52 protein-coding genes (1 of these 52 running past the window's edge) are annotated in these 56,152 nt (G+C 68.9%); 36 read left to right on the forward strand and 16 right to left on the reverse strand.

All coding sequences use genetic code 11. The annotated features are described in order from the left end of the window. Positions 1-30: 30 nt before the first annotated feature. The 4 genes from ACZZZN_RS17735 to ACZZZN_RS17750 form a co-directional block, all read right to left on the reverse strand. A complete protein-coding gene (locus tag ACZZZN_RS17735) occupies positions 31-942 on the reverse strand; it encodes a carbohydrate ABC transporter permease (RefSeq protein ID WP_463506451.1) in 912 nt (303 codons plus the stop codon). After that, on the reverse strand, positions 942-1,895 hold the full coding sequence (locus tag ACZZZN_RS17740; RefSeq protein WP_463506452.1) for a carbohydrate ABC transporter permease: 954 nt from the start codon (positions 1,893-1,895) through the stop codon (positions 942-944). Before ACZZZN_RS17740 ends, ACZZZN_RS17735 begins: the two co-directional genes overlap by 1 nt. Then, a complete protein-coding gene (locus tag ACZZZN_RS17745; protein ID WP_463506453.1) occupies positions 1,892-3,238 on the reverse strand; it encodes an extracellular solute-binding protein in 1,347 nt (448 codons plus the stop codon). Before ACZZZN_RS17745 ends, ACZZZN_RS17740 begins: the two co-directional genes overlap by 4 nt. 152 nt (positions 3,239-3,390) lie before the next feature. After that, positions 3,391-4,437, reverse strand: a complete 1,047-nt coding sequence (locus ACZZZN_RS17750; RefSeq protein WP_463506454.1) for a LacI family DNA-binding transcriptional regulator — start codon at positions 4,435-4,437, stop codon at positions 3,391-3,393. A 76-nt stretch (positions 4,438-4,513) separates the two neighbouring features. Between ACZZZN_RS17750 and ACZZZN_RS17755 the strand changes: the two genes are divergently transcribed. The 11 genes from ACZZZN_RS17755 to ACZZZN_RS17805 all read left to right on the forward strand — a co-directional run bounded on the left by ACZZZN_RS17755 (position 4,514) and on the right by ACZZZN_RS17805 (position 15,910). Next, entirely contained in the window at positions 4,514-5,773 is a 1,260-nt protein-coding gene (locus ACZZZN_RS17755; RefSeq protein ID WP_463506455.1) for an FAD-binding protein, read from the forward strand. A gap of 68 nt (positions 5,774-5,841) precedes the next feature. Further along, on the forward strand, positions 5,842-6,861 hold the full coding sequence (locus ACZZZN_RS17760; RefSeq protein WP_463506456.1) for a LacI family DNA-binding transcriptional regulator: 1,020 nt from the start codon (positions 5,842-5,844) through the stop codon (positions 6,859-6,861). Continuing rightward, complete coding sequence (locus ACZZZN_RS17765; protein WP_463506457.1) at positions 6,858-8,405, forward strand: sugar ABC transporter ATP-binding protein; 1,548 nt, start codon at positions 6,858-6,860, stop codon at positions 8,403-8,405. The genes ACZZZN_RS17760 and ACZZZN_RS17765 overlap by 4 nt, the downstream gene beginning before the upstream one ends. A 180-nt stretch (positions 8,406-8,585) precedes the next feature. Then, positions 8,586-9,581 carry a substrate-binding domain-containing protein gene (locus ACZZZN_RS17770; RefSeq protein WP_463506458.1) on the forward strand — a complete coding sequence of 332 codons (996 nt, stop codon included), beginning with the start codon at positions 8,586-8,588 and terminating at the stop codon, positions 9,579-9,581. 95 nt (positions 9,582-9,676) lie between these two features. Further along, entirely contained in the window at positions 9,677-11,284 is a 1,608-nt protein-coding gene (locus ACZZZN_RS17775) for a sugar ABC transporter ATP-binding protein (RefSeq protein ID WP_463506459.1), read from the forward strand. Next, entirely contained in the window at positions 11,281-12,348 is a 1,068-nt protein-coding gene (locus tag ACZZZN_RS17780) for an ABC transporter permease (protein WP_463506460.1), read from the forward strand. The genes ACZZZN_RS17775 and ACZZZN_RS17780 overlap by 4 nt, the downstream gene beginning before the upstream one ends. Beyond that, positions 12,345-13,382 (forward strand): ABC transporter permease, encoded by a 1,038-nt coding sequence (locus ACZZZN_RS17785; protein ID WP_463506461.1) that lies wholly within the window; start codon positions 12,345-12,347, stop codon positions 13,380-13,382. Before ACZZZN_RS17780 ends, ACZZZN_RS17785 begins: the two co-directional genes overlap by 4 nt. A gap of 149 nt (positions 13,383-13,531) precedes the next feature. Next, entirely contained in the window at positions 13,532-13,822 is a 291-nt protein-coding gene (locus tag ACZZZN_RS17790) for a type VII secretion target (protein WP_463506462.1), read from the forward strand. Then, positions 13,822-15,132 (forward strand): putative T7SS-secreted protein, encoded by a 1,311-nt coding sequence (locus ACZZZN_RS17795; RefSeq protein WP_463506463.1) that lies wholly within the window; start codon positions 13,822-13,824, stop codon positions 15,130-15,132. Before ACZZZN_RS17790 ends, ACZZZN_RS17795 begins: the two co-directional genes overlap by 1 nt. Beyond that, positions 15,129-15,626, forward strand: coding sequence for a hypothetical protein (locus ACZZZN_RS17800; RefSeq protein WP_463506464.1), 498 nt, complete (start codon positions 15,129-15,131; stop codon positions 15,624-15,626). Before ACZZZN_RS17795 ends, ACZZZN_RS17800 begins: the two co-directional genes overlap by 4 nt. Next, a complete protein-coding gene (locus ACZZZN_RS17805) occupies positions 15,626-15,910 on the forward strand; it encodes a WXG100 family type VII secretion target (RefSeq protein WP_463506465.1) in 285 nt (94 codons plus the stop codon). The genes ACZZZN_RS17800 and ACZZZN_RS17805 overlap by 1 nt, the downstream gene beginning before the upstream one ends. A 58-nt stretch (positions 15,911-15,968) precedes the next feature. Here the strand turns inward: ACZZZN_RS17805 and ACZZZN_RS17810 are convergent, their stop codons facing one another. Continuing rightward, a complete protein-coding gene (locus tag ACZZZN_RS17810; protein ID WP_463506466.1) occupies positions 15,969-16,814 on the reverse strand; it encodes an NAD-dependent epimerase/dehydratase family protein in 846 nt (281 codons plus the stop codon). 57 nt (positions 16,815-16,871) lie between these two features. On the opposite strand from ACZZZN_RS17810, the gene ACZZZN_RS17815 reads away from it, so the two are divergent. The 5 genes from ACZZZN_RS17815 (at position 16,872) to ACZZZN_RS17835 (ending at position 23,217) form a co-directional block, all read left to right on the forward strand. After that, a complete protein-coding gene (locus tag ACZZZN_RS17815; protein ID WP_463506467.1) occupies positions 16,872-17,885 on the forward strand; it encodes a LacI family DNA-binding transcriptional regulator in 1,014 nt (337 codons plus the stop codon). 310 nt (positions 17,886-18,195) lie between these two features. Further along, positions 18,196-18,915, forward strand: coding sequence for an L-ribulose-5-phosphate 4-epimerase (locus ACZZZN_RS17820; protein ID WP_463506468.1), 720 nt, complete (start codon positions 18,196-18,198; stop codon positions 18,913-18,915). Next, a complete protein-coding gene (locus ACZZZN_RS17825; protein WP_463506469.1) occupies positions 18,912-20,675 on the forward strand; it encodes a xylulokinase in 1,764 nt (587 codons plus the stop codon). The genes ACZZZN_RS17820 and ACZZZN_RS17825 overlap by 4 nt, the downstream gene beginning before the upstream one ends. A gap of 89 nt (positions 20,676-20,764) precedes the next feature. Continuing rightward, a complete protein-coding gene (gene araA / locus ACZZZN_RS17830) occupies positions 20,765-22,288 on the forward strand; it encodes an L-arabinose isomerase (RefSeq protein ID WP_463506470.1) in 1,524 nt (507 codons plus the stop codon). Continuing rightward, positions 22,288-23,217: an aldose 1-epimerase family protein gene (locus tag ACZZZN_RS17835; RefSeq protein WP_463506471.1), complete on the forward strand. Its 930-nt coding sequence runs from the start codon at positions 22,288-22,290 to the stop codon at positions 23,215-23,217. Before araA ends, ACZZZN_RS17835 begins: the two co-directional genes overlap by 1 nt. 233 nt (positions 23,218-23,450) lie before the next feature. On the opposite strand, the gene ACZZZN_RS17840 is transcribed toward ACZZZN_RS17835, so the two are convergent. Continuing rightward, positions 23,451-24,038, reverse strand: coding sequence for an antibiotic biosynthesis monooxygenase (locus tag ACZZZN_RS17840; protein ID WP_056313942.1), 588 nt, complete (start codon positions 24,036-24,038; stop codon positions 23,451-23,453). Positions 24,039-24,194: 156 nt separating this feature from the next. On the opposite strand from ACZZZN_RS17840, the gene ACZZZN_RS17845 reads away from it, so the two are divergent. Next, entirely contained in the window at positions 24,195-25,379 is a 1,185-nt protein-coding gene (locus ACZZZN_RS17845) for a thiolase family protein (RefSeq protein ID WP_463506472.1), read from the forward strand. 81 nt (positions 25,380-25,460) lie between these two features. Here the strand turns inward: ACZZZN_RS17845 and ACZZZN_RS17850 are convergent, their stop codons facing one another. The 3 genes from ACZZZN_RS17850 to ACZZZN_RS17860 form a co-directional block, all read right to left on the reverse strand. Then, positions 25,461-26,450, reverse strand: coding sequence for an endonuclease domain-containing protein (locus tag ACZZZN_RS17850; protein WP_463506473.1), 990 nt, complete (start codon positions 26,448-26,450; stop codon positions 25,461-25,463). A 353-nt stretch (positions 26,451-26,803) separates the two neighbouring features. Continuing rightward, positions 26,804-27,769 carry an aldo/keto reductase gene (locus ACZZZN_RS17855; RefSeq protein ID WP_463506474.1) on the reverse strand — a complete coding sequence of 322 codons (966 nt, stop codon included), beginning with the start codon at positions 27,767-27,769 and terminating at the stop codon, positions 26,804-26,806. After that, a complete protein-coding gene (locus ACZZZN_RS17860; protein WP_463506475.1) occupies positions 27,769-29,874 on the reverse strand; it encodes a beta-galactosidase in 2,106 nt (701 codons plus the stop codon). Before ACZZZN_RS17860 ends, ACZZZN_RS17855 begins: the two co-directional genes overlap by 1 nt. A 216-nt stretch (positions 29,875-30,090) precedes the next feature. Between ACZZZN_RS17860 and ACZZZN_RS17865 the strand changes: the two genes are divergently transcribed. The 4 genes from ACZZZN_RS17865 (at position 30,091) to ACZZZN_RS17880 (ending at position 34,897) form a co-directional block, all read left to right on the forward strand. After that, positions 30,091-31,593 carry a CoA-acylating methylmalonate-semialdehyde dehydrogenase gene (locus tag ACZZZN_RS17865; RefSeq protein WP_463506476.1) on the forward strand — a complete coding sequence of 501 codons (1,503 nt, stop codon included), beginning with the start codon at positions 30,091-30,093 and terminating at the stop codon, positions 31,591-31,593. A 116-nt stretch (positions 31,594-31,709) separates the two neighbouring features. Next, a complete protein-coding gene (locus tag ACZZZN_RS17870) occupies positions 31,710-32,891 on the forward strand; it encodes an acyl-CoA dehydrogenase family protein (RefSeq protein WP_463506477.1) in 1,182 nt (393 codons plus the stop codon). Beyond that, positions 32,888-33,781: a 3-hydroxyisobutyrate dehydrogenase gene (gene mmsB, locus ACZZZN_RS17875; protein ID WP_463506478.1), complete on the forward strand. Its 894-nt coding sequence runs from the start codon at positions 32,888-32,890 to the stop codon at positions 33,779-33,781. Before ACZZZN_RS17870 ends, mmsB begins: the two co-directional genes overlap by 4 nt. Positions 33,782-34,120: 339 nt before the next feature. Further along, positions 34,121-34,897, forward strand: coding sequence for an enoyl-CoA hydratase-related protein (locus ACZZZN_RS17880; RefSeq protein ID WP_463506479.1), 777 nt, complete (start codon positions 34,121-34,123; stop codon positions 34,895-34,897). Between the two features lie 28 nt (positions 34,898-34,925). On the opposite strand, the gene ACZZZN_RS17885 is transcribed toward ACZZZN_RS17880, so the two are convergent. The 3 genes from ACZZZN_RS17885 to ACZZZN_RS17895 are packed head-to-tail and all read right to left on the reverse strand — an operon-like array spanning position 34,926 to position 36,374. Then, a complete protein-coding gene (locus ACZZZN_RS17885) occupies positions 34,926-35,369 on the reverse strand; it encodes a YdeI/OmpD-associated family protein (protein ID WP_463506480.1) in 444 nt (147 codons plus the stop codon). Beyond that, entirely contained in the window at positions 35,366-35,836 is a 471-nt protein-coding gene (locus ACZZZN_RS17890) for an SRPBCC family protein (RefSeq protein ID WP_463506481.1), read from the reverse strand. Before ACZZZN_RS17890 ends, ACZZZN_RS17885 begins: the two co-directional genes overlap by 4 nt. A 1-nt stretch (position 35,837) precedes the next feature. Then, positions 35,838-36,374 (reverse strand): MarR family winged helix-turn-helix transcriptional regulator, encoded by a 537-nt coding sequence (locus ACZZZN_RS17895; protein WP_463506482.1) that lies wholly within the window; start codon positions 36,372-36,374, stop codon positions 35,838-35,840. 110 nt (positions 36,375-36,484) lie between these two features. On the opposite strand from ACZZZN_RS17895, the gene ACZZZN_RS17900 reads away from it, so the two are divergent. From ACZZZN_RS17900 to ACZZZN_RS17910, 3 genes are read left to right on the forward strand one after another with little or no spacing between them, the layout of a single operon-like run. Then, on the forward strand, positions 36,485-37,261 hold the full coding sequence (locus tag ACZZZN_RS17900; protein WP_463506483.1) for an electron transfer flavoprotein subunit beta/FixA family protein: 777 nt from the start codon (positions 36,485-36,487) through the stop codon (positions 37,259-37,261). A gap of 1 nt (position 37,262) precedes the next feature. Next, a complete protein-coding gene (locus ACZZZN_RS17905; RefSeq protein ID WP_463506484.1) occupies positions 37,263-38,234 on the forward strand; it encodes an electron transfer flavoprotein subunit alpha/FixB family protein in 972 nt (323 codons plus the stop codon). 2 nt (positions 38,235-38,236) lie between these two features. Continuing rightward, positions 38,237-39,910 (forward strand): cytochrome b/b6 domain-containing protein, encoded by a 1,674-nt coding sequence (locus ACZZZN_RS17910; RefSeq protein ID WP_463506485.1) that lies wholly within the window; start codon positions 38,237-38,239, stop codon positions 39,908-39,910. A 111-nt stretch (positions 39,911-40,021) separates the two neighbouring features. Here ACZZZN_RS17910 and ACZZZN_RS17915 read toward each other — a convergent pair whose 3' ends face one another. After that, positions 40,022-40,528 carry an N-acetyltransferase family protein gene (locus ACZZZN_RS17915; RefSeq protein WP_463506486.1) on the reverse strand — a complete coding sequence of 169 codons (507 nt, stop codon included), beginning with the start codon at positions 40,526-40,528 and terminating at the stop codon, positions 40,022-40,024. Between the two features lie 130 nt (positions 40,529-40,658). On the opposite strand from ACZZZN_RS17915, the gene ACZZZN_RS17920 reads away from it, so the two are divergent. The 8 genes from ACZZZN_RS17920 to rocD all read left to right on the forward strand — a co-directional run bounded on the left by ACZZZN_RS17920 (position 40,659) and on the right by rocD (position 50,315). Further along, positions 40,659-41,219, forward strand: coding sequence for an acyl-CoA thioesterase (locus ACZZZN_RS17920; protein WP_463506487.1), 561 nt, complete (start codon positions 40,659-40,661; stop codon positions 41,217-41,219). A gap of 2 nt (positions 41,220-41,221) precedes the next feature. Further along, the gene (locus ACZZZN_RS17925) at positions 41,222-42,094 is read left to right on the forward strand and encodes a Rossmann-fold NAD(P)-binding domain-containing protein (RefSeq protein WP_463506488.1); all 873 of its coding nucleotides are present in this window, start codon (positions 41,222-41,224) and stop codon (positions 42,092-42,094) included. A 100-nt stretch (positions 42,095-42,194) separates the two neighbouring features. Further along, entirely contained in the window at positions 42,195-45,935 is a 3,741-nt protein-coding gene (locus ACZZZN_RS17930; RefSeq protein WP_463506489.1) for a proline dehydrogenase family protein, read from the forward strand. A 289-nt stretch (positions 45,936-46,224) separates the two neighbouring features. Next, a complete protein-coding gene (locus ACZZZN_RS17935; protein WP_463506490.1) occupies positions 46,225-46,671 on the forward strand; it encodes a hypothetical protein in 447 nt (148 codons plus the stop codon). After that, positions 46,671-46,901, forward strand: coding sequence for a helix-turn-helix transcriptional regulator (locus tag ACZZZN_RS17940; protein ID WP_463506491.1), 231 nt, complete (start codon positions 46,671-46,673; stop codon positions 46,899-46,901). Before ACZZZN_RS17935 ends, ACZZZN_RS17940 begins: the two co-directional genes overlap by 1 nt. 1 nt (position 46,902) lies before the next feature. After that, positions 46,903-47,958: an NAD(P)-dependent alcohol dehydrogenase gene (locus ACZZZN_RS17945; protein ID WP_463506492.1), complete on the forward strand. Its 1,056-nt coding sequence runs from the start codon at positions 46,903-46,905 to the stop codon at positions 47,956-47,958. Positions 47,959-48,165: 207 nt separating this feature from the next. Beyond that, positions 48,166-49,053: a dimethylargininase gene (ddaH, locus tag ACZZZN_RS17950; RefSeq protein WP_463506493.1), complete on the forward strand. Its 888-nt coding sequence runs from the start codon at positions 48,166-48,168 to the stop codon at positions 49,051-49,053. Continuing rightward, the gene (gene rocD / locus ACZZZN_RS17955) at positions 49,050-50,315 is read left to right on the forward strand and encodes an ornithine--oxo-acid transaminase (RefSeq protein WP_463506494.1); all 1,266 of its coding nucleotides are present in this window, start codon (positions 49,050-49,052) and stop codon (positions 50,313-50,315) included. Before ddaH ends, rocD begins: the two co-directional genes overlap by 4 nt. A gap of 173 nt (positions 50,316-50,488) precedes the next feature. Here rocD and ACZZZN_RS17960 read toward each other — a convergent pair whose 3' ends face one another. From ACZZZN_RS17960 to ACZZZN_RS17970, 3 genes are all read right to left on the reverse strand, one after another. Next, complete coding sequence (locus ACZZZN_RS17960; protein ID WP_463506495.1) at positions 50,489-50,923, reverse strand: hypothetical protein; 435 nt, start codon at positions 50,921-50,923, stop codon at positions 50,489-50,491. 79 nt (positions 50,924-51,002) lie between these two features. Continuing rightward, entirely contained in the window at positions 51,003-52,349 is a 1,347-nt protein-coding gene (locus ACZZZN_RS17965) for an MFS transporter (RefSeq protein ID WP_463506617.1), read from the reverse strand. Between the two features lie 5 nt (positions 52,350-52,354). Then, positions 52,355-52,795 carry a MarR family winged helix-turn-helix transcriptional regulator gene (locus ACZZZN_RS17970; protein ID WP_463506496.1) on the reverse strand — a complete coding sequence of 147 codons (441 nt, stop codon included), beginning with the start codon at positions 52,793-52,795 and terminating at the stop codon, positions 52,355-52,357. A gap of 81 nt (positions 52,796-52,876) precedes the next feature. Here ACZZZN_RS17970 and ACZZZN_RS17975 point away from each other — a divergent pair, with 81 nt between their 5' ends. The 4 genes from ACZZZN_RS17975 to ACZZZN_RS17990 all read left to right on the forward strand — a co-directional run. Then, complete coding sequence (locus tag ACZZZN_RS17975; protein WP_463506497.1) at positions 52,877-53,629, forward strand: copper homeostasis protein CutC; 753 nt, start codon at positions 52,877-52,879, stop codon at positions 53,627-53,629. Between the two features lie 32 nt (positions 53,630-53,661). After that, positions 53,662-54,516, forward strand: coding sequence for an alpha/beta fold hydrolase (locus tag ACZZZN_RS17980; protein WP_463506498.1), 855 nt, complete (start codon positions 53,662-53,664; stop codon positions 54,514-54,516). Positions 54,517-54,777: 261 nt separating this feature from the next. Further along, positions 54,778-55,515, forward strand: a complete 738-nt coding sequence (locus ACZZZN_RS17985; protein WP_463506499.1) for a DUF1684 domain-containing protein — start codon at positions 54,778-54,780, stop codon at positions 55,513-55,515. Positions 55,516-55,563: 48 nt separating this feature from the next. Beyond that, positions 55,564-56,152, forward strand: partial view of a lipoyl protein ligase domain-containing protein gene (locus tag ACZZZN_RS17990; RefSeq protein ID WP_463506500.1) — the 5' portion only. It continues 461 nt past the right edge of the window; only the first 589 of its 1,050 coding nucleotides appear in the window; the start codon lies at positions 55,564-55,566; its stop codon lies beyond the right edge, outside the window.

Here is a 56,152-nt window from a genome sequence, read left to right on the forward strand (position 1 = left end):
CCGGTTCTGGCTCTCGAGCCGGGTGGGGGACTACTGACCGCCGAAGCCGCTGGTCGCGACGCCCTTGACGATCTGCTTCTGGAAGATGATGAACACGATGATCAGCGGCAGCGCGGCGAGCACGGCCTGAGCCATGACCTGGGCGTACTGCACTCCGTAGGCGCTGATCACGGTCTGGAGTCCGACCGGCAGCGTCATCAGCGTGGTGTCGTTGATGACGAGGAACGGCCAGAGGAAGTTGTTCCAGGCGCCGATGAACACGAAGATCGCGACGGATGCCAGGATCGGCCGCGAGAGCGGCAGCACGATCGACCAGAAGATGCGCAGGCGGCTGGCGCCGTCGACGCGGGCGGCGTCTTCGAGCTCGATCGGGATCGCGTCGAAGAAGCGCTTCAGGATGAACACCATCGCGGGGGCCACGACCTGCGGCAGGATCAGACCCCAGTAGGTGTCGATCATGTTGAACGCGAGCATCTGGTAGAAGAGCGGGATGATCAGCACCTGAGGCGGCACGACGATCGAGGCGATGACCGCGACGAACAGCCACTTGCGTCCGGTGAAGTCGAGCCGTGAGAAGGCGTAGGCGGCCAGCGCCGAGATCGCCAGGGTGATCAGGGTCACCGCGATCGAGGTCCACAGGCTGTTGAACGCCCAGGTGTAGACGTTGCCCTGCGACAGGATCGCCGTGAACGCCTCGATCGTCGGGCCGGAGGCGCCGATCCACGAGGGGTCGCCGCTGGCGGCATCCGTCTCGGTCTTGAAGGCGGTCGCGACCGCCCAGAGGAACGGCAGCAGCCAACCGATCGCGAGGATGATCAGCACGACGAGCGCGCTGATGCGCAGCGCGCCGAACGGCTTCTGGCCCGGGAGGTGCGAGCGACGGGCGCGCCCGGGCTTGGAGGCGGAGGTGGTGATGGTCTCGGTGAGAGTGGCGGTGGACATCACAGCTGCGACTCCTTCCGGCGGCGCGAGATCAAGGCCTGCGCGACGCCGATGATGACGATGAGGGCGAAGAACACATAGGAGATCGCGGCCGAGTAGCCGAATCGGTAGCTGACGAAGCCTGCCTCGTAGATGTACTGGACGATCGAGCGGGTGGTGTCGCTCGCGACGCCGCCGAGCATCTGGTACGCCTGATCGAAGAGCTTCAGCGAGGCCAGGATCTGCAGGATCAGGATCAGCACGGTCGCCGGTCCCAGCTGCGGGAGCGTGATCGACCAGAACTGGCGCCACGGCCCTGCGCCGTCGAGGGATGCCGCTTCATACTGCTGCGGCGGGATGTTCTGCATCGCCGCGAGGTACAGCAGGAAGTTGAAGCCGACCGTCCACCAGACGGTGGCGATCACGATCGACAGCATGTTGGTGTCGGGGTTCTGCAGCCAGGCCAGAGGCTCGAGACCGAACGCCTCGAGGATGTTGTTCGCGGCGCCGATCTGCGGGTTGAAGATCCAGACCCAGATCTGCGAGATCACGGTCGAGGCCAGCAGGTACGGCATGAAGAACGACAGCCGCCACAGCCACTGGCCGGGGATGCCGCGGTCGACCAGCGCCGCCATGAGCAGCGCGACCACGACGAGCGGCACGGTCGACAGGAGCGTGAACCACACGGTGTTGCCCATCGACTGCCACATCTTGGGGTCGGTGAGCGCTTCGGCGTAGTTCGCGAAGCCGATGAACGACCCGCCGGCGCCGGTGAGCGACTGGTCGGTGAAGCTGAGGATGATGCCGTGCACGATCGGCCAGACGAGGAACAGCGCGAACGCGATCAGGAACGGCGCGAGGAACGCCCAGCTGATGAGCTGCTCGCGGTTGCGGGACGAACCGGGGCGCCGGGTGGGCGAGGCCGACTTCGAGCCGGTGACGATGGTGCGGGTGGAGTCCGTCGCGAGAGTCATGATGCGAACGTCCCCTCGGGGTCGGCCGGGTTCGGCTGTCGCAGCAGCGTGTTCACGCGCGCCTCGAAGCGGTCGATGGCGGCGGCGGGGTCGTCGCCCGAGAGCAGCACGCCCTGCACGGCGGCGCCGAACTCGCCCTGGAAGTTCGATCCCGATCCGGTGAACCACGCGGTGGGGTCGTACACGACGTGCTGCGCGGCCTCGGCGTAGTTGGCCTGCGGGATCAGATCGGCGTACTCGGGCGATTCGGTCACCGGGAGGAACGCGGGGATGTGCCCGGCCTCGGCCCAGCCGAACGAGCCCTTCAGCATGTCGGCGACGAACTGGTAGGTCAGCTCGCGCTTGCGCTCATCGGCGTTGGCCTGGTGCGGCAGCACGAACGAGTGCGAGTCGGCGTACACCGCCGGCGTGCCGTAGAGCGTGGGGATCATGGTCGCGTCGAAGGGGAGATCCGCGCTCTGCATGGTGCGCAGCTCCCAGACGCCGGTGAACAGCATCCCGCTCTTGCCGGTCGCGAACTCGGCGACAGCGCTGCCGTAGTCGGCCTGGGCGAGGGCGATCTCGCCGTCGAGCAGGGTGCGCATGAGCGAGAGGGACTCGACCGCGGCATCCTTGTCGATCACGGCCTTGCCGCCTGGCGGGAGCTCCATCGCGCCGCCGTGCTGCGAATAGAACGTGTAGAAGAGGCGCCACATCTGGGCGCCGTCGCCGAGGTACCCGTACGAGAGCGCGTGACCGTCGGCCTGGCCGCCGATCGTGCGCAGCTGGTCGACGAACTCGTCAGGAGACGATGTCTCCGCGAGGCGCCCATCGCTATCGAGCACGCCTGCGGCATCGCAGATGTCGGTGTTGAACATCGCCACGAACGGATGCGCGTCGAGAGCGACGCTGTACATGTTCTCGCCGACGAAGCCCTTCTCCCAGATCGGCTTCGGGAAGGTCGTGCTGTCGACGCCGAGCGAGGCGAGCCGGTCGAGATCCCAGGTGTCGAGCAGGCCGCCGGGGGCCCAGCCGACCGTGCGCGTCGCGTGCATGATCGCGACGTCGGGGGCGCGGCCGCCGGCGCCCGCCATCGCAAGCTTCGTGTAATAGGGAGTGCCCCAGGCGAGCACGGTGGGGCGGATGCTGTACGCGTTCTGCGCGCTGTTCGCGGTGTCGAGCAGCTGCGACATGGTGACGCCGTCGCCGCCGGACAGCAGATGCCAGAACTGCAGGGTCGTGGTGTTCGCACCGTTCGCGCCGGGAACGGTGCCCGGAGCGCAGCCTGCGAGCAGAGCCGCGGCGGCCGTGACGGAGGCGGCAGTGAGGAACTGCCGCCGAGACAGATCGAGCGGGGGTGTCATCGTCACTCCTTTGTGACTGCGGTCGTGGTGCGTTCATCATTACATCGATGTAATCTCGTCGGCAAGTGCTCCCCGGACTTTCGAATCGCTCACTGTGCAGGTTTCTGGGGCTCGAATCTGCCAAGTGAGCGATTCGAAAGGAGAGCGCGCCGCTACGGCCGGTAGCCGCGCGGAGCGGCATTCGTGCTGTCTCGTTCGAGCAGGTGATGAGAGAGGGTGAGGGCGCGCGGCGGGGCGGCGCGGTCATCCATCCGCGATTCGAGCAGGCCGAGTGCGGCGTCTGCGAACGCGCGGCGATCGAAGGCGACCGTCGTGAGGGACGGCGAGGTGTACCGCGAGAACTCGACGTCGTCGAAGCCGGTGACGATCACGTCGTCGGGCACGGTGACGCCGTGATCATGCAGGGCATGCAGGGCTCCGAGTGCGAGCGTGTCGGTGAAGGCGACGATCGCGTCGAAGGCGACCCCGCGGCGGAACAGGGTCTCGACCCCGGTGGCTCCGCCGGTCATCGACCACGGCATCGGATTGATCTCCAGCGCGGGGTCGGGGGCGATGCCCGCTTCGCGCAGTGCGTCGTGCACGCCGTCGAGGCGAAGCCTGCTCGTGGCCGTGGCGACAGTCGAATCGTAGTCCGCCCCGATCACGGCGACGCGCGTCGCGCCTCGCGACAGCACATGTCGGGTGGCGTCGGCCGCAGCGCGCCTGCTGTCGATGCGCACGTGGTCGGCCCGGTGCTGCTCGACCTCGCCGATCACCACCAGCGGCGGCAGGCGGTCGGCGAACTCGAGCACGCTGTCTTCGAGCCGGATGGGGTTGAGGATCAGACCGTCGACCAGATGCGCGCGAGCGCGGGAGACGAGTTCCCTCTCGCGCGCGGGATCTGTCGCCGTCTCTTCGATCTGCACCGCGAGGCCGCGCTCGTGTGCGGTCTCGACGATGCGGTGCAACAGCTCGGCCGAGAACGCGGTGGCGAGGTCGGGCAGGGCGACGGCGATGATGCCCGAGCGTCCCTTGCGGAGACCTCGGGCGTTGAGGTTGGGCACGAAGTCGAGCTGCGCCATCGCGGCCTCGACCTTGACGCGGGTCTCCTCGCGCACCGAGACGGTGCCGGTCACCACGTTCGAGACGGTCTTGATCGAGACTCCGGCCAGTGCCGCGACGTCCTTCATGGTCGCTCGAGGCGGCGGCGTCGCTGTCATGCGGTCAGCCTAGCCCGGCCCGTCGGGCACCCCGGTCCATCGTTGTAGGCCGCACGGGCGTGGCTATCATGGCGCCATGACGATCGAACGCAACTGGGCAGGAAACCTCACCTACCGAGCATCCGGAGTGGAGCACCCCGCGACGATCGATGAGCTTCAGGCGGTGTTCGCGCGCGGCGGGTGGGTGCGGATGCTCGGATCGCGGCACTGCTTCAACGACATCGCCGACACCGACGGCGTGCTGATCGCTCTCGACCGGATGCCGAGGGTGTTCGAGGTGAACGAGGCGCGCGACGCCGTGCGCGTCTCGGCCGGCCTGCGCTACGGCGACATCGCCCCCCTCCTCGACGCCGAGGGGCTGGCGCTCGCGAACCTCGCCTCGCTGCCGCACATCTCGATCGCCGGTGCCGTCGCGACCGGCACGCACGGCTCGGGCGACGCCATCGGCTCCCTCGCCAGCGCGGTGCGCGCGCTGACGATCGTCACGCCCTCGGGCGCGGTTCACGAGTTGCAGCGCGGTGACGACGACTTCGACGGTGCGGTCGTCAGTCTCGGCGCGCTCGGGGCGGTCGTCGACGTGACCCTCGACGTCGAACCGACGTATGAGGTCGCGCAGCATGTGTTCGAGCATCCGTCGTGGGATGCGATCCTCGCCGACTTCGACGAGGTGACGAGCATCGGCACCAGCGTCAGCATCTTCTCGCGGTGGGAGCACACCGACGTCGCCGATCAGATCTGGGTCAAGCAGCGTCAGCCCGAGGCGCGCGAGATCGCCCGAGCCGATCTCTTCTCACGCATCGACGGCGAGCCGGCGACGGCGAAGCGGCATCCGATCATCGGGGTCGATCCGGTCGCGTGCACCGAGCAGCTCGGGGTGCCCGGGCCGTGGTTCGAGCGTCTCTCGCACTTCAAGCTCGAGTTCACCCCGTCGGCCGGCGCCGAGATCCAGAGCGAATACCTCGTGCCTCGCGCCGATGCGGTCGCCGCGATCCAGGCGGTGCGCACGCTCGCCGGTCAGATCGCGCCGCTGCTGCTCGTGAACGAGATCCGCACTGTCGCCCCCGACTACCTCTGGCTGAGCTCGTCGCAGGGCACGGATGCCGTCGGCATCCACTTCACCTGGAAGCCCGACGAGGCGGCGGTGCGTGAGTTCCTGCCGACGCTCGAGGCCGCACTGCCCGAGACCGCCCGCCCGCACTGGGGCAAGGTCTTCACGCTCGATGCCGCTCAGGTGCGCGCGCGCTACTCGCGGTGGGACGACTTCGCCGCGCTCGCCGCCCGATTCGACCCCGAGCGCCGGCTCGTGAACCCGTACCTGGAGCGCCTCGGGCTGTAGCGCGCTCCATTGCACCGCCCCGGTTGTTCTCGGTAACATTCTCCGAGGCTCGGCCGACGGAGGTGTGCATGGCGAACGTCGGTTCAGACAAGCCCAATATCCGTCAGGTCGCGACCATCGCGGGTGTCTCGCACATGACGGTCTCGCGGGTTCTCAACGATCACCCGAACATCAAGCCCGACACCAAGCGCCGTGTGCTCGAGGCGATCGAGGAGCTCGACTACCGCCCGAATCTCGTCGCGAGGGCTCTCGCCACCCAGCGCACCCGCCGCATCGGCGTGATCGTCGAGAGCGCGGTGGCGCACGGCCCGACCAGCATTCTGCGGGCCGTCGAGCTCTCGGCGCGCGCCACCGGGTATTCGGTCACTCCGATCGCTCTGCACGAGGGCGACCCGCTGTCTCCCCAGGAGGCGGTCGACCATCTCGTGACGCAGGGGGTCGACGCGCTGTGCGTGATCGCGCCCCGTTCGTCGTCGGTGGCTGCGCTGCGGCGCATCGCGATCACCGTGCCCATGCTCGTCGTCAAAGCCGACGCGGACCCGACCTTCCTCACCGTCTCGATCGACCAGCACGCCGGCACGACGTCGGTGGTCGATCATCTCGTCGCGCTCGGGCACCGCGACATCCTGCACCTCTCCGGCCCGCTGGACTGGCTCGATGCGCGAGCGAGGGAGCGCGCGTTCCACACGAGGGCCAAGTCGTGGGGCATCCGGGAACGGCCGATCGTCGTCGGAGACTGGTCGGCCGACTTCGCCTACGACTTCGCGAAGGGCCTCACCAGGCTGCCGGACTACACGGCCATCTTCGCCGCGAACGACGACATGGCCATGGGGCTGATCCACGGTCTGCACGACAGGGGCTTCGAGGTGCCGAGGGACCTCAGCGTGGTCGGGTTCGACGACGTCCCGCTGGCGCGGCACTTCATCCCTCCGCTCACGACAGTGCGTCAGGACTTCGGAGCGCTGGGTGTCGCGGTGGTCGAGATGCTGCGCGCGGCGATCGAGGGCCGTGACATCCCCGCGCTCACCCGCATCCCGACCGAGCTCGTCGCTCGCGACTCGTCGGCCGCACCCAGGGAGGTGCGATGACACCCGACCATGGTCCTGAGCCGGTGGTGCGGCTCGAGGGCATCACGGTCGAGTTCCCGGGCGTGCGCGCGCTCGACGGCGTCGACTTCCGCCTGTTCCCCGGTGAGGTGCACGCCGTGATGGGCGAGAACGCCGCGGGCAAGTCGACGCTCGTCGCGGTGATCACCGGCACGCTCCCTCCCGACGAAGGCGTGGTCTGCGTCGACGGCGAGCCGCGTCGCTTCTCGGGAGTCGCCGACAGTCGGGCGGCCGGCATCGCGACGGTGTTCCAGGAGGCTCAGCTGAGCCCCAACCTCAGCGTGGCCGAGAACGTGATGCTCGGGCGAGAGCGACGGGGCCGGTTCGGCATCGACTGGCGTAGGACCAGAGCGGATGCCGCCGAGGCGCTGGCCAGACTGGGGCTCGACGATCTCGACCCGAAGACGCCGCTGTCGCTGCTGACGCCGGCGCAGAAGCAGCTGGTCGCGCTCGCTCGCGCGGTCGTCGACGACCCGAGGGTGCTGATCCTCGACGAGCCCACGTCGAGCCTCGACGTCGCCGAGGTCGCCACTCTGATGCGGGTCATCCGGGGCCTCCGTCAACGAGGGGTCGCGATCCTGTTCATCTCGCACTTCCTCGAGCAGGCTTTCGCGATCAGCGACCGCATGACGGTGCTGCGGGGTGGGCGCCGCGTGGGCGAGTACGCGACGCGCGATCTCGACCGAGCCGATCTGATCTCGAAGATGCTCGGCAAGGACATCGACAGTCTGAGAGCGCTCGGCTCCGAGCGCAAGGCACACCACTACGCGTACGACGGAGAGCCGGCGATGCAGGCGTCCGGTGTCGGTCGACGCGGCGAGCTGGAGCGGATGGACGTCGAGATCCAGAGGGGTGAGATCGTGGGGCTCGCCGGCCTCCGCGGCTCCGGTCGCACCGAACTCGCGTCGCTGCTCAGCGGTTCGGTGCGCACCGACAGCGGAGAGCTCTGGGTCGACGGCGAACGGGTTCAGCTGCGGAGTCCCTCGGCCGCACTGCGGCACCGCATCGCGCTGTCGGCTGAGAATCGGGGCACGCAGGGCATCATCGGCGATCTCACGGCGCGCGAGAACATCATCCTGTCCTTGCAGGCGCTCCGTGGATGGACTCGTCCGCTTTCGCACGCCGAATCGAGCGGGCTCGTGGAGACGTACGTCGAGGCGCTGCATCTCGACCCTGCGGATCTCGACCGCCCGGTCGGCCACCTGTCGGGGGGAACGCAGCAGAAGGTGCTTCTCGCTCGGGCGCTGGCGGTGCGCCCGCACGTGCTGATCCTCGACGAGCCCACCCGGGGGATCGACATCGCGGCGAAGGTCGAGGTGCAGCGCCGCATCAGCCAGCTCGCCGGAGACGGCGTCGCCGTCGTGTTCATCTCGTCCGAGCTCGAAGAGGTCGTGCGGCTGAGCGATCGCATCATCGTGCTGAAGGACCGCGAGAAGATCGGCGAGCTCAGCAACGGTCCGGGCGTGACCGTCGACACCGTGGTCGAGATGATCGCGGCCGAGTTGAGCCACGCCGCCGAACTGTGATCGGTAACAATCTCGAACCGGGCCGATAGGCCCGATTTGGTAACGACCTCTTGTGTTTCGGAAAATGTTCCCGGTAACATCGCCGCAGGACATGCGAAGTCGCTGTCCTGCAATCACGACAGGACCATGACTGGTCCGCCACCGCCGGAGTGACCACCGGCATCTCAAAGAGGAGAAACAATGTCCGCGAAGAAGCGCATCCGCGTCGCGTTCGGCCTGGCAGCAGTCGGCGCACTCACCATCGGCCTTGCGGCCTGCTCGTCGGGCGACTCGGGCGGCGACGGGGGCGGCTCGGAGGAGATCACGACCGTCGGCTTCGTCGCCGTCGGTCCCGAAGGCGCCTGGCGCGAGGCGAACGAGTCGAACATCCAGGACACCTTCACGGAGGAAGCCGGATACGAACTCAAGTACGCCCCCGCCACGAACCTCGACCAGAAGTCGCAGATCGACGCCTTCACATCGTTCGTCGATGAGGGCGTCGACGTCATCCTGCTGTCGGCCACCGAGGCGTCCGGCTGGGAGGACTCGCTCAAGCGCGCGCAGGAGGCGGAGATCCCCGTCATCCTGCTCGACCGAGGCATCGAGCCCGACGACGACAGCCTGTATGTGACGCGCATCGCTCCCGACAACGTCGAGGTCGCCAAGGAGGTCGGCACCTGGGCTGCGGCCACGTTCCCGGATGGCGGCAACTACGTCGTGCTCGAGGGTCCGGCGGGCGTGGGCGTCGTGAACGAACGCAACACGGGCTTCGACGAAGGCCTCGGCGACTCGTCGCTCACGAAGCTCGACGCGCAGACCGCGAACTGGTCGGCGGAAGAGGGCAAGAGCGTCTTCGAGACGATGCTGAAGTCCTCGGGCAACGACATCCAGCTCGTGTTCGCGCAGAACGACGAGATGGGTCTCGGTGCCGCTCAGGCTGCCGAGGAGGCCGGCCTCGTCGTCGGCGAGGACGTCAAGATCGCCACGATCGACGGCACCAAGAACGCCATGCAGGCGCTCGCCGACGGCCAGCTCAGCTACGTGCACGAGTACAACCCGCTGTTCGGTGAGACCGCGCTCGAGGTCGTCGAGAAGACCCTCGCGGGCGAGGATGTCGACTCATACATCGTCGTGCCCAGCGAGGCATTCGACTCTGCCGAGGCGGCGCAGGCCGTGCTCGCGGATCGCAAGTACTGACCGACCACCGAACCCGACGCCGGAGTGATCCGGCAGCGAGCCCGGGTGGGGCAGGAGCACTGCACCACCCGGGCTCTGCGGACGGAGATACAGCGATGAACGAAGCACTGCCCATCGTCGAGATGCGCGGGATCTCTATCGAATTCCCGGGCGTGAAAGCCCTCGACGGAGTCGATTTCCGGCTGTTCCAGGGCGAGGTCCACGCGCTCATGGGAGAGAACGGCGCCGGAAAGTCGACCCTGATCAAAGCACTGACCGGTGTCTACCGGATCGATTCCGGGTCGATCGTCGTCGCAGGGCAGGAGCGCAGCTTCGGCGGCGCCGGCGACGCGCAGGATGCCGGGATCTCCACGGTCTACCAAGAGGTCAATCTCGCCCCGAACCTCTCTATCGGCGAGAACGTGATGCTCGGACACGAGTCTCGCGGAGTCTTCGGCATCAACTGGACGGCCACGCATCGAGCGGCGACCGAGGCCCTCGACCGCCTCGGGCTCGGCCACCTCGACACCCGCAAGCCGTTGTCGACGCTCTCGATCGCGCTGCAGCAGCTCGTCGCCATCAGTCGCGCGATGGCGATCAAGGCCAAGGTGCTCATCCTCGACGAGCCGACCTCCAGCCTCGATGCCGCCGAGGTCGAGGGCCTGTTCACCGTGATCCGGGCTCTGCGCGACCAGGGGGTCGCGATCCTCTTCGTCTCGCACTTCCTCGACCAGGTCTACGCGATCAGCGATCGGCTGACGGTGCTGCGCAACGGGCAGTACGAGGGCGAGTACCTCACCCGTGACCTCGACCGCCATGCCCTCATCTCGACCATGATCGGCAAGGACCTCGACGCGCTCACGTCGCTCGGGGGCAACCGCCGCCGCGCACCGCGCGACGTCGACGAGAAGCCGCTGCTCGCGGCATCCGGCATCGCGCGACGAGGCGCGGTCGAGGCGACCGACCTCGACATCCGCCCTGGCGAGGTGATCGGCTTCGCCGGTCTTCTGGGCTCGGGCCGCACCGAGCTCGCCCGACTGCTCTATGGGGCGGATCGTCCCGACGAGGGGACCATCGAACTGCACGGACGCCGGGTCGATCTCAGATCGCCAGCCGATGCGCTGCCTCGCCGCATCGCCTTCTCGACTGAGAACCGCCGTGACGAGGGGATCATCGGAGACCTGTCCGTGCGCGAGAACATCATCCTCGCGGTGCAGGCCGAGCGCGGCTGGGCGCGGCCCATGAGCCGCAAGGAGCAGGACGCGATCGTCGACCGTTACATCGAGCAGTTCCACGTCCGTCCCGCCGACCCCGACCGGATGATCAAGAACCTCTCGGGCGGTAACCAGCAGAAGGTGCTGCTCGGGCGCTGGCTCGCCACGCAGCCCGAGCTGCTGATCCTCGATGAGCCGACCCGCGGCATCGACGTGGGTGCGAAAGCTGAGATCCAGGAGGCGGTGGCCGAGCTCGCCGAAGACGGCGTCGCCGTGGTGTTCATCTCGTCCGAGCTCGAAGAGGTCGTGCGTCTCTCCGAGCGGATCATCGTGCTGAAGGACCACCGCAAGATCGGCGAGATCCAGAACGGCCCCGATGTCACCGCGCAGGTGATCGTCGATGTGATCGCCGCTCACGGAGTGGAGGCCGCGGCCGAGACGCTCGACGACACCGACGGCGCCGTGCCCGATAGCATCGCCCCCACGACCGACAAGGAGGCAGCGCGATGACCGCGTCAGCCGGCACCACCATCTGGCGGGATCTGATCCACAAGCCGTTCTTCTGGGGCATCGTCGCGATCCTCGCGCTGCTCGCCCTGAACGTGATCAAGGACCCGACCTACCTCGCGCTCTCGATCAACCCCAACAACGGCAACCTCGTCGGCAACCTGATCGACATCCTGCGCCAGGCGGCGCCGATCATGATGATCGCGATCGGGATGTCCCTCGTGATCGCCACCGGTGGCATCGATCTCTCGGTCGGCTCGCTGATGGCCGTCGCCGGGGCCGTCTCGATGGAGTTCCTCAGCGCCGCGGGCGACTCGTTCGGTGCGGCGCTCGCCGCGGTCGGACTCGCGTTGGTCATCACCGGCATCCTCGGGGCGGTCAACGGTCTGCTCGTCGCCTATGTCGGGCTGCAGCCGTTCATCGCGACACTCGTGCTCATGCTCGCGGGCCGCGGCATCGCAAAGGTGATCACCGGCGGGCAGAACACCACCGCGTCGAACGATGCGTTCCGATGGATCGCGAACGGCTTCGTGATCGGCATCCCGGTGGTGTTCATCCTCGCCGTGCTCATCGTGATCGCCGTCGGCTGGGTCGTGAGGCGCAGTGCGCTGGGGCTCATGATCGAGGCGATCGGCATCAACCCCCGGGCCAGTCGCATGGCGGGCATCAAGCCGAAGGGCCTGCTGCTCACGGCGTACATCATGAGCGGCCTGCTCGCGGGGATCGCGGGGATCATGTCGGTCGGCAGCGTCATGACGGTCGACATCTCGCGCACCGGATATCAACTCGAGCTCGATGCGATCCTCGCGGTCGTCATCGGCGGCGCATCGCTGGCCGGCGGCAAGTTCTCGCTCAGCGGCGCGTTCGTCGGAGCGCTGCTCATCGCCACCCTCGACAAGACCGTGCTGTATCTCGGGGTCTCGTCGTCGGCGACGCCGGCGTTCAAGGCCATCGTCATCGTCGTGCTGTGCCTGCTGCAGTCGCAGCGGGTGCGCAGCTGGTTCCGCTCACGTCGCAAGGCTCGACCGGTCGAACAGATCATCGCGAAGGAAGAGGTGTCCGCATGAGCGTCGTGACCGCCACCCCCGCCCCGCAGGCGACCGAGACCGTCGTCGATCGCGTGCGCCGCATGGTCACGGCGAACCCGTCGGTGCTGCCGACGATCGCCTCTGTCGTGATCTTCGTCGGCATGGTGATCTTCGGCGAGCTGGCCTACGGTCGCATCCTGCAGTTCAACACGCTGTCGAACCTGCTCATCAACAACGCGCACCTCATCGTGCTCGCCGTCGCGTTGACCTTCGTGATCCTCACCGGCGGCATCGACCTCTCGGTGGGCTCGATCATCGCGGTGTCGTCGGTCGCCGGCGTCATGCTCTCGAATGCCGGGTGGAACGCCTTCGCCGTGATCATCGCGATGATCGGCATCGGCATGCTCTTCGGCGTCGTCTCGGGGATCCTGATCAGGTACTTCGGTGTGCAGCCGTTCATCGCGACGCTGGCGATGATGTTCCTCGGGCGCGGCCTCGCGTCGCTGCTCAGCACCAAGCCGGAGCGACTCGGTGAGGAGTCGCCGATCCGGTGGATCGGCACGCAGCTGAAGATCATCGACGGTCCCAAGGTCAACGACCTCGTGATCACCCCCGCGGTGCTCGTCGCGGTGATCGTCGTGGCTGCCGCGTTCTTCGTGCTGCACCGCACCCGCACGGGGCGGACGGTGTATGCGATCGGCAGCTCCGAGAGCTCCGCTCTGCTGATGGGGCTTCCCGTGCAGCGCACCAAGGTTCTCGTCTACGTGATCAGTGGTGGCCTGGCCGGTCTTGCGGCGGTGCTGTACACCGCACGGCTCGGAACCGCGCAGAACATCACCGGCATCGGGTGGGAGCTCGACGCGATCGCCGCCGCGGTGATCGGCGGCACCGTGCTGACGGGTGCGTACGGCTACGTGCTCGGCTCGGTCGTCGGCGCGCTGGTGCTCGGACTGATGAACGTGCTGATCACGCGCGACGGCGGCATCCCACCGGAGATGACGACGATCATCACCGGCGGCATCCTGCTCGTGTTCGTGCTGCTCCAGCGGGCGGTGACGCGCAAGCGGGAGTAGCTCCGTTCCCTCGTCCGAATGGCCTCCGATCCACCAGGTCGGGGGCCATTCGTGTTTCTGCATCCCTGAACACCGAAATATAGCAAGTGGGCATCCTTTCTGTCGTCATATGACGACGTAATGTCGTTCATCGTGACGGTGCAACCACGATGACGGATGTCGAGACCGACGAGCTCCGAGTCTTCGCGAAGAAGGCCGCGGCGGTGCGAGAGGACTTCGGCTCGTCGGTTGTCGCGCAGTCTTCGGGGCTGGGAGCGGATCCGGTCGAGGCCGCGGTGGCCCGGTTCGGGGAGACCTGGACGACTGCTCTCGGGCGACGCCTCGAAGACGTCGACACGCTCGTGGAGAATCTTCGGCAGACGGCCGAGGTCTTCGACCGTGGCGATGATGCCGCGCGCAGCGAACTCGACCAGATGATCTGGTCTGAGAGCGACTTCTGATGTCCGAGCTGGGGATGACGAACGACCCGGTCGCTCTGGTGCCCGGATCGTGGGCCGCGGTGCACACGATCGCGTCGGCGTGGCGGTCGCGGTCCGAGGCGGCGACCGCACTTCGGGATGGGTTGCGGGGCGTCGAGGTCGATTCGGCATGGACGGGCTACCCGTACGAGAAGTACCTGGAACGCGCCGAGTACGTGCGCTCATCGTGGACGAGGTGCGGCGAGCACCTCATGAACGGCGCAGCAGCCCTGTCGACATATGGCGATGCACTGCAGTGGGCGCAGGATGAGGCCGCGCGCGCGATCGACCTGTGGGAGCAGGCGGAAGCGGAGACGATCGTCTCGCGTCAGGCGCACCAGGTGAAGGTGCGCGAGCTCGAGCGCGACCTCGGCCTCCGACACATCGAACTCGACGTCCCGTTCGTCGATGGTGGCGCGGACCTGCGCACACAGGCGGTTGACGTCTTGACGAACGCACGGGGAGTGCTGGATCGCTACGCCGTCGACGCCGCGAACGCCCTCCATGATGCGGCGGATGCGGCGCCCCTCGAGACACCGAGACGCGCGGAGAGCTCGAAGAACTGGGCGGTCGCCGGGGCGGTCGGCGCGGCGATGTTCGAGACAGTGGTGCTGAACCCGGCGATCGACCAGCTCAACTTCATCGCCTCGATGGGCAACGCCCTCCTCAACCACCCCGACATCCTGCTCGAGCTTCTGGGTGGGGTCGCCCTCGTGGTCGGCGGCGGAACGATGATGGGCGGCGGAGGCGCGCTCGCGGTCACCGGTGTGGGTGCGGTGCCGGGCGGCGGCGTCGCTTGGGCCGGAGCGGGCGTCGGCGGAGCCGGCCTCGCCACCGCCGGGCACGCCGGGACGCGATGGATGAACGAGGCCACGGGCGACGACGCCGTCTCCGTCGCCCAACGCCCACCCCCTCACCCCGAACATGGGGGTCGTGACATCAAGGGCCAGTACAACGGCGACGGGCAACGCCCCTGGGTCGACACCGAGAAGATCGGGCTCGATGAAGTCGCTAGCGATACCGGGTACGACATCATCCGCGACAAGGTGCGTGCGACCATCGACGGGTATTACAAGCCCGGCGCGACGACTGAGCAGCACCGGTACTACGACGGCCTATACAAGAATCCCGACGGCACCTACACCGGCGTGGAGGTCAAGGGAGGAACCGGGAGTCGGGACGTATATCAGAGAGGATTCGACAGCACGGTCAGCCCTGATCGTCCAGCCACAGCAGTCATCAACGGCGAGAGAATACAGATCACCAAAGTGATACTGAAGGAAGTCAAGTGACGAAGCCCACACACATCACCCAGAGGAACGGACGTTCCCGCGGCGCGCTCCTAGACGATTTCCGTCCGTACTCCGAACAGATCCGGTTCGTTCTGCTTCAGATGAACGGATCCTCGTTCTGGGCCTACAGTTTGTGGCGAGCGCCGGAAGGTGCTGATCTGCTGGACAGCATCCCATTCAGCGAGGAGTACATGCAGTGCGCCGGCACCGCCGACGCGCTGGCGCTGGAAGTCCGCCGCATCGAGCCCGACGGCACCCCCCACCAGTACGCGATCGGCAAGCCCGGTGGCGATCGCACAGGCGAGCCCACCGAAGTGATCCACTACGACGACGGTCGTCACAACACCACGATCTACCCGCAAGAGGTCTTCACCGCCGACGAGGCGGCGGTCGTCTTCTACACGTACTTCCTCACGAATGAGGTGTCTCAGCCCTACGAGCTCCGTGACCTCCACCTGAGCTGGCCGAAACCTGAATCGGGTGAGGGCGACTGATGCGCATCCGCGTCGACCACGAACCGCTCGCGCAGTCGATCGCGGACCTCGCCGATACCGCGCAGCAGGTCCGAATGATTCTCGGGGCCCTGGACTCCGAGGTCTCCGAACTGAAGCAGTCGTGGACCGGGCACGCCCGAGAGGCCTACTCCCGCGCTCAGCGCGATTGGAAAGAGTGTGCCGACGGTATGCAGACCGCACTCGCCAGCGCTGCGACCGCTGCGGCCCGCGCGCAAGCGCGAACTCGCGAGGCCGAAGCCCGGGTTGCCCGCCTCTGGAACTGACTGCCAGCGCGAAGGAGCAGCCTCGTATTGCCGCTTGGCGCGACGACTGGACCCGCGGTCAGACGTGGTCGCGCCAGGAGTGCTGCGGGTCGAACCCCAGCACCCGTCGGGCCTTGTCGATCGACAGCAGCGTCTCGTTCGGTCCGAACTCGCGGGCGACCGGCACATCGGGGAAGACCTCGGCGAGCAGCTCGGTGTTCGGGCGCGACATCACCGTGTCGGCCGCCGCGATGATGAAGTTGTCGAAACCAGGGGCTGCGACTTCGAGGGCACGCTGCACCGCCTGCGCGCCGTCGCGCGCGTCGATGTAGCCCCACAGGTTCCACTTGCGGCGCAGGGCGTCGGCGTCGAAGTCGGGGAACTCGGTGTAGTCCTCGGGGTTCATCACGTTCGAGAATCGCAGGGCGGTGATCGACAGGTCGGGATGCCAGCGCACGAGCTCTCGCGCCAGCTGCTCCTCGAGCGTCTTGACGAGCGAGTACACCGACTCGGGGCGGGCGGGGTAGTCCTCGTCGACGGGCACATAGGGCGGCGGCACATCGAACGGCAGGCCGAGGACCGTCTCGCTCGACGCGTAGACGACGCGGCGGATGCCGAGGCGCACCGCCGCCCAGAAGACGTTGAACGTGGCCGGCATGTTGTTGTGGAAGGTCGCGACGTCGCTGCGGATGCCGGGAGCCGGAATCGCGCCCAGGTGCACGACGGCGTCGATGCCGTCGTGGCGGTCGCCAACGGCCGTAAAAGCATCCACGACCTGGCCATAGTCCGTGAGATCGACCTGTACGAAGCCGGGGCCGCGGGTGCCCGCGACGTCCATGCCGATGACCTCGTGACCGCCGGCGCGGAGTTCCCGCGCGACGACGCTACCGAGCTTGCCCGATGATCCCGTGAGTGCGATGCGCATGTCACCAGAGTGGCACGAAGGCGAGGTGCCGGGGCCGCTCGGCATACACTCGTCGGCGTGAGTGACACGAGCAGCGAGCCCCGCCGAACCGTCGGCGTGCGCGACGTCGCCGTACTCGCAGGGGTGTCTCGACAGACGGTGTCGCGGGTGCTGAACGATCACCCGGAGGTCGCTGCGGAGACCCGCGAACGGGTGCTCGCCGCGATGACAGAGCTCGGCTACCGCATGAACAACGCGGCCAGAGCGCTGGGCACCCGGCGCTCCCGCACCCTCGGAGTGCTGGCCACCGACGCACTGCACTACGGCCCCTCGCGCAGCATCGCCGCGCTCGAGGCCTCGGCCCGCGAGGCGGGCTATTGGCTGAGTGCGGCCTTCGCGGATGCGGGGGATGCGGATGCCGTGGTCGCCGCGGTCGACCACCTCGTGATGCAGGGGGTCGAGGGCATCGTCGTCGTCGCCCCGCACGCGCACACCCTCGACGCGCTCGACGCTTTGCGCATCGACGTACCCGTCGTGACCCTGCACGCAGCCGACCGGGGTGCGCGTGGCCTCTCGGTCGACCAGGCTGCGGGAGCCAGGCTCGCCGTCTCGGCGCTCGCCGACGCCGGGCACACGCGCATCGCGCACCTCGCCGGACCCGCTGACTGGCTCGAGGCCGAGTCCCGCACCGAGGGGTTCGCCGCCGAGCTCGCCGCCCGTGGACTCGTCGCGGGCCCTGTGTTCGAGGGCGACTGGACGGCGGGATCGGGCTACGCGGCGGCCGACGCCGTGCGGGAGTCGGGCGTGACTGCGGTGTTCGCCGCCAACGATCAGATGGCCCTCGGGCTCCTCGGCGGTCTGCAGGAAGTCGGACTCTCGGTGCCCGCCGACATCAGCGTGGTGGGCTTCGATGACACCCCGGACGCCGCGTACTACTGGCCGAAGCTCACGACTGTGCGACAGGACTTCTCTGAGTTGGCGCGCCGCGCGGTCGCGGCGGTGCTGGCGGGCAGCACCGGAGCTGCGGCATCCGAGCTCCCTCCCGTGGAGCCCGTGCTGGTAGCTCGCGATTCGGTCGCGCCGCCGCGCTGAGCCGGGCCGGTGTGTGCGGGGTCAGTTCTGCACGTGCTGCGCCGTGCGGGGTCAGTTCTGCACGCGAACCCGCCGGATCCGATGCGACAGTGACCCCGCCCGAGGCGGAGGTGCGACAGTGACCCCGCACGAGGGGGAGGTGCGACAGTGACCCCGCCCGAGGGGGAGGTGCGACAGTGACCCCGCACGCCGTGGTGACGTGGCATCGCTGAGCGGCGCGCGTGGAGCATCCGTGTCTTGACGGTCGGCAGATCCCCATGACACACTACTGTGACCGGTCACAGTGACCACCGACGACCCTGAGGTACCCGTGAGCAACGAAGCCCCCGTCTTCTCCGCCGAGATCGACGCATCCATCCAGGCGGTCCGCGAGGACGTCGCCCGTCTGCACGGCGAACTCGTTCGCTACGGCCTCATCGTCTGGACCGGCGGCAACGTCTCGGGCCGCGTGCCCGGCGCCGACCTGTTCGTGATCAAGCCCTCGGGCGTGAGCTACGACGACCTCACCCCCGAGAACATGATCCTCTGCGACCTCGACGGCGCGGTGATCCCCGGCACCCCCGGCAGCGACCGCTCGCCGTCGAGCGACACCGCAGCGCACGCCTACGTCTACCGCCACATGCCCGAGGTCGGCGGCGTCGTGCACACGCACTCGACCTTCGCCGTCGCCTGGGCCGCCCGCGGCGAGGAGATCCCCTGCGTCATCACGGCGATGGCAGACGAGTTCGGCGGCCCCGTTCCGGTCGGGCCGTTCGCGATCATCGGCGACGACTCGATCGGTCGCGGCATCGTGCAGACGCTCTCGGGCCACCGCAGTCGCGCGGTGCTCATGCAGAACCACGGCCCGTTCACCATCGGAGTCGACGCGAAGGATGCCGTGAAGGCCGCCGTCATGGTCGAAGACGTCGCTCGCACCGTGCATTACGCCCGTGAGGCCGGACCCCTGATCCCGATTCCGGAGGAGGCCATCGACAGCCTCTTCACCCGCTATCAGAACGTCTACGGACAGAACTCGGACGCCCGACGATGAGCCCTTCGACAGGCTCAGGGGCCGAGGGTTCGACAAGCTCAGGGGCCCAGGGTCCGACGGGCTCAGGGGCCCAGGGTTCGACAGGCTCAGGGACCCAGGGTTCGACAGGCTCAGGGACCCAGGGTTCGACAGGCTCAGGGGCCCAGGGTCCGACAGGCTCAGGGGCCCAGGGTCCGACGACCGCCCGTGACGACATCCTCGCCGGACGCACGAGCCTCGGCGTCGAGTTCGGCTCCACCCGCATCAAGGCCTGCCTGATCGGGGCGGACGCCACCGAGGTGCTCGCCACCGGCTCTTTCGCCTGGGAGAACCGGCTCGAAGACGGCCTCTGGACTTACGCGATCGACGAGGTCTGGGCAGGGCTCCAGGCCGCATACGCCGAGCTCGTCGCCGACGCGGAGAAGCGCCACGGCGTGCGCCCCGCGACCTTCGGAGCGATCGGCATCTCGGCCATGATGCACGGCTATCTGGCCTTCGATGCACAGGGCGAGCTGCTCGTGCCGTTCCGCACCTGGCGCAACACCAACACGGGCGCGGCCGCGACTGAGCTGACCGCCCTGCTCGGTGTGAACATCCCGCTCCGTTGGTCGATCGCGCACCTGCACCAGGCGGTGCTCGATGCCGAGGCGCACGTGCCGCAGCTCGATTTCGTCACCACCCTCGCCGGCTATGTGCACACGCGCCTGACCGGCGAACGGGTGCTCGGTGTCGGCGACGCCTCCGGCATGTTCCCGATCGACTCGGCCACCGGAGACTACGACGAGCGGATGCTGCAGGCCTACGACGCCCTCGCCGCCGACCGTCTCCCGGCGGCAGCCCGAGACCTGCTCCCCAAGGTCCTTCCCGCGGGCGCCGCCGCCGGAACGCTCACCGACGAGGGTGCGGCCCTGCTCGACCCGACCGGCACGCTGAAGCCCAGTATCCCGCTCTGCCCGGCCGAGGGCGATGCCGGCACCGGCATGGTGGCGACGAACTCGGTGTCGCCGCGCACCGGCAACGTCTCGGCGGGCACGAGCATCTTCGCGATGGTCGTGCTCGAGCATCCGCTGGCCGAGGTGCATCACGAACTCGACCTCGTGACGACTCCCGCAGGTGACGCCGTGGCGATGGTGCACTGCAACAACGGTGCGAGCGAGCTCGCGGCCTGGGCAGGACTCTTCACCCGCTTCGCCGCCGCCGCGGGCCAGCCTCTGAGCGACGACGACGTGTTCGACGCGCTCTTCCGCGAGGCTCTCGACGGAGAGGCGGATGCCGGTGGGCTGCTCGCCTACAACCACCTCGCCGGCGAGCCGATCGCCGGCCTGACCGAGGGGCGCCCGCTGTTCGTGCGCACCCCGGTCAGTGCCTTCACTCTGGCGAACTTCATGCGCTCGCAGCTCTACGGCGTCTTCGGCACGCTGGCGCTCGGCATGCAGGTGCTCACCGCCGAGGGCGTCGAACTCGACCGCATGTTCGCGCACGGTGGCATGTTCCGCACCGCCGGGGTCGCGCAGCGCTTCCTGGCCGGAGCCCTCGGCGCTCCGGTCGCGGTGGGCGAGCTCGCCTCCGAGGGCGGGGCGTGGGGCATCGCCGTGCTCGCGTCGTACCTCGCGCACGCCGAGACGGCCTCGCTGGGGGAGTACCTCGAGCGCGACGTCTTCGCCACGGCATCCCTCGCGGTCGCCGACCCCGACCCCGCCGACGTCGCCGGCTTCACCGCCTACCTCGACCGCTACCGCGCCGGCCTCGCCATCGAAGCCGCCGCGACCACCGCTCTCTGAACTCTTCCCATCGCTGAGCGCGAGAAGCGCACCACGTTTCGTCTCGGTGCTTCGCTCCTCGCTCAACGACCGAATCTGAAAGGCCTCTCATGCCCCGCACTCCGCTCACCACGTCGCTCGACGGCTACGAGGTCTGGTTCCTCACCGGCAGCCAGCACCTCTACGGCCCGGAGACGCTCGCGCAGGTCGCCGAGCAGTCGCAGGAGATCGCCCGCATCCTCGACGAGGCCGGCGAGGTCCCGGTGAAGATCGTGTGGAAGCCGGTGCTGACGGATGCCGCGGCCATCAAGCGCACAGCCCTCGAGGCCAACGCCGACGACAAGGTCATCGGTCTGATCGCGTGGATGCACACGTTCAGCCCCGCGAAGATGTGGATCGCCGGTCTCGACGCGCTGCAGAAGCCGCTCGCCCACCTGCACACGCAGGCGAACGTCGAGCTGCCGTGGGCCGACATCGACTTCGACTTCATGAACCTGAACCAGGCCGCGCACGGCGACCGCGAGTTCGGCTACATCCAGACCCGTCTCGGCGTGCCCCGCAAGACCGTCGTCGGCCACGCGAGCGACCCGCGCGTTCGCCAGGAGATCGCGACCTGGCAGCGGGCCGCCGCCGGTCTCGCGGCATCCCGCTCGCTCAAGCTCGCCCGCTTCGGCGACAACATGCGTTACGTCGCCGTCACCGAGGGTGACAAGACCGAGGCCGAGCTGCGCTTCGGAGTGCAGGTCAACACGTGGGGCGTGAACGACCTGGCGGATGCGGTCGCCACGGCATCCGACTCCGAGATCGACGCCCTCGTGGCCGAGTACGAAGAGCTGTACGAGGTCGTGCCGGAGCTGCGCCGCGGAGGCGACCGCCACCAGTCACTGCGCGACGGGGCCGCGATCGAGATCGGTCTGCGGACGTTCCTCGAGGAGGGCGGCTTCGGCGCCTTCACCACCTCGTTCGAAGACCTCGGTGCGCTGAAGCAGCTGCCGGGCCTCGCGGTGCAGCGCCTCATGGCCGAGGGCTACGGCTTCGGCGCCGAGGGCGACTGGAAGACGGCGATTCTCGTGCGCGTCGCCAACGTGATGGGCGCGGGGCTCCCCGGTGGCGCGAGCCTCATGGAGGACTACACCTACGACATGACTCCCGGCGACGAGCTGATCCTCGGGGCGCACATGCTCGAGGTCTCGCCCTCGCTCACCACCGCGAAGCCGACTCTCGAGATCCACCCGCTCGGCATCGGCGGCAAGGACGACCCGGTTCGCCTGGTCTTCACCGCCGATCCCGGTCCCGCGATCGTCGTCGCGCTCAGCGACATGCGCGACCGGTTCCGCCTCACCGCGAACGTCGTCGAGAACGTGCCGCCGCGTCAGTCGCTACCGAAGCTCCCTGTCGGCCGCGCCGTCTGGAAGCCGCAGCCCGACTTCAACACCTCCGCCGCCGCCTGGCTGACCGCGGGTGCCGCGCACCACACGGTCATGTCGACGGCCGTCGGGCTCGAGGCCTTCCGCGACTTCGCCGAGATGGCCGAGGTCGAGCTGCTCGTGATCGACGATGCGACCACGCTCCCCGAGTTCCAGAAGCAGGTCCGCTGGAACCAGGCCTACTACCGACTCGCGCAGGGGCTGTGATGACGAAAGCGGGCCGGCCGCGGTCGGGGCGCCAGCTGCGCATTGCCGGGCACGGATATGAGGCGGTCATCGCGAGCGTCGGCGCATCGCTGCGCGTGCTCACCTTCGAGGGACGCGACCTGGTCGTGCCGTTCGACGCCGACGAGGTGCGGCCGGGATATCGCGGCACCACTCTGGCGCCGTGGCCGAACCGCATCGTCGACGGCCGTTACGCGTTCGGCGGCGCCGAGCATCAACTGGCTCTGACCGAGCCCGCGCGTGGCCAGGCGCTGCACGGCCTGCTCGCCTGGGCCGAGTTCGAGGATCGTCTCGTGCTCGACGATCGCGTCGTGCTCGCGGCCGTCATCGAGCCGCAGACCGGATACCCGTTCCGCGTCGAGGTCGAGACCGAGTACCGCATCGACGCCGACGGCCTTCATCAGACCGTCACGGCGCACAACCTCGGGGCGGATGCTGCGCCCTGGGGCACCGGACCGCATCCGTATCTCGTCGCCGGCCCCGACGGCCGGGTGGATGACTGGACGCTTCTGCTGCCGGCATCCGAGGTGCTGACCGTCACCGACGACCGGCTGAGCCCCGTGGCCCTCGAGGGTGTGGCCGAGCATCCGCAGTGGGACTTCCGCGCTGCGCGCCCGATCGCCGACGTCTTCATCGACCACGCCTTCACCGGTCTCGCGCGCGAGGGCGGAGTCGCCGAGGTGCGGGTGCTGACGGATGCCGGAACCGGCGTCGCGATGACCTTCGACGAGCGCTGCCCGTGGGTTCAGGTGCACACGGCCGACAACCCCGAGATCGACGCGATCCACCGCATCGGCCTGGCGGTCGAGCCCATGACCTGCCCGCCGGATGCATTCAACTCGGGAACCGATCTCGTCGTGCTCGAACCGGGAGCTGCGCACGCGGCATCCTGGAGGATCTCCGCGGTCTGAGGCGCTGTAGCGCGATCGTTCGAGTCGCAGTTCGTGCCGTTGAAACTGCGACCGGAGTGCCGCCGCCAGTGCGGGGTCACTTTCGCACCCGAAACGTCCGATTCCGGTGCGTTTCTGACCCCGCCGGTGGCCCGAGCTCCGGTGCGGCGTCACTTTCGCACCCGAAACCCTCGATTCCGATGCGTTTCTGACCCCGCATGGCAGCGCCGGCAGACGGCGGCGGCAGGCGAGCCTCAGCGGGTGAGCCAGCGGCGCAGCGACCTCGTGACGAACGGCAGTACCCAGTAGGCCATGATCGGCGTCAGTACCGCAGTCGTCGCGAGCACCCGCAGCCAGATCGGCAGCTCGTTCCAGCCCGGGACCGGGCTCATCGCATAGGTGAAGGCGAGGTTCACCGGGAAGAATCCGAGCCAGATCGACACAGCCTGCTTCCACCGCGGGGGAGTGCTGACCATCGCGACCGTGGTCGTCGATCCGTCGGCGCGGGGCAGGGTGATGGTGTCAGTGGTCGGCTCGTCGAACCACCCCTCGATGCCGGTGCGACGCTTCACGCGCTCACTGCGCACGAACTGGTCGCCCGTCGACTTCCACCACTCCCTCTCGCCCGACTGCTCCCACGCGATCAGCGACTTCTCGTCGGTGAAGCGGTAGAGCATGTGCCAGACGTGCGAGTCCTCGCCGTCGCGCACCCAGCCGGAGCCGAGGAAGCCCGGATACCGGTGGGCGAGATTCACGCCGGTCTGCACCCAGGCGGTGGCGGCGGCCACATGCTCGGGGTCGACCTCGCGGCGGATGGAGACGGTGATGGGTTCGCTGGACATGGTGCGGTCCTCGATACAGCGGTCGGCCCGGGTCACGGGCGCCTCGACGGTGGGGGGATGCGCCGGGGTGCGGGCGCATCAACGATTGTATTTCGGATGCCGGGGGTAGCAGCCCGAATCGGCCACAGGCGAACGCGCCGGGAGAGAATGGGACGCATGAGCACGCGCAGCGAAGCCGTCCTGATCGATGTCGTCCGCACCCCGGTCGGGCGGGGCAAGCCGGGTGGAGCCCTGTCCGGGGTGCATCCGGTCGATCTCGCGGCCGGCGCGCTCGCCGCGATCCTCGAGCGCAGCGGGCTCGACTCGCGCCAGATCGACGACGTGCTGCTCGGCTGCGTGAGCCAGGTCGGCGACCAGTCGTCGAACATCGCCCGGCAGGCCGTGCTCGCTGCGGGCTTCGACGAGTCGATTCCCGGGGCCACGATCGACCGGCAGTGCGGGTCGAGCCAGCAGGCTGTGCACTTCGCTGCGCAGGGGATCATCGCCGGCGCGTACGACGCGGTCATCGTCGGCGGCGTCGAGTCGATGAGCCGGGTGCCGCTGGGGTCGTCCGCCTCGGGCGGAAGCCCGATGTCGCCTCGACTGCGCGAGCGCTACCCCGACGGGCTCGTGAACCAGGGGGTCTCGGCCGAGCTGATCGCGCAGCGCTGGGACCTCGATCGTGCCGCCCTCGACGCCTACGCCGCCGAGTCGCACCGCCGCGCCGCTGCCGCGTGGGCTGAGGGGTTCTTCGACCGCACGATCATCCCGGTCGCGGAGGCCCCGGATGCCGTGACCGATGAGACCGTCCGCGCCGGCACGACGGCCGAGGGGCTGGCGGGTCTGAACCCCGCGTTCCGCACGGATGCGCTCGCCGTGCGCTTCCCCGAGGTCGACTGGCGGATCACTCCCGGAAACTCCTCGCCACTCACCGACGGAGCATCCGCAGCCCTGCTGATGAGCGCCGAGCGCGCCGAAGCCCTCGGGCTCACGCCGCGCGCGCGATTCCACGCGTTCACGGTGGTCGGAGACGACCCGCTCATGATGCTCACGGGCCCGATCCCTGCGACGCGTCGCATCCTCGAGCGCACCGGCCTCACGATCGACGACCTCGATGCCTACGAGGTCAACGAGGCCTTCGCGTCGGTGCCGCTCGCCTGGGCGGCCGAGGTCGGGGCGGATGCTGAGAGGCTCAACCCGCGCGGAGGGGCGATCGCGCTCGGGCACGCCCTCGGCTCGTCGGGCACGCGTCTGCTCGGGACTCTCGTCGACCAGCTCGAGGCTGTCGGCGGACGCTTCGGCCTGCAGACCATGTGTGAGGGCGGCGGCATGGCGAACGCGACGATCATCGAGCGGCTGTAGCCCCGGCATCCGGCCTTTCGAATCGCGCACTTTGCAGAAACGGCGTCTGGAAAACTGCAAAGTAAGCGATTCGAAGGGGGGTCAGGCGCCGAGAGCTGCCGATACGCGCCGCACGAGCTCCGTCCGCCGGTGCAGAAGCGGTGAGGTGACCTCGATGACGACCCACCCCGCGGCGCGGAGACGCGCGAGCCGCTCGACATCGGCCGCCCAGCGTTCCCCATGCAGCATGCCGAGGTACTCGACGATGACACGTGCTTCCCGGTAGACCATGTCGACGCATCCGAGGAAGCGCCCACCCTCGTCGTAGAGATCGACGTTGAGCTCCGGCTCCGGCAGCCCGCCGGCGACCAGGATGCAACGCACCTGCGTCTCGCGAGGAGACCAGGAGTCCTCCCGGACCAGTTCGAGGGCATCTCTGAGACGTGCTGCTCCGCGCCGTCGCCCTGCGTCCAGCATCCTCCGCAGACCCTCGCGCGTTGAGAGCGGTGTGCGCCCGGGCGTCGGTCTGCCCCGTCCGTCACGCCAGACGCGACACATGTGATCCCCGATCGCGACGATGTCGAACAGCGGAAGTCCTCCGAGCGATGCCCAGGTCGCGGCGGGCGAGGTGACGCGCAGGCCGTCGTGCATGGTGATCTCCGTCATGCTCGCCAGTGTCCGATGGCCGACGATGCCGGTCGCACGGGGGAAGGGTGTGTGGCCGGCGGCGCTGACGTGCAGGTGGAGGTCGCTGTACGGGGTGACCGTGTCGTCCTCGGTGAATTCGAGAGGCAGCGGTGCGCCCCAGACGGACGCAGCCGTGTGATGGCTGAAGAAATGACCGGTGTGCAGTCGCGGCGCGTAGGAGTGTGCGCGGTGTACCCGCGCGCGGCGCTGCCGTTCATACGGATCCTCGACATCGTCGAACATCGGCACGCTGCCGGCGGGCGCGCGCACGCCGAAGAACGGTGCCTCGAGGTCGACACCACGCAGGCGACTGCGGCTCACGCCGTGCAACCGTGCGATGTGCACCGAGAACCCGGTGTCGCGGAACTCGTCAGGAAGTTCGTCTCGCGGCGTCATGGTCGACACGGTGGCATGCTGCGGCGCTCGACGGATGCCGTTGTCCACAACCCCGGCCGTTCCCACTGACTTCGAATCGCGCACTTTGCAGAAACAACCAGCCGAGATCTGCCAAGTGAGCGATTCAAAAGGCCGCCGCGGGAAGCACGATTCGGAACGCGCACAGAGAAGACCCCCGCCGACCCGATTCGGCGGGGGTCTTTCGCGGTGTGTCACCGCAACGGGAGCAGACGCTCACCGTGGTGCGCGGATGACGTGACTACCCGATCCGGTCTGAGTCTGTGTCCGCGCATCTGCATTTGTAGTCGGTCGACGTGTACGAACGGTGAACGACCGGCGAACACGCGGCCGGATCGCGCGTCCTACCAGGCGTACGCTTCGGGCGCTGTGCCGCCGGGGCCCGGCCAGATGCGGTCGAGCTCGGCGAGCGTGTCGGCATCGAGCACCACGTCGAGCGCCTCGACGGCCGAGTCGAGCTGATCGATCGTCCGGGGGCCGATCACCGGGGCGGTCACCGCCGGCTGGTGCAGCAACCAGGCGATCGCGACGACACCGGGGCGGATGCCGAGCTCGGCGCAGAACTCCTCGTAGCGTTCGATCGCCGGGCGTCGGTCTCCGAGCGCGTCGAGGCTCGACCGCGAGCGATCGGTCTTCTGCAGCACGCCGCCGAGCTGCCCGCTGGCGAGCGGCGACCAGGGCAGCAGCCCCATGCCGTACTGCTCCGCGGCGGGCACGACCTCGAGCTCGACCGTGCGCTCGGTGAGGTTGTACAGCGACTGCTCGGTCACCGGGGCCGGATAGCCGGATGCCGCGGCGATCTCGTGCACGCGCGCCAGGTGCCACCCGGCGAAGTTCGAGCTGCCGAGATAGGTGATCTTGCCCTGCTCGCGCAGCGTCGCGAAGGCGCTGAGCGTCTCGTCGATCGGCACCTCACGGTCGATGTGGTGCATCTGGTAGAGGTCGATCCGGTCGGTGCCGAGGCGACGCAGCGAGGCATCCACCGACGCGCGGATGTGCACCGCCGACAGTCCGCGATCGTTCGACCGAGGGCCCATCACGCCGAAGACCTTGGTCGCGACGACCAGGTCGTCGCGGTTGCCGCGGTCCTTCATCCAGCGTCCGAGGATCTCCTCCGACTGTCCGGGGTGGTCACCCCACCGTCCGCCGCCGTAGACGTCGGCGGTGTCGATGAAGTCGATACCCGCCTCGACCGCGCGATCCAGGATGGCGCGCGAGGCCTCCTCATCGATCACGGGGCCGAAGTTCATCGTGCCGAGGGCCAGACGGCTCACTCGGGCGCCTGCTCGTCCGAGACGTGTGTACTGCATCAGCTGTTCTCCTTCTGCGAGTCCTGCGAGCCCTGCGAATCCTGTGAATCCTGCGAGTCCTGCGAGTCCTGCGAGTCCTGCGAAGCGCGCGTGTCGACGAACGCCCATCCGAACGCGCCGAGCTCGCGACGAGCGACCGTCGACCCGGTCAGCAGATCCACCCCGGGCACATCCACCGCGAACGGTTCCGCGCTGTGGTTGATGACGGTGAGTATGCCACCTCGACGTGCGATCTCGACGTGCTCGGGCAGCCCGTCGATCTCGGCGGTCACTCCGGCCTCGGTGGCCAGCCAGCGCAGCACCGCGAGCATCCCGTCGTCGTCCGGGATCGTTCCGAGGTAGTACCCGTGCCCTTCGCCGAAGGCCTTGCGCGTGAACGCGGCGCGACCCTCGGTGCGGCCCTCGGTGAAGCGGCCGAGCACCTCGGCATCCTGCACCAGCAGCTCCTCGGCGAAGTACTGTCCGACGATGCGTCCGGCCGGGCCGTCGAGCGGAGCCTCCGACTGGCCTGGCCCGTCGGGCACCGCGTGGCTCGCGACCTCGCCGGCCGAGTCGGCCGACCGCACGGACTCGGGGGCGACGAGCGCTCCGAAGTCCTCGAGCGCCACGCCGAGCGCGTCACGCAGCGAGACGATGAACCCGCCGTCGCGGAAGGCATCGTCCTGGTCGACGACATCGCTGAATGCGGACACGAACAGGTTGCCGCCCTGGCGCACGTAAGCGGTCAGGTTCGCCGCGCCCTCGTCGCTGAGCAGATACTGCTGCGGTGCCACGACGAGCGAGTATCCGCTGAGGTCGCTGGTCGTGTTGACGATGTCGACGGCGAGGTTCTGGCGGTGCAGCGCCGCGTGCCAGCGGTGCGAGAGCGTGAGGTAGTCGAGCACGATCGGGTGGTCGCGCCCGTCGATGGCCCACCAGTTCTCCCAGTCGAACACGAGCGCGATCTTCGCCCCCGAGGTGACATCCGGCAGGTCAGGAAGCTGGGCGAGCTGCCCGCCGAGTTCTGTGACCTCGCGCCAGGTGCGCGTCTCGAGCCCTGCCTGCGGAACCATCGCCGAGTGGAACTTCTCGCTGCCGCGGCGCGACTGGCGCCACTGGAAGAACATGATGCCGTCGGCGCCGCGGCCGACCGCCTGGGCGCTGATCGCCGCCATCTGACCCGGTGCCTTCGGTGCGTTGGTCGGTCGCCAGTTCAGCGCGTTCGTCGACTGCTCCGTGAGGATCCACGGCACACCGGGCTTGAGGCCGCGCATCAGCTCGCGGGCGAACGCCGCTCCGCGGAACGACTCCGGGTCGTTGGGATCGGGGTAGTTGTCGTCGCTGATCACGTCGACCTCGGCCGCCCACTTCCAGTAGTCGGCCGGCGGGAACGGACCCATGAAGTTCGTGGTGATCGGCTGGGTCGCGCCGGAGGCGCGGATGATGTCGCGCTCCATGACGTACAGCTCGAGCAGAGTGTCCGAGGTGAAGCGTTTGAAGTCGAGCACGCTCGTCGGGTTGATGCTGTACGGCGCCTTGCGCGGCGGCACGATCTGCTCGAACGCGGTGTAGCGCTGCGACCAGAAATCGGTGCCCCACGCGTGGTTGAGGGCGTCGATGGTCGAATACTTGCGCTCGAGCCACACGCGGAAGGCATCGCGCGCCGCATCGGAGTAGTCGTAGTGCAGGTGGCATCCGTACTCATTGTTGACGTGCCACAGCACGACTGCCGGATGCTGCGCGTAGCGCTCCGCGAGGGCCGTGACGAGCTCGGACGCGAGGCGGCGATAGACGGGAGACGCGGGGGAGTACGCCTGGCGGCTGCCCGGCCAGAACGTCGAACCGTCGGCATCCTGCGGCAGCATCTCGGGATACGCGGCGGAGGCCCACGGGGGAGGGGATGCGGTCGCGGTGGCGAGGTCGACTTGGATGCCGCCCTCGTGCAGCAGCCCGATGATCTCGTCGAGCCACTCCCAGTCGAACTCGCCCTCGGCCGGCTGGATGCGCGACCACGAGAAGATGCCGAGGCTGACGAGCGTCACGCCCGCCTCGCGCATGAGTCTGACGTCTTCGGGCCACACTTCTCGTGGCCACTGCTCGGGGTTGTAGTCGGCGCCGTAGTGCATGGTTCTCCTGGTTCGGTGGTCGATGTCCACTTCTTCGACCCTAGCCGGGAAGCGCTTTCCCTCCCACCCCCTCCTTCGAATCGCGCACTTAGCAAGAGAAGCGCCCTCAGAACTGCACAGTGCGCGATTCGAAAGTGCACGGACGCCCTAGTAAATTACCGGATGCCGAAGTACCATCGTCATAGTGCCAACGACGGCGCGAAGGGACACCGCACAATGACTCGTACCATTCCCCATTTCGTAGGCGGAAAGCACCTCACCCCTGAGGGTGGCCGCTTCGCCGACGTGTTCGATCCGAGCACCGGATCGGTGCAGGCGCAGGTGCCGCTGGCCTCCGCCGACGAGGTCGCCGCGGTGATCGCTAATTCCGAGGCCGCGCAGATCGACTGGGCGGCGACCAATCCGCAGAAGCGCGCACGGGTGCTGCTGCGTTTTCTCGATCTGGTGCAGCGCGAGATGCAGTCTCTCGCCGAGCTTCTCGCGAGCGAGCACGGCAAGACCGTCGACGATGCGAAGGGCGACATCCAGCGCGGACTCGAGGTCATCGAGTTCGCAGCCGGCGCCCCGCACCTGCTCAAGGGCGAGTATTCGACGGGTGCCGGCGCCGGGATCGATGTCTACTCGATGCGTCAGCCGCTCGGAGTCGTCGCGGCGATCACTCCGTTCAACTTCCCCGCCATGATCCCGCTGTGGAAAGCGGGCCCCGCCCTCGCCGCCGGCAACGCCGTTGTGCTCAAGCCGAGCGAGCGCGACCCCTCGGTGCCCGTGCGCATCGCCGAGCTGTTCCTCGAGGCAGGCCTCCCCGCGGGCGTCCTCAACGTCGTGCACGGAGACAAAGAGGCGGTCGACGCGCTGCTGACAGACGATCGCATCCGCGCCGTCGGGTTCGTCGGCTCGACCCCGATCGCCGAGTACATCTATTCGACGGCCGCCGCCCACGGCAAGCGCGCGCAGTGCTTCGGCGGCGCCAAGAACCACATGATCGTGATGCCCGACGCCGACCTCGATCAGGCCGTCGACGCGCTCATCGGCTCGGGCTACGGCTCGGCGGGCGAGCGATGCATGGCGATCTCGGTCGCGGTGCCGGTCGGTCAGGAGACGGCGGATGCTCTCGCCGCCAAGCTCACCGAGCGCGTGGCGCAGCTGCGCATCGGCCCCTCACTCGCGGCCGACGTCGACTACGGGCCGCTCGTCACGCGCGCGGCGGTGGAGCGCGTCGAGGGCTACATCCAGCAGGGCATCGACGAGGGAGCGACTCTCCTCGCCGACGGGCGCGGGTTCTCGGTGCCGGGGCACGAGCAGGGGTTCTACCTCGGACCGACACTGTTCGACCACGTCACCACCGACATGGCGATCTACCGCGAGGAGATCTTCGGACCGGTGCTCGTGATCGCCCGCGCCGCCGACTATGAGGAGGCGCTACGTATGGCCTCCGAGCACGAGTACGGCAACGGCGTCGCGATCTTCACGCGCGACGGCGATGCGGCCCGCGACTTCGCCGCCCGCGTCGAGGTGGGGATGGTGGGAGTGAACGTGCCGATCCCGGTGCCGATCGCGTATTACACGTTCGGCGGCTGGAAGCGCAGTGGTTTCGGCGACCTGAACCAGCACGGCGCAGACGCGTTCCGCTTCTACACGAAGACCAAGACGGTCACGAGCCGCTGGCCGTCCGCCGGCATCCGCGAGGGAGCCAGCTTCGTGATCCCCACCATGCACTGACCTCCCGTAGCCCCGGTCGTTGAGCGAGGACGGCGAAGGCGACCGAGACCCCCGGTCGTTGAGCGAGGACGGCGAAGCCGACCGAGACGAAACGCAACACCCCACAAGGAATCGACATGACCATGGCCACCACCACCACCACCGCCGAAGAGCGCGAGGCCATCCTCGACGCCGTCCGGGAGTTCGCCGACACCGAGCTCGCCCCGTTCGCCGCCGAGCGCGACGAGAAGCACATCTTCCCGCGTGAATCCCTGGGCAAGGCGGGCGAGCTCGGCCTCGGCGGCATCTACGTGCGCGAGGAGTTCGGCGGCACGGGTCTCAGCCGCTCCGACACGGTCGCGATCTTCGAAGAGCTCGCCAAAGGCGACCCCGCCGTCGCCGCCTATATCTCGATCCACAACATGGTGGTCTGGATGATCGACACCTACGGCGACGACGCGCAGCGCGGCCGGTGGCTGCCCGATCTCACCGCCATGCAGGAGTTCGGCGGCTACTGCCTCACCGAGCCGGGAGTCGGATCCGACGCCGCGAACGTCGCGACGAGCGCGGTCCGAGACGGAGACGACTACCTGCTCACCGGCGTCAAGCAGTTCATCTCGGGTGCCGGTGAGGCCGCCGTCTACGTGGTGATGGCTCGCACGGGCGAGCCGGGTGCCCGCGGCATCAGCGCCTTCCTCGTCCCGGGTGACGCCGACGGGCTCAGTTTCGGCGCCCCCGAGAAGAAGATGGGCTGGCATGCGCAGCCCACCAGGCAGGTCATCCTCGACGGCGTCCGCATCCCGGCATCCGGAATGCTGGGGGATGAGGGCCGGGGCTTCGCGATCGCGATGTCGGCGCTCAACGGCGGTCGCCTCAACATCGCCGCCTGCTCGCTGGGCGGCGCCCAGTGGGCACTCGACCGTGCGGTGCAGTACGTGCACGAGCGCGTGGCGTTCGGTGAGCCCCTCGCCGAGAAGCAGTCGATCCTCTTCGCGATCGCCGATATGCGCACCGACCTGCAGGCCGCGCGTCTCATGGTCCGGGACGGCGCGCTGGCGGTCGACGACCATGCTCCGGATGCCACGATGCGGTGCGCGATGGCCAAGCGCTTCGCGACGGATGCCGGCTTCGACGTCGCCAACCGCGCGCTGCAGCTGCACGGCGGCTACGGATATCTGCAGGACTACGGCATCGAGAGGGTCGTCCGTGACCTCCGGGTGCACCAGATCCTCGAGGGCACGAACGAGATCATGCGCCTGATCGTCGGTCGCGAGATGCTGCGTCCGGCAGGCTCGGCCTCGATGCGGAGCGCATCATGACCGCTATCGCGTTCCTCGGCCTCGGCCACATGGGGCTGCCGATGGCGAAGAATCTGGTCGCCGCCGGGCACGAGGTGCACGGCTTCGATCTGGTGCCCGCGGCGATCGAGGCGGCGTTGGCCGCCGGAATCCCGGTCGCTGCGAGCGGGGCGGATGCCGTCGCCGACGCCGACGTCGTCATCACGATGTTCCCCGCGGGCAGGCACGTGATCGAGGCGTACCGTACCGAGCTGCTCGCCGCCGCGCGTGCGGACACCCTGTTCATCGAGTCGTCCACGATCGCGGTCGACGAGGCCCGCGCGGCCCACGCCCTCGCCCTCGCCGCGGGGCACCGCAACATCGATGCTCCGGTCTCGGGCGGAGTCGTCGGCGCCGAGAACGGCACCCTCGCCTTCATGGTGGGTGGATCGGAGGAAGACTTCGCTGCGGCGCTTCCCGTACTCGAGGTGATGGGAAAGCGCATCGTGCACTGCGGCGGCCCCGGCCTCGGGCAGGCCGCGAAGGTCTGCAACAACATGGTGCTGGCGGTGTCGCAGATCGCCGTCGCCGAGGCGTTCGTGCTCGGTGAACGGCTCGGACTCGAACATCAGGCGCTGTACGACGTCGTGTCGCAGGCATCCGGTCAGTGCTGGTCGATCACGACCAACTGCCCCGTGCCGGGTCCTGTGCCCACGAGCCCGGCGAACCGCGACTACCAGCCGGGCTTCGCCGGCGCTCTGATGGCCAAGGACCTCGGCCTCGCGCTGCAGGCGATCGAGCAGACTTCGACCGACGCGAAGATGGGGCGCCTCGCGCAGCAGCTCTACGCAGCCTTCGCCGCGGGCGAGGGGGCATCGCGCGACTTCTCGGGCATCATCACCGACATCCGCGATGCACCCTCCGCTCGTTGAGCGAGCACGGCGGAGCCGAGCGAGACGAAACGTGCCACGATGCGAGGGCGGCTCAGCACGTTTCGTCTCAGGCGACTTCGTCGTCTTCGCTCAACGACCGGGGGTCCGCGGAGCGCCCGAGACGAAACGCGGCGACCACCCGCGTTCCCCGGTCGTTGAGCGAGCACGGCGGAGCCGAGCGAGACGAAACGCGCCACGATGCGAGGGCGGCTCAGCACGTTTCGTCTCAGGCGACTTCGTCGTCTTCGCTCAACGACCGGGGGTCCGCGGAGCGCCCGAGACGAAACGCGGCGACCACCCCCGACATACTGAGATGACCACGACGGAGAGGGCTTCACGATGACCGAGTACGAGACGATCCTGGTCGAACAGCGCGGACGCGTCGGATGGATCACCCTCAATCGCCCGCAGGCGCTGAACGCCCTCAACAGCCGTCTCGCCGAAGAGGTGACCGCCGCGGCTGTGGCGTTCGACCTCGACGACGGCGTCGGCGCGATCGTCGTCGCCGGCTCAGAGAAGGCGTTCGCCGCCGGAGCCGACATCAAGGAGATGGAAGGCATGTCGGCCTCCGAGATGCTCGAGACCGACCACTTCGGCGTGTGGCACGAGTTCGCCGCGGTACGCACCCCGGTGATCGCCGCCGTCTCGGGCTTCGCGCTCGGGGGAGGATGCGAGCTCGCGATGATGTGCGACATCATCCTCGCCGCCGACACCGCGAAGTTCGGTCAGCCCGAGATCAACCTCGGCGTGATCCCGGGCATGGGCGGTACCCAGCGTCTGATCCGTGCGGTCGGCTACTACAAGGCCGCAGAGCTCGTGCTGTCGGGCCGGTTCATGGGCGCCGAGGAGGCGGAGCGCTCAGGCCTCGTGTCACGGGTCGTGCCGGCATCCGACCTGCTCGCCGAAGCCACGACTCTCGCCGAGACGATCGCCTCGAAGTCGCTGCCGTCGCTGTTCGCCGCGAAGGCCGCGCTCGACGCGGCGATGGAGACGACGCTCGCCGACGGCCTGGCCCACGAGAAGAAGGCCTTCGCCGCGCTGTTCGACACCGAGGACCAGAAAGAAGGCATGTCGGCCTTCCGTGAGAAGCGTGCGCCGGACTTCCGGAACCGCTGAACTCCGTCGCGGAGCGGCGGCGGACGGTTCAGCTGCGCAGCGCCTCGACGATCTTCTCGACGCGGCGGTCGCGCGTGGCATCCTGCTTCGCCTCGGCGACCGAGCGGGCGTGCTCCTTGCGCGCCGAGTACGACAGAGCGTCGAACGCTGTGCGCAGCGCGGGATCGGCGTCGAGGGCTTCTGCGAGAGCGGGTGGGATCTCGACCTCGCGTTCGGCGGAATCCAGACGGATGACGGCGTCGACCTCCTGGTCGATATCGACCCCGAGATCGGCGCGGACGGCCTTGCTGAAGCCGATCATGTTCTGCCCACCCATGCGGGCGAGGCGCAGCCGGGCGCTGCGTCCGTCGATCGTCACCGCGACCGGGAAGGTTTTGCCGGCGCCGAACGAGGCGACCTGCTCGTCGGTGAGGATGATCGCGGCGGCCGGGCCGCGCCCTTCGAGGGTGGTGTGCAGGCGCAGTTCGCTCATGCGGGCAGTGTACGCCCGCGCTCCTCGGCCTCGGAGGCCAGATGGTCGTTGCGTTCCTCGATCAGTCTCCGCATGTACTCGCCCATGAACAGGCGGTCGACGATGCGACCGATCGGCCCGAACGGCGAACGGAACACGATCGTGTCGCGCGCCAGCGTGCCCTGCGGATGCTCCTCGAAGACGTGCTCGTGCAGGAACGCCCCGAAAGGACCCGAGAGCTGCCGGTCGCGAAACCCGCGAGGTGGATCGACGTCGTACACGATCGTCCGCAGCCGGAACGGGATGCCGAAATGCCGCGCCCTCCAGGTGACGGTCGAGCCTTCTGTGAACACGCCGCCCGCCGGTGCTTCGACCATCGTCTCGCCGTATCGTGCCATCGAACGCAGGTGCAGTCCGGTATCGAGCGCGAGTGCGAACACCGTCTCTCTCGGCGCGGCGATCACCCGCTCGAGCACGAACTCGGCCATGTCAGAGCGGGTCCGGCTGCGGCCTGGGGTCGGCGAAGTCCCCCGCGGCCTTGCGCATGCGCGCGACGATCGCGACGAGTTCCGCGGCATCGGGGCCGCTGAGGCCAGGCGAGGCGAACACGTCGGCGTTGAGGGCGACCGTCGCGCGGTCGACGAGGTCGCGGCCGGCATCCGTGAGGGCGAGAAGTGCCGCGCGTCCGTCGTGCGGATGCGGTTCGCGCACGATCAGTCCGTCGCGCACGAGCCGCTCGGCCGTGCTGGTGACCGTCGTCGCATGCACCTGCAGGCGGGCGACGACGCTGGACAGCGGCAGCCGGCCCGCGCGGCTGAAGGCGAGCAGACGCAGCATCTCGTAGCGCGCGAAGCTCAGTGCGAAGGGCTTGAGCGCTGCATCCACCCGAGCCAGCAGCAGCTGCTGCGCGCGCATCACGGAGGTGACGACGGCCATGCCGTCGGCGGCATCCGACCAGCCGTGCGCGAGCCATTGCCGCTTCGCCTCGGCGAGCGGATCCACGGGGAGGGGGCGGGGTCGGACCACCTTTCTACGGTAGGGCATCGTGCCCGCCGGGCGCGGGTGGTTCTCAGTCGCTCATCCGGTGAGACCCAGTGTCAGGGGACTAGAATCATGACAGTCGTGAGGAGCAATCGATGAAGATCTTCGTCCTGGTCAAAGAGGTGCCCGACACCTATGGCGATCGCAAGCTGAATCTCGAGACGGGGCTCGCCGATCGCGGCGCCGGAGATGTGGTGCTCGATGAGATCACCGAGCGTGCTCTCGAGGTCGCGCTGAGCCACGCTGACAAGAACGAGGGCACCGAGGTCGTCGCGGTCTCGATGGCACCGGAGGGCTCGACGGCGTCGGTGCGCAGGGCGCTCGCGATCGGTGCGGGCTCTGCCGTGCACATCGCCGACGAGCAGCTCGCCGGCGCCGACCTCGGGCTCACCGCAGAGACCCTGGCTGCGGCGATCCGTCGCGCCGAGCCCGACCTGGTGATCACCGGCAACCTGTCGACCGACGGCTCGGGGGGCGTGATGGCCGCCATGATCGCCGAGCACCTCGGCTGGCCGCACGCGACCGCGCTCACGAGTGTCGAGATCACGACCGACGGCATCTCGGCAACACGAGGTGCGGATGCCGGGGCGCAGTCGATCTCGTCGTCCCTCCCCGCCGTCATCTCGATCACCGAGGCTCTTCCCGACGCGCGCTTCCCGAACTTCAAGGGCATCATGGCGGCGAAGAAGAAGCCCCTCGAGGTGCTGACGCTCGACGACCTCGGCGTCTCGGCCGACCCTGGGGCGGCTCCCCGCACGATCATGACCGCGGTCGCCGAGAAGCCGCCGCGTGCGGCGGGCGTGAAGATCGTCGATGAGGGCGATGCCGCCGAGAAGCTGGTGGAGTACCTCGTGCAGAACAGGCTGGTGTGACATGACCTACCCCGAGAACCCGATCCTCGTGCTCGTCGACCTCGACCCTTCGGGTGAGCCGGCGAGCAGCACCGCGGCCCTGATCGGTGCAGCCTCGACCGTGGGGGCGCCCGTCGCCCTCATCGTCGGTGGATCTGCGGATGCGGCGGCTCAGGTGGCGGTGGCCGGAGCATCCGTCGTGCTCACCGCCGACGCCGACGGCACGCTGCTCACGGTGCCCGTCGTCGATGCTCTGCAAGCTGCGGCCGAGCAGGTGCGGCCGGATGCCGTGCTGATCTCGAACTCGATCGCCGGCCGCGATGTCGCAGGGCGCTTCGCGGTGCGGGCGAAGCTCGCGCTGTCGGTCGACGCGGTCGGTGTCTCGCGCGACGACGAGGGCATCGTCGCGCACCACTCCGTCTACGGCGGGGCCTACCTCGTCGACTCGGCTCCGACCTACGGCGCTGCGGTCATCACCGTGAGGCAGGGGGCTGTCGATGCCCGTGCCGAGGCCGTCGCCTCGCCTCAGATCGAGGCCCTCGCGGTCACGGCATCCGGTGCCGCCGCGGCGACTGTCGGCGAGGTCGAAGCCGTCGAGGCCACGTCGTCGCGGCCTGAGCTGCGCGGCGCGACCAAGGTCGTCTCGGGTGGTCGGGGGCTCGCCTCGAAGGAGAAGTTCGTGCTCGTCGAAGAGCTGGCCGACGCCCTGGGTGCCGCGGTCGGCGCCTCGCGGGCCGCCGTGGATGCCGGATACATCCCGCAGTCGCATCAGGTCGGCCAGACCGGAGTCTCGGTGTCGCCGCAGCTGTACGTCGCACTCGGCATCTCGGGGGCGATCCAGCATCGCGCCGGGATGCAGACGGCGAAGAACATCGTCGCGATCAACAAAGACGGGGAGGCTCCGATCTTCGACGTCGCAGACTTCGGCATCGTCGGCGACCTGTTCACGGTGGTGCCGCAGGTGATCGCGGCGCTCGAGGCGCGGAAGAAGTAGGCATGGCGACCCGGATGCTCAGGCGCGGGCTGCCCCGCGTGCCCGGCGGCGAGCCGTGGCCTCCGGCGGTCGCGGTGGCGGCGTCGAGCGTCGAGGAGCGCGTTTCGTCTCGGTCGACTTCGTCGTCCTCGCTCAACGACCGGGATGTCGCCTCGTCCCCGGTCGTTGACCGGGAGGCGGCGTCGTCTTCGGTCGTTGAGCGGGAAGTCGCTTCGTCCCCGGTCGTTGAGCGAGCAGCGGAGCAGCGAGACGAAACGCGCCACGATGCGGATGCGGCGACCATCCGCCGCGGTCTCCCGCGCGTCGCCGGTGGCGAGCCGTGGCCTCCGGCGGTCGCGGTGGCGGCGTCGCGCGTCGAGGAGCGCGTTTCGTCTCGGTCGACTACGTCGTCCTCGCTCAACGACCGGGAGGCGGCGTCGTCCCCGGTCGTTGAGCGGGATGTCGCCTCGTCCCCGGTCGTTGAGCGAGCAGCGGAGCAGCGAGACGACACGCGCCACGATACGGAGGCAGCGACCGTCCGCCGCGGTCTGCCGCGCGTCGCCGGTGGCGAGCCGTGGCCTCCGGCGGGAACGGTCGCGAGCGTCGAGGAGCGCGTTTCGTCTCGGTCGACTTCGTCGTCCTCGCTCAACGACCGGGAAGTCGCCTCGTCCCCGGTCGTTGAGCGAGCAGCGGAGCAGCGAGACGACACGCGCCACGACGTCGCAGCGGTGGCTGCGGCCCCCCGCACGGTCTGGAACGGTACTGCTCCGCGGCGCATCCCGGCGCCCGAAGCGGCATCCGCTCGTCGTCCCACCTGGACTCAGGCGATCGCCGGTCTGCTCGGAGCCGCGGCCCTGGGCATCCTGGCAGGTTCCGCCGTGGCGTTCGTGCGCACGCTGTTGAGTCTGCCGTTCATGCAGGACTTCCTCGTCGCGTTCCCCGGCGAGTACGAGCCCGCGGTGGCGGTCGAGCCCGGCTTCGCGCCCTGGGTCAACTGGGCGCACTTCTTCAACGTGTTCCTGATGGTGCTGATCATCCGCTCGGGACTTCGGATCCGCAGCGAGAAGCGTCCGACTGCGTTCTGGACGCCCCGCAACAACCCCAAGGGCAAGGTCAGCCTGACGATCTGGTTCCACCAGGCGCTCGACATCCTGTGGCTCGTGAACGGTGTGATCTTCGTCGTGCTGCTGATCACGACCGGTCACTGGGCGCGCATCGTGCCCACCAGCTGGGAGGTCTTCCCGAACGCACTGTCGGCGGGATTGCAGTATCTCTCGTTCGACTGGCCGCATGAGAACGGCTGGAACAACTACAACAGCCTGCAGCAGATCGCCTACTTCACGACGGTCTTCCTCGCCGCTCCGCTGGCCGCCGTGACGGGATTCCGCATGTCAGGAATGTGGCCCAAGAAGGCCGAGCGACTGTCGAAGGCGTACCCCATCGAATGGGCGCGGGCCGTGCACTTCCCGGTGATGCTGTACTTCGTGGCGTTCATCGTCGTGCACGTCGCACTCGTGATGCTGACCGGGTTCCTTCGCAACCTCAACCACATGTACGCCGCGCAGGATGCCGTCACCTGGACCGGATTCTGGGTCTTCGTGGCTTCGCTCGCCGTCATCGCGGCCGGCTGGACGGCTGCGCGTCCTCTGGTGATCGCGCCGATCGCGAAGCTCTTCGGCTCCGTCTCCGGTCGCTGATCCGTTCACGATTCAGCACAGATCTCTCCCAGATCGAGCGAAACGGCCCCCTGCCGGTGGCAGGGGGCCGTTCATGCTGAATCGTGAACGCGAGGTTCACGAGCCGCGGGTTCAGCGGACGAAGCGGACCTCGGTCAGCGTCTCGCCGAGGAACGGCTCGGTGTGGCTGGCTCCGTCGAGGCTGAAACCGTTGCGCGTGTAGAAGCGGTGGGCGCGGGGGTTGTCCTCGGCGACCCAGAGGTAGAGCGGCTCGTCGCTCTCGACCGCGGCGTCGAAGAGCTTCTGGCCGATGCCGGTGCCGTGGAACGCGTCGAGCAGATAGATGAAGTAGAGCTCGCGCATCGACGGGGCATCCTTGTCGCGAGCGGGGCCGGAGCCCACGAACCCGACGATGTCGCCGTCGACGAGAGCCGCCTTCATCGTGAAATCGGGGCCCTGAGCGGCCCAGTGCGTCCACAGCTCGGCCATGCGCCGAGGCGACACCTTCTCGAGCGCGGCCTTGCTGATCAGGTGGTCGTAGGTCTCATGCCAGCACTGCGCATGCACGCGACCCAGCGCTTCCGCATCCACATCACGAACCGGACGGACGATGACTTCAGGCTGGGCTTCGGCGCTCATGCCGCGACTCTACGCGCGGCATATCGGATCACGAAATCGAGTGGATGCCGTCACCGACGCCCCGGGGGCCGCTGGAGGTTATGCACAACGACATTCGTGATCCGTGCATCGATGGCTACTATCGAGTCTCGTGAACGTGATCTGGCGCACCCTCCTCGTGGTCCTCTCCGCCCGTCGTCGTGTGCGGCGGGGCAAGACCCTCGATCCCGCATCCGTGAGCTCGGTGACGCTGACGACGCTGCCGACCGACATCGACATCCTGCGCCACATGAACAACGGCCGATACCTCTCGCTGTTCGACCTCGGCCGCTGGGACCTGTTGATCCGCACCGGGCTCTTCGACGCGATGAATGAGCGGGGCTGGTACGCGGTGGTGTCGAGCGAGACGATCACGTTCCGCAAATCCCTGCAGCTGTGGCAGCGCTTCGAGGTGCAGTCGCGCTTCATCGGACATGACGACAAGGCCGTGTTCCTCGAGCACCGCGCGGTCGTGCGCGGTGAGGTCTACGCCCGGGCGATCGTGAGGTCACGGATGCTGCGCCGGTCCGGCGGCACGGTCAGCAATGAAGAACTCTTCGCCGCGGTCGGCAAGCCCGAGGGCGTGCCCGAGATCGACGCCTGGGTGCATGACTGGGCCGCGGCATCCGCCCTGCCTCCCACCCGGGCCGCCGCGCCGAGCGTGTGGAGCTGAGCATGGCGACGCCCGATAAGGCGGCGCAGTGGGGTCTCGCCGCGCGTGAACCCGCGCGCACGCTGCTGGTCGGATGCGGCAAGATCGGCGTGCGACTGGGCGAGAGGATTCTCGCGAGCGGCGGAGAGGTGACGGCGATCCGTCGCAACGCGGCCGGGCTCCCCGCCGGATTCCGCACGATCGCCGCCGACCTCGAGAAGCCGCTCGACCAGGCGCTCCCCGAGTTCGACTCCGTGGTGATCACGCTGCCGCCGAGCCGCGCCGAGTCCGAGCGGGGCTCGATCTATCCGCTCGCGCTTCCGGCGCTCGCCGATGCGCTGCCGTCGGTGCCGTCGAGGGTCGTGTTCGTCTCGTCGACCCGGGTGTTCGAGGGGCGTCCCGGACCGGATCCGTTGACGGAGCAGGATGCTCCCGCGACGACGAGCCCGGGTGGGGCGGCGCTCGTCGACGGAGAACGTCTGGCTCGCGAGCTGTGGGGCGCCATCGTCGTGCGACCGGCGGGTATCTACGGGCCGGGGCGCGACTCGCTGATCCGTCGGGTGCTTGCGGGCGACGCGATCGATGTGACGCGCCGCACGAACCGCATCCACGAGACCGACGTCGTGCGCATCCTCGAGGTGCTGCTGCGGGCGACCACACCACCGGCTCTCGTGCACGGCGTCGACACGGAGCCCGCGCCGCTCGGTGACGTCGCCGCGTTCATCGCAGCCGAGCTCGGGGTGGCGATGCCGCCTGCGGTGGATCCTGCGCCGGGCGGCGGCACACCCATCGTCGGTGGCACCGTGCTCGACGGGAGCCTGCTGCTCGAGCTCCTGGGAGAGCTCGACTACCCGACCTTCCGTGCGGGCTACGCCGAGATGATCGCCGCCCGCTAGGACTCGCGCACTCAGCCCGGCAGGAACTGCGACGGGAATGGATGCGCTTCCCCGCCCGTCGCTCAACGTCATGCCTGTATCTCGGTTCTAGGCTGAGGCCATGGCAGACATGTCGCTCTCCGCGGATGCCGAATCCGCCCCACTCGCGGATCGAGCGGTTGAATTGGCCCGACGCTGGGTCATCGAGGCGGCATCCGCCGACGTCGACCCTGCCGCCGAGCGCCTCGCCGGTGTGCTGCAGGACACGAACGGGCTGCCCTTCACCCTCGGTTTCGTCGACGGCGTCATGCGCCCCGAGAGCCTCGGCGCCGCGGCATCCAGCCTGCATCGCATCGCGCCGCTCGTGCCGGAGTTCCTGCCGTGGTACCTGCGCTCCGCCGTGCGGATCGGCGGAGGTGTGGCCCCGATGCTGCCGGCACCGGTCGTGCCGATCGCGCGCCGAGTGCTGCGCGAGATGGTCGGGCACCTCGTGGTCGACGCGCGTCCGGCGAAGCTCGGCCCGGCGATCGCGAAGATCCGCGAGTCGGGCTCCCGCCTCAACCTCAACCTGCTCGGCGAGGCGGTGCTCGGCGAGAGTGAGGCGCGGCGGCGGCTCGACGGCATCCACGATCTGATCCGCCGTCCCGATGTCGACTACGTCTCGGTCAAGGTCTCGGCGATCATCAGCCATATCTCGATGTGGGCGTTCGGCCGGATCGTCGACGAGGTCGTGGAGCGGCTGCTGCCTCTGTACCTCACGGCGGCCGGCCCTTCGACAGGCTCAGGGACCCAGGGCGCAGGCGCAGGATCCCGCACCTTCATCAACCTCGACATGGAGGAGTACCGCGATCTCGACCTGACGATCGCAGTGTTCACGCGCCTGCTCGAGGATCCGCGTCTGCAGGGACTCGAGGCGGGAATCGTGCTGCAGGCGTACCTTCCCGATGCGCTGCCGGCGCTGCAGCAGCTCACCGCCTGGGCGCGCGAGCGCGTCGAGCGGGGTGGTGCTCCGATCAAGGTGCGCCTGGTCAAGGGCGCGAACCTTGCGATGGAACGCGTCGAGGCCTGGATGCACGGATGGGCCCAGGCGACCTACGACAGCAAGGTCGACACCGACGCCAACTATCTGCGCTGCCTCGATTGGGCGCTGCGCCCCGAGAACATCGCCGTGGTGCGACTCGGCATCGCGGGGCACAACCTGTTCGGCATCGCCTATGCCTGGCTGCTCGCGCAGGAGCGCGGTGTGACGACGGATGCCGCGTCGGGGCAACCGCCCGTGGAGTTCGAGATGCTGCTCGGCATGGCGCAGGGGCAGGTGCAGGCGGTGTCGCGCGAAGTCGGCGAGGTGCTGCTCTACGTGCCGGTGGTGAGCCCTGCGGAGTTCGACGTCGCCATCAGCTATCTGGTGCGTCGTCTCGAGGAGAACGCCTCGTCCGAGAACTTCCTCTCCGCGGCGTTCCGACTCGATCAGGACGAGGAGCTCTTCGCACGCGAGCGCGATCGATTCCTCGATGCGCTGCGTCTCTCGACCGCACCGACTCTGCCGGTGGGTGCGCTGCGCACGCAGAACCGTCAGGCACCCGTGCACGAATCCCTGCGTGCGGTGCCCGTGGCGCCCGCGCCCGAAGAAGGACTCACCCAGGCAGTGCTCGGGATCTCCCGAGGCTCCGAGGATTCGGGAGAGCCGTTCCTCGAGACAGCCGTCTACGCTCCCCGTGAGCTGGATGCCGACTCCGGCGGTGCCCGCGGAGACGGGGGTGGGGCGCCCGGCTTCACCAACACGCCCGACACCGATCCTTCGCTCCCGGCCAACCGTGACTGGGCGCACGAGATCCTCGACCGCGTCGCCGGATCCGACCTCGGCGAGGCGACGATCGCGGCGGCACGGGTCGACGACCCCGCAGATCTCGAGACCGTGCTCGTCGGGGTGCGCGATGCCGGAGCGCACTGGGGTGCACGGCCCGCGACCGAGCGCGCCGAAGTGCTGCTGCGCGCCGCCGCCGCGCTCGAGGCGCGCCGCGGCGAACTCATCGAGGTCGCGGCATCCGAGACCGGCAAGGTCTTCGCCGAAGCCGATGTCGAGGTCAGCGAGGCCGTCGACTTCGCCCGCTACTACGCCGCCAAGGCGAGGGAGCTGGATGCCGTCGCCGGCGCGGTCTTCGAGCCCGCGCGCGTCACCGTGGTGACCCCGCCGTGGAACTTCCCGCTCGCGATCCCCGCCGGGGGAGTGCTCGCCGCACTGGCCGCCGGGTCGGGCGTGATCTTCAAGCCCGCACCGCAGGCGCGACGCTGTGCCGCGGTGATCGCCGAGACTCTCTGGCAGGCCGGCATCCCGCGCGATGTGCTCGCGCTCGTCGACATCGAGGAGGGCGACCTCGGGCGCGCGCTGATCTCGCACGACTCCGTCGACCGCGTCATCCTCACCGGGTCGTGGGAGACGGCGGCGCTGTTCCGCTCCTGGCGACCGGAACTCCCGCTGCTCGCTGAGACGAGCGGGAAGAACGCGATCATCATCACGCCCTCCGCCGACCTCGATCTCGCCGCCGCCGACCTCGTGCGCAGCGCGTTCGGGCACGCGGGGCAGAAGTGCTCGGCCGCGTCGCTCGCGATCCTCGTGGGGCCCGTGGGCCGGTCCAAGCGGTTCGCCCGACAGCTCGCAGATGCCACGCGCTCGCTGCATGTCGGCCCGCCCACCGATCCGCTCGCCGAGGTCGGCCCGGTGATCGAGCGGCCGCAGGGCAAGCTCGCCTGGGCGCTCACCGAGCTCGAGGGCGAGGAGCGCTGGCTCATCGAACCCGCCGTCGCGACCGACGATCCGAGCGGAAGGCTCTGGCGCCCCGGCATCCGCGTCGGTGTGCAGCCGGGATCCCGCTTCCACACCGAGGAGTTCTTCGGCCCCGTGCTCGGCGTGATGCACGCGCCGACGCTGGAGCGCGCGATCGAACTGCAGAACGCCACGGCCTACGGGCTCACCGCCGGTCTGCACACGCAGGACCCCGCCGACCTGGCGCTGTGGCTCGACACGGTGCAGGCAGGCAACCTCTATGTCAACCGCGGCATCACCGGCGCCATCGTGCAGCGCCAGCCGTTCGGCGGGTGGAAGCGCTCGTCGGTCGGACCCGGCACGAAAGCCGGCGGTCCGAACTATCTCGCAGGGCTCGGCACCTGGCGATCAAAAGCGACAGGACCTGCCTCGAGCACCCTGCACCTGCGGGGGCTCGACTCGCGCATCACCGAGCTCATCGAATCGGCGCAGCCCTCGCTCGGCTATGAGGCGTTCGAATGGCTGCGTCGGTCGGCGCTGTCGGATGCGCTCGCCTGGGATCGAGAGTTCGGGCAGGTACGCGACGTGTCGCACCTGGGCGTCGAGCGCAATCTCCTGCGCTATCGACCCGTGCCGGTCGAGATCAGGGCCACGGCGGATGCCGGATGGCAGGAGCTGCTGCGCGTCGTCGTCGCTGCCGTGCGCGCCGGAGCGATGTTCGTGCTGTCGACCCCGGTCGGCCTGCCGCCCGAGGTGAGACGCGCGCTCGGAGACCTGGGGGCCACGGTCTTCATGGAGAGCGACGAGGAGTGGATCGAGCGGATGCGCCGGCGCAACGAGTCCGGAGGGGCGCTCGATGCTCTCCGCGACGAGCCGGTTTCCGACCGGGTGCGGCTCGTCGGCACCCGGCCGTCGGTGACTGCCCTGCACCGCGCGCTCGCCGCGGCTGTCGAGGGCGACCCCGATCTCGCGATCCACGACGGCGAGGTCACCTCTGCCGGACGCCTCGAGCTGCTGCCGTTCCTGCGCGAACAGTCCATCACGATCACCGCCCACCGCTACGGCAACCCAGACGACTGGAGCGCCGCGGTCATCTGAGGTGGCCGGGTCGAGGCGCCCGGCTCCCGGGTGGTCTGGGGTGGGCGTGCGCGTGGGCGTGGGCGCGCGTGCCGTCCCGGCATCCGGGGTCGATTTCGCATCGCTGCGTCAGGCGGGGTCAGTTCTGCTTCGGAATCGGGCGTTTCGGGTGCGATAGTGACCCCGCCTGCGGCGGCGGATGCGCTAGCGGCCCCGCCTGACGGCAGGAGCGCGCCACCGACCCCGCGTATGTAAAGAATTCTTGACACAGCGGATGCCGCGGCATACTCTCATGTCAAGAATCTTTTACATGGGAGGCATCATGGTCTACGAAGAGCGCAACGCCTGGACGGGCCTCATCGTCGGTGTGCTCGTGATCGGCGGCTACGTCGTCGTCATGCTGCAGCAGACCGCCCGCGCAGCGGTGACCGAGATCGACTGGCTGCCGCCGATGCTGTGGACGATCGGCATCGGCATCGTGGCCACGATCGTGCTGAGCATCCTGTGGGGGATCATCGCCGGTGCGAGGGACCCCGACGGCGTGGGCAAGTCCGACGTGCGCGACCGCGACATCAGCCGCATGGGCAGCCGCGTCGAGCAGGCATTCGTCGTGATCGCGGGTCTCGGGGTGATCGCCCTGTGCGCCGTCGACGCCGACGTCTTCTGGATCGCCAACACCATGTTCGCGGGCTTCGCCGTCTCGGCCATGGTAGGCAGCGTCGCGAGAGTCGTCGCCTACCGCCGGGGGCTCGTCTGATGGTCAAGCCGACACTCGTCTCCAACCGTATCCGCGCGCATCGTGAGGGAGCGGGTCTCACCCAGGCCGAGCTCGCACGCAGCATCGGCGTGACCCGGCAGACGCTCATCGCGATCGAGCAGGAGAAGTACTCGCCGTCGCTCGAACTCGCGTTCCAGATCGCCCGCGCGTTCGGGGTGGGACTCGACGATCTCTTCCAGTACCCCGAGCCGTCGACGAAGGATGCCTGACATGACCGAGAAGATGTCCGCCTGGGTGCGGGAGACCTACGGCTCCGCCGACGGATTCCGCCTCGAGCAGATCCCCGTTCCCGTGCCGCGTCGTGACGAGGTGGTGCTGCGGGTCGACGCCACGTCGCTGAATGCCGGAGACGTGCGTCTGATGCTCGGAGACCCGTTGCTCGTGCGGCCGGTGTTCGGGATCACCAAGCCGAAGCATCCGGTGCGCGGGATGGATGTCGCGGGGAGCGTCGTCGGCGCGGGGTCTGCCGTGATCGGGGTCGAGATCGGCGAGGCTGTCGTCGGCGAGCTCGTCGGCGGCGGAGGTCTCGCCGAATACGTCTCGGTGCCTGCGTCGCGACTCGTGCCGATCCGGCCAGGGGTGAGCGCGGTGGCCGCTGCCTGCCTGCCGATCGCCGGCGGCACGGCCTGGCAGGCGCTCGACCTGGCAGGCGTGGGCCTCGGGGCAGGCGTGCGTCTCGATGCAGGCTCCGCGCGGGGCGGTGCGGCCGGACGGACCGCGACAGGCCAGCGTGTGCTCGTGATCGGAGCATCCGGCGGGGTCGGCACGTTCGCCGTGCAACTCGCTGCGCTGCGTGGTGCGGAGGTGTGGGCTGCCTGCGGTGAGCGCAACGCGCGACTCGTCGAGCACCTCGGCGCCGCGCGCACGTTCGATCACCGGCGCTCGCCGCTGTCGGAGCTGCCCGCTGCGCATTTCGATACGGTGATCGACATCGCCGGCGGCATGGACCTTCGCGAACTGCAGCGTCTGATCGTTCCCGGTGGCACGGTCGTGCTGGTCGCGGGCAACGGCGGGCACGTGCTCGGTCCGGTGCCGCGGATGATCGAGGCGGTCTACCGGTCCCTCGGGTCGAAGCGGCGCGTCCGCCCTCTCGCGGCCACCCCGCGCCCCGAGGTCATCGCGAAGCTTCTCGATCTCACCGCAGAGGGTCGCATCACGCCCGTCATCGAACGGGAGTACGGCTTCGATGAGGCATCCGCCGCCCTCATCCGCCTCGAGGCCGGACACACCGTCGGCAAGATCGTCGTCAGGGGCGCCGTCGAATAGCGCACTTGGCGGAATCTGCCGCCCTGAAAACGCAAAGTGAGCGATTCGACGAAAGGGGAGGGATGCGGTGCTCAGGGGACGGATGACAGAATGGATGCCGGCGTGCTCGAGTCGCATCTTCTCCGGCCTCCGCTCTCGACGAGCGAACCGGGTCGAAGGACCGCCGGGCCCCTGGACAGCGTCCGCCGCATCCGTTCGAGGAGCCCCATGACCGTCGAAACCACTGCGCCGGCGTCCGAGACCACCGCCCCGGTCCGCACCGCACACCACCGTCACTACCTGATGTGCACGCCGTCGCACTTCACGGTGAACTACTCGATCAATCCGTGGATGGAGCCGACGAAGCCGACCGACACCGCCAAGGCGGTCGCGCAGTGGCAGAAGCTGCACGACCTGTACCTCGAGCTCGGCCACGAGGTCGAGCTGATCGAGCCACTCGCGGGCTTCCCCGACATGGTCTACACCGCGAACGGCGGGTTCCTGATCGACGGCCGCGCGTACGTGCCGAAGTTCCGCTTCGTCGAGCGTCAGGGCGAGGCGCCCGCGTTCGCCGACTGGTTCCGCGCAGCCGGCTACGACACGGTCATCCCCGAAGAGGTCAACGAGGGCGAGGGCGACTTCCTGCTCGTCGGCGACGTGATCCTCGCGGGCACGGGCTTCCGCTCCACCGGTGACAGCCACCGCGAGGTGGGAGAGGTCTTCGGTCGCGAGGTCGTCTCGCTCAACCTCGTCGACCCGCGTTTCTACCACCTCGACACCGCGATCGCGGTGCTCGACCCCGTGCAGGGTGTCGAGAACGGCGGCCCGGAGCGCGCCAACATCGCTTACCTGCCGGGTGCCTTCGACGACGCCAGCCGCGCGATCCTCGAGGAGCGCTTCCCCGAGGCGATCCTCGTCTCCGATGAGGACGGCTCGGTCTTCGGCCTCAACTCGGCGAGCGACGGCTACAACGTGGTCATCTCGCCGCGGGCGAAGGGCTTCGAGAAGCAGCTGCGCGAGCGCGGCTACAACCCGATCATGATCGACCTGTCCGAGCTGCTGCTCGGCGGCGGCGGCATCAAGTGCTGCACCCTCGAACTGCGGGGTCGGGCATGACCCTTCGACAGGCTCAGGGACCCATCGACGACGGCACCGACGCTGTCGACGTCGGCACCGACGCCGTCGACACCGACGCCGAGGTCGCGGCCGAGCCGCACGTCGCTCACAACTACCACCCGCTGCCCGTCACGATCGCGCGCGGCGAGGGCGCGTGGGTGACGGATGTCGAGGGCAAGCGCTACCTCGACCTGCTCGCCGCCTATTCGGCCGTGAACTTCGGCCACCGGCATCCGGCGATCGTCGCGGCGCTGACCGAGCAGCTCGGTCGTGTCGCGCTCACGAGCCGTGCCTTCATGAGCGATCGACTCGAGCCCTTCGCCGCGGCCCTCGCCGCTCTCGCGGGCAAAGACATGGTGCTGCCGATGAACACGGGCGCCGAGGCCGTCGAGACCGGCATCAAGGTCGCCCGTGCGTGGGGATACCGGGTCAAGGGCATCGCCGAGGGCGAGGCGCGCATCATCGTCGCGGCCGGCAACTTCCACGGCCGCACCACCACGATCGTGAGCTTCAGCGACGACCCCGAGGCGCGGACGGACTTCGGCCCCTACACGCCCGGCTTCGATGTGGTTCCCTACGGCGATGCGGATGCCATCGCGGCAGCCATCACCGACGACACGGCCGCCGTGCTGATCGAGCCCATCCAGGGCGAGGGCGGCGTCGTGATCCCGCCGGAGGGCTACCTGCGCCGCATCCGCGAGATCTGCGACGAGAAGAACGTGCTGTTCATCGCCGACGAGATCCAGTCGGGCCTCGGACGCGTCGGTGAGACCTTCGCGTGCGACCGCGAGGGCGTCGTGCCCGACCTGTATCTGCTGGGCAAGGCGCTCGGTGGGGGAATCCTGCCGGTCTCGGCCGTGGTGGGCGACACCGATGTGCTCGGGGTCATCCGTCCGGGCGAGCACGGCTCGACCTTCGGCGGGAATCCGCTGGCCGCAGCCGTCGGGCTCCGGGTCGTCGAGATGCTCGAGTCGGGGGAGTTCCAGGAGCGCGCCCGTGCGCTCGGCGAGCACCTCGCCGCAGCGCTCGCGCCGCTCATCGGCCACGGCGTCACCGAGGTGCGCATCGCCGGTCTCTGGGCGGGTGTCGACATCGATCCCGCCAAGGGCACGGGCCGCGAGATCGCCGAAAGGCTGCTCGACCGCGGAGTTCTGGTGAAGGACACGCACGGTCAGACCATCCGCATCGCTCCGCCCATCGTCATCCGCGCCACGGAGCTCGACTGGGCGGTCGAGCAGCTGAAGCTGGTGCTCGGCGCCTGACGTCAGCCTCGCTGACGGCAGCCGCGGCCAGCCGCATCCTGCTGCTGAGCGCGGACAAAAGACGACCCGCAGACGGTCGCACTGACCTGTCTGCGGGTCGTCCTCCGATCCTCCGATCGTCACGACCGAGCGTGCCACCCGGCCCCCCGGGGTGTCGGCGCTCTCGGCGCGTCTCAGGCCGGAGCGTCGTCCGGGTTGAGGGTGCGCAGGGTGTCCTGCTCGACCTCGTTGTCAGCGCTCAACTGCTCCTCGGTGTGCTCATCGCCGCCGAGTGCCGCGTCGCGGTCGGGGCTGGCGTCGCCCTGGATCGCTCCGTGCGGGGAGGCTCCGTGCGAGCTGTCGCCCTGCAGTGCACCGCCCTGGGTCGCTCCCTGGGGGTCGCCCTCGCGGGCGTCGCCCTGCAACGCGCCTCGAGGCGAGTCTCCGTGCGAGCTGTCGCCCTGCAGCGCACCGCCCTGGGTCGCGCCCTGCGCGTTGCCCTCGAGTTCGTCGGTCTCCGCGCCCGAACCGTCGTGGCCGTCGGGAGCGGTGTTGTGCTGGGGGTTGCTTTCGGGGGAGCCCTCTACAGGCTCCTCGGCGTGCGGGGTGCGTCCTGTGTTGTCGTCCATGGGCTGGACGCTACGCCCGCGCGCGTCTTCCTCACAGGGAGTTGACAAACGGCACCCGGCCCGTATCGGATGCTGTCGCTCAGTCGCTCTTGGTTGTGCGGATCGGGGTCGTGGCCGACTTCTCGGTGAACTCGACGGGCTCTGCGGCGCGTGCCGCCTCGGCATCCGCCCTCTCGACGACGTCGAGCGGCCTGGTCTCGTCGAGCGTCATCAGGAACCGACTGTTCTCGGCGCGGTGCAGGCGCCCGGAGGTGAACACCCAGGTCGCACCGATCGCGCAGGCGACGAATCCCGCCGTGCCGCCGAGCATGATCGCGCTGCGGGGCCCGAATGTGTCGGCCACCCACCCGGCGATGGGGGCGCCCACCGGAGTCGACCCCATGATGACCGCCATGTAGAGCGCGAGCACGCGGCCGCGCAGGGCCGGTGCAGTGGTCATCTGCACATAGCCGTTCGCGGTGGTCAGCAGGGTCACGATCATGAATCCGGTGAACGTGAGAGTGACGGCATAGGAGACGTACGTCGGCATGGCCGCCGACACGAATGCGGCGACGCCGAAGCCCCCGGCCGCGAGGATCACGACTCTCACCCGCGCGCGGTCGCGGCGGGCGGCGAGCAGAGCGCCGGCGAGCGAGCCGATCGCGAGCACCGAGCTGAGGATGCCGTAGCCGTCTGCTCCCGCGCCGAACTCGAGTGCCATGGTCGAGGCGAAGATCGGGAAGTTCATGCCGAATGCGCCGATGAGGAAGACGGTCACGAACACGACGCGCAGATCGCTGCGACCCCAGACGTACCGGAATCCCTCGGCGAGGCCTCCGGGTCGACGGTTCTTCGGTCGTGGCGCGAGCTGGCCGGTGTGCAGCATCAGCAGGGCGATCAGCATCGCCAGGAAGGTCGCGGCGTTCGCGATGAAGACCCACCCTGAGCCGATCGCGACGATCAGCAGGCCGCCGACGGCCGGACCGATCATGCGGGCCAGGTTGAAGGATGCCGAGTTCAGCGCCACTGCGTTCGAGGTGTCGCCCGACGAGACCATGTCGGAGACGAAGGCCTGCCTGGCCGGTGCGTCGAAGGCGTTCACGACGCCGAAGCCCGCGGCGAAGCAGAACATCATCGGGAGCGTCATGACGTCGTTCAGCAGCAGCACGCCCACGGCGATCGCGAGCAGCAGCAGGGAGGTCTGGGTGGCGAGCAGGATCTTGCGCCGCTCGAAGCGATCGGCCACCCAGCCGGTCAGGCTCACGAGCACGAGCGGCGGCCCGAACTGCAGCGCCATCGTCACGCCCATGGCTGCCGCATCGTTGTCGGTCAGCTCGGTGAGCACCACCCAGTCCTGCGCGGTGGCCTGCATCCACCCGCCGATGTTCGAGACGAGGGCACCGGCGAACCAGATGCGGTAGTTGATGTTCGAGAACGATCGGAACATGGCGCTCATCGGTCGACCACCTTGCGCATCAGGGCACTCGCTTCACGCAGGGTCGCGAGCTCCTCCTCGGTGAAGTCGAGCTCGCCGAGCATCTCGGCGAGCGCTTCGTCGCGGCGCTGGATGGTCTCGGCGACGATCGCCGTGCCGGCCTCCGTGATGTCGACCTGCACTCGTCGGCGGTCTTCGGCGTCGGGGGTGCGCACGACGAGGCCCTGCTCTTCGAGGCCGTTGATCATGTTGGTCATCGAGGGCGCGGTGACGCGCTCGCGCTCGGCGAGGGCGGTGATCGTGCGACGGCCGTGCATGCGCAGGGTGGCGAGCACGGCGAGCTGGGCATCACTCATCGCGTCGACGGCGCGCACGCAGCGAAGGCGTCGTGCGAGCCGGAAGGCGGCCATGCGCAGGTCTGTCGCGGTGAGCTGGAGAGATTCATCAGAGGCAGACATTACTTAGCCAGTCTAAGTAATTTCCCGCACGAGGGGAAGGGCGCGTCCGATCAACGACGCTAGACAGGCCAGAATGGACGGATGACCCGACCCGTCGCCCTCGAGATCGCCGTGCAGGACCCCACCGGAGTCCGCATCGCCGGAGCCGTCGGGGCGGCGCGCGTCGAACTCGCCCAAGCCCTCGCCCTCGGCGGACTCACGCCGTCGCCGGCGACGCTCGACCTCTCCATCGACGCGGCTCGAGCCGTGGGCGTCGAAGTGCACGTGCTCGTGCGGCCTCGACCGGGTGGTTTCGTGTACTCCGCCGACGAGATCGCGGTCGCCGAGAACGACGTCCGTCGGGCGATCGACGCCGGTGCGGACGGCGTCGTGATCGGCGCGCTGGGCGCCGACGGCCTGCTCGACATCCCCGCCATGCGCCGACTGCGCGACGCCGCGGGCGGAGCATCGGTGACGCTGCACCGCGCGATCGATGTGACCGTCGACCCGCTCGCGACCCTCGCCACCGCTCGCTCGCTCGGGCTGCGCCGCGTGCTCACCTCGGGTGGTGCCTCCACGGCGATCGACGGCATCGACACTCTCCGCGCCCTGGTGGCCGAGGCCTCCGGCGAGATCGAGATCATGGCGGGAAGCGGAGTGGATGCCGCCAGCGCCCGCGCGCTCGTCGACGCCGGGGTCGACGCCCTGCACTTCTCGGCCAAGCGCGCTGTGCGCGAGACCGAGGGCCAGGCGCGCGACGGCGTGCGCATGGGATCGGCGGCAGACGGGGTCGGCGGCTACGAGGTCACCGACCTCGAGATCGCGCAGGCCGTGGTCGACGCCCTGGTGCGCTGACGCTCCGCGACCCCCGTCAGTAAGGTGGGGGCGTGACGGATACTCGCGAGTTCACGGATGCGCACGGCATCGCCATCGTCTACGACGTGCACCCGGCGGTGGGTGATGCGCGAGGTGTCGTGCAGCTGCTGCACGGGGTGGGCGAGCACGCGGGCAGGTACCGCACGCTGATCGCTGCGCTGACCGGTGCAGGCTTCATCGTGTACGCCGACGATCATCGCGGTCACGGCCGCACCGGCATCCGACAGCACGGCGGACCGGCGAAGCTCGGCCGACTCGGCAAGGGCGGCCTGATCGCCGCCAAGGATGCCGTCTGGCAGCTCACCGGCATCATCCGAGACGAGCATCCCGATCTGCCGCTCGTGCTGCTCGGTCACTCGTGGGGGTCGTTCCTCGCGCAGATGCTCGTGAACGACCATCCCGAGGCGTGGGATGCCGTGATCCTCTCCGGCTCCGCGCTGCGGATGCCGGGCTCGCTCAACGCCGCACCGCTGAACGCGCGCTGGGCAGGGGCAGACGCGACCGGGCTGGAATGGCTCAGCCGCGACCCGGCGGTGTGGACGGAGTTCGGCGAGGACCCGCTCACCACCGATGTGCCGCTGCTCAAGCTGTTCGGCCCGATCGAGGTCGCAAAGCTCTACGGGCGTCCGCGCAAGAACCTCGGCCGCGACATCCCGATGCTGCTGCTCGTGGGTCGCGACGACTCGGTCGGTGGACCGCGCAGCGTGCACCGGCTCGCCGACGAGTACCGCACCCGTTCGGGTCTCACCGACATCACGACGCTGGTCTACCCGGATGCGCGTCACGAGATCTTCAACGAGCTGCAGCAGGACGAGGTGCGGGCCGACATCCTGTCGTGGCTCGACGCACGCATCCCTGCACGCTGAGTCGCCCGGCGGAGCGGGCTTCTCTCCGGTCGTTGAGCGAGACAGCGAAGCAGCGAGACGAAACGTGGCGAGTGCGCGGGATCGGCTCACTGCGTGTCGTCTCGGGCGGCGTCGCCGCCCTCGCTCGACGACCGGGGGCGTTCTCGCGCGTCCGAGTGTTACGCCCGATGAACGCGCGTTACAGCTGGTGAATCCACGTGACGCCATCTCGGCATATCGCCCTTCCGTCCGCATAGATTCGCGGCGAGAGGGAGGTGCGAGGTGGGATTCGAAGACGAGTGGCGTGCATGGCACGAGTCGCGAGAGCGATATGCGGGAGCGGAGTACGGTCCTGCCGCGCTCGAGTCGACGAACTGGCTCATCACCGAACCCGCGGCCGTGGAGGGGGTTCCGGGGCTCTGGGCGCTGACAGGCGACGGAGGCATCCGAGGCAGTGACCTCGGCGCGACAGGGTCGGTGGTCACTCTGCGCGGTGGCGAGACCCTGCGGTTGGGGCGGCGTGAGCTGCGCGTGTTCGACCGACGGGGCACGGTGGCGCTGCGAGTGTTCAACCCGCGGCGGCGCGAACGCGAACACTTCAGCGCGATCGACGCGTATCCGCCGCGCGCGGGGTGGCGGATCGCTGCGGAGTTCGAGCCGACGCCGGGCGAGACCATCGCGATCACCGCGATCGACGGCCAGGTCGCCGAGTCCGAGCTCGCCGGGCGTCTGCGCTTCGAACTCGACGGCATCCCGCTCACTCTGCACGCGACGCGCACCCCTCAGGGTGGCCTGACGGCGGTGTTCGCCGACGGCACCAACGGCATCGAGACCTATCGCTTCCGGTTCCTGCCGATCGACGAGCCGGCAGCAGACGGATCGGCGATCATCGATTTCAATCGTGCGTACCTTCCGCCGTGTGCGTTCTCAGATCAGTTCCTCTGCCCGCAGCCGCCGACGGGCAATCGGTTCTCGTTGCCGATCCGCGCCGGCGAACGCGCCGTCGTGCTCGGCGGTTGACCGAGCATCGTCGGCGCTGCGGGGCACCGCGCGCCTTAAGCTGTAACCGTGCACGGTGAATACAAGGTCCCAGGAGGAAAGCTCGTCGTCGTCGACCTCGATGTCGAAGACGGCAGGATCGCCCGTTTCCGGCTCGCCGGTGACTTCTTCCTCGAACCAGACACCGCACTCGACGACATCGATGCGGCCGTCACCGGCCTGCCGGTCGAGACGGATGCCACGGCCATCGCCGCCGCCGTGCGCGGTGCCCTGCCCGAGGGGGCGCAGCTGCTCGGCTTCACGCCAGAAGCCGTCGGCACCGCGGTGCGTCGCGCGCTCGTGACCGCCCCCGGCTGGAATGACTTCGACTGGGAGATCGTGCACGAGAAGGCAGTCTCCCCTCGCATGAACCTCGCGCTCGACGAGGTGCTCACCTCTCGGGTAGGAGAGGGGCGCCGTCGCCCCACCCTGCGCATCTGGGAGTGGGATCAGTCGGCCGTCGTCATCGGCTCGTTCCAGTCGTACCGCAATGAGGTCGACCCCGAAGGGGCCGAGCGCCACGGTTTCGACGTCGTGCGTCGCATCTCGGGCGGCGGGGCGATGCTCATGGCTGCGGGGCAGATCATCACGTATTCGCTGTACGTGCCGGCATCCCTCG

It is taken from the genome of Microbacterium sp. AC145 (genome assembly GCF_979258505.1).

Coding starts and splice junctions, on each gene's coding strand:
- ACZZZN_RS17735 (WP_463506451.1), bottom strand. CDS start 942: ATGTCCACCGCCACTCTCACCGAGACCATCACCACCTCCGCCTCCAAG.
- ACZZZN_RS17740 (WP_463506452.1), bottom strand. CDS start 1,895: ATGACTCTCGCGACGGACTCCACCCGCACCATCGTCACCGGCTCGAAG.
- ACZZZN_RS17745 (WP_463506453.1), bottom strand. CDS start 3,238: ATGACACCCCCGCTCGATCTGTCTCGGCGGCAGTTCCTCACTGCCGCC.
- ACZZZN_RS17750 (WP_463506454.1), bottom strand. CDS start 4,437: ATGACAGCGACGCCGCCGCCTCGAGCGACCATGAAGGACGTCGCGGCA.
- ACZZZN_RS17755 (WP_463506455.1), top strand. CDS start 4,514: ATGACGATCGAACGCAACTGGGCAGGAAACCTCACCTACCGAGCATCC.
- ACZZZN_RS17760 (WP_463506456.1), top strand. CDS start 5,842: ATGGCGAACGTCGGTTCAGACAAGCCCAATATCCGTCAGGTCGCGACC.
- ACZZZN_RS17765 (WP_463506457.1), top strand. CDS start 6,858: ATGACACCCGACCATGGTCCTGAGCCGGTGGTGCGGCTCGAGGGCATC.
- ACZZZN_RS17770 (WP_463506458.1), top strand. CDS start 8,586: ATGTCCGCGAAGAAGCGCATCCGCGTCGCGTTCGGCCTGGCAGCAGTC.
- ACZZZN_RS17775 (WP_463506459.1), top strand. CDS start 9,677: ATGAACGAAGCACTGCCCATCGTCGAGATGCGCGGGATCTCTATCGAA.
- ACZZZN_RS17780 (WP_463506460.1), top strand. CDS start 11,281: ATGACCGCGTCAGCCGGCACCACCATCTGGCGGGATCTGATCCACAAG.
- ACZZZN_RS17785 (WP_463506461.1), top strand. CDS start 12,345: ATGAGCGTCGTGACCGCCACCCCCGCCCCGCAGGCGACCGAGACCGTC.
- ACZZZN_RS17790 (WP_463506462.1), top strand. CDS start 13,532: ATGACGGATGTCGAGACCGACGAGCTCCGAGTCTTCGCGAAGAAGGCC.
- ACZZZN_RS17795 (WP_463506463.1), top strand. CDS start 13,822: ATGTCCGAGCTGGGGATGACGAACGACCCGGTCGCTCTGGTGCCCGGA.
- ACZZZN_RS17805 (WP_463506465.1), top strand. CDS start 15,626: ATGCGCATCCGCGTCGACCACGAACCGCTCGCGCAGTCGATCGCGGAC.
- ACZZZN_RS17810 (WP_463506466.1), bottom strand. CDS start 16,814: ATGCGCATCGCACTCACGGGATCATCGGGCAAGCTCGGTAGCGTCGTC.
- ACZZZN_RS17825 (WP_463506469.1), top strand. CDS start 18,912: ATGAGCCCTTCGACAGGCTCAGGGGCCGAGGGTTCGACAAGCTCAGGG.
- araA (WP_463506470.1), top strand. CDS start 20,765: ATGCCCCGCACTCCGCTCACCACGTCGCTCGACGGCTACGAGGTCTGG.
- ACZZZN_RS17835 (WP_463506471.1), top strand. CDS start 22,288: ATGACGAAAGCGGGCCGGCCGCGGTCGGGGCGCCAGCTGCGCATTGCC.
- ACZZZN_RS17840 (WP_056313942.1), bottom strand. CDS start 24,038: ATGTCCAGCGAACCCATCACCGTCTCCATCCGCCGCGAGGTCGACCCC.
- ACZZZN_RS17845 (WP_463506472.1), top strand. CDS start 24,195: ATGAGCACGCGCAGCGAAGCCGTCCTGATCGATGTCGTCCGCACCCCG.
- ACZZZN_RS17855 (WP_463506474.1), bottom strand. CDS start 27,769: ATGCAGTACACACGTCTCGGACGAGCAGGCGCCCGAGTGAGCCGTCTG.
- ACZZZN_RS17860 (WP_463506475.1), bottom strand. CDS start 29,874: ATGCACTACGGCGCCGACTACAACCCCGAGCAGTGGCCACGAGAAGTG.
- ACZZZN_RS17865 (WP_463506476.1), top strand. CDS start 30,091: ATGACTCGTACCATTCCCCATTTCGTAGGCGGAAAGCACCTCACCCCT.
- ACZZZN_RS17870 (WP_463506477.1), top strand. CDS start 31,710: ATGACCATGGCCACCACCACCACCACCGCCGAAGAGCGCGAGGCCATC.
- mmsB (WP_463506478.1), top strand. CDS start 32,888: ATGACCGCTATCGCGTTCCTCGGCCTCGGCCACATGGGGCTGCCGATG.
- ACZZZN_RS17880 (WP_463506479.1), top strand. CDS start 34,121: ATGACCGAGTACGAGACGATCCTGGTCGAACAGCGCGGACGCGTCGGA.
- ACZZZN_RS17885 (WP_463506480.1), bottom strand. CDS start 35,369: ATGAGCGAACTGCGCCTGCACACCACCCTCGAAGGGCGCGGCCCGGCC.
- ACZZZN_RS17890 (WP_463506481.1), bottom strand. CDS start 35,836: ATGGCCGAGTTCGTGCTCGAGCGGGTGATCGCCGCGCCGAGAGAGACG.
- ACZZZN_RS17900 (WP_463506483.1), top strand. CDS start 36,485: ATGAAGATCTTCGTCCTGGTCAAAGAGGTGCCCGACACCTATGGCGAT.
- ACZZZN_RS17905 (WP_463506484.1), top strand. CDS start 37,263: ATGACCTACCCCGAGAACCCGATCCTCGTGCTCGTCGACCTCGACCCT.
- ACZZZN_RS17910 (WP_463506485.1), top strand. CDS start 38,237: ATGGCGACCCGGATGCTCAGGCGCGGGCTGCCCCGCGTGCCCGGCGGC.
- ACZZZN_RS17915 (WP_463506486.1), bottom strand. CDS start 40,528: ATGAGCGCCGAAGCCCAGCCTGAAGTCATCGTCCGTCCGGTTCGTGAT.
- ACZZZN_RS17925 (WP_463506488.1), top strand. CDS start 41,222: ATGGCGACGCCCGATAAGGCGGCGCAGTGGGGTCTCGCCGCGCGTGAA.
- ACZZZN_RS17930 (WP_463506489.1), top strand. CDS start 42,195: ATGGCAGACATGTCGCTCTCCGCGGATGCCGAATCCGCCCCACTCGCG.
- ACZZZN_RS17935 (WP_463506490.1), top strand. CDS start 46,225: ATGGGAGGCATCATGGTCTACGAAGAGCGCAACGCCTGGACGGGCCTC.
- ACZZZN_RS17940 (WP_463506491.1), top strand. CDS start 46,671: ATGGTCAAGCCGACACTCGTCTCCAACCGTATCCGCGCGCATCGTGAG.
- ACZZZN_RS17945 (WP_463506492.1), top strand. CDS start 46,903: ATGACCGAGAAGATGTCCGCCTGGGTGCGGGAGACCTACGGCTCCGCC.
- ddaH (WP_463506493.1), top strand. CDS start 48,166: ATGACCGTCGAAACCACTGCGCCGGCGTCCGAGACCACCGCCCCGGTC.
- rocD (WP_463506494.1), top strand. CDS start 49,050: ATGACCCTTCGACAGGCTCAGGGACCCATCGACGACGGCACCGACGCT.
- ACZZZN_RS17960 (WP_463506495.1), bottom strand. CDS start 50,923: ATGGACGACAACACAGGACGCACCCCGCACGCCGAGGAGCCTGTAGAG.
- ACZZZN_RS17965 (WP_463506617.1), bottom strand. CDS start 52,349: ATGTTCCGATCGTTCTCGAACATCAACTACCGCATCTGGTTCGCCGGT.
- ACZZZN_RS17970 (WP_463506496.1), bottom strand. CDS start 52,795: ATGTCTGCCTCTGATGAATCTCTCCAGCTCACCGCGACAGACCTGCGC.
- ACZZZN_RS17975 (WP_463506497.1), top strand. CDS start 52,877: ATGACCCGACCCGTCGCCCTCGAGATCGCCGTGCAGGACCCCACCGGA.